This is a genomic window from Methylobacterium sp. 275MFSha3.1 (assembly GCF_900108435.1).
Classification (GTDB): Bacteria; Pseudomonadota; Alphaproteobacteria; order Rhizobiales; family Beijerinckiaceae; genus Methylobacterium.
Window position 1 is genome coordinate 1 of record NZ_FNWP01000031.1, and the last position, 55,827, is coordinate 55,827.

Consider the following 55,827-nt stretch of genomic DNA (forward strand, 5'->3'; position numbering starts at 1 on the left):
CCCGCGTGAGAACATCTACCTGCGGCCCAACGACGTGCTGACGCTCGTGCGCGACCCGCAGACCTTCATCGCGGTGGGCGCGCTGGGCAACAGCACCGAGCTGCCGTTCCAGGCCGACGGCATCACGCTGGCGCAGGCGCTGGCCAAGGCGCGCGGCCTGTCGGACTTCGCCGCCGACCCGGCCGGGACGTTCATCTTCCGGTTCGAGCCGGCCAGCGTCGTGCGCCGGCTCAGCCCCGGCTCGAAGCTTCTCGGCACGCCTCTGGTGCCGGTGGTCTACCGGATCGACATGCGCGACCCCAACAGCCTGTTCGTGTCCCAGGCGTTCCGGATGCGCAACCGCGACCTGATCTACGTGTCGAACGCGCCCTTCACCGAGGTCCAGAAGGTCCTCACCGCCTTCAACGGCGTCACGGGCCCCGTCTCCTCGGCCGCCCTGGCCTATTCCTACGCCAAGTAAGGCGGCGCACCGCGACGCGGGCACCCACCCCATCGCGCGACGGATGCCGGGTTCGCGTCGCGCCGATCCGGCCGATGCGCGCGTCCGACCGAGACCGCGGAGACCGGTCGCCCGAATGCCGAAGGGGGCGCGGATGTGATCCGCGCCCCCTTCTTCGTAACGCTCTCGGGGAACCGGGGCTCCCGGCCCCGGCCGGGCTCAGACGCGCTTCGCCAGCAGTTGCTCGATCAGCGAGCCGCCCTTGTCGATGGCGGCGAGCTCCTCCGCCACCGCGTTCACGGTGTCGCGGATCTGGTCGGGGGTGTGCTCGGAGGTGAGGAAGAAGCGCAGGCGCGAGGCCCGCTCCGGCACGGCCGGGTGGATGATCGGCTGCACGTTGATGCCCCGGCGGAACAGCCGGTCCGACAGCGTCACCGCCTTCAGCGAGTCGCCGACGATGATCGGCACGACCGCGAGGCCGAGGCTGAAGCCGGTGTCGAGGCCGAGCTTCTTGGCGGTGGCCAGGAACAGGGTGCCGTTCTGGCGCAGGCGCTCGACCCGCTCCGGCTCGGCGTGCATCACGGCCAGGGCCGCCTCGGCGGCGGCGGCCAGCGGCGGCGACATGCCGACGCTGTACACGAAGCCGCCGGCCGTGTGCTTCAGGTACTCGATCAGCGCGATCGGGCCGCAGATGTAGCCGCCGCAGGTGGACAGCGTCTTCGATAGCGTGCCCATCCAGATGTCGACCTCGCGGGGATCGACGCCGCAATGCTCGAACAGGCCGGCGCCGGTGCGGCCGGTGACGCCGAGGCCGTGCGCTTCGTCGACCATCAGCCACGCGTCGTAGCGCTTCTTGAGGGCCACGAGCCCGGCGAGGTCCGGCGCGTCGCCGTCCATGCTGTAGAGGCCCTCGACCACGATCAGCGCCCGGCGATGCTCGTGGCGGGTCGACTGGAGCAGGGTCTCCAGGGCGTCGAGGTCGTTATGCGCGAAGGAGCGCCGCTGGGCGCCCGACAGCTGCGCGCCGGTGACGATGCTGTTGTGGGACAGCGCGTCGTGGAAGATCACGTCGCCGGCTTCCAGCAGGGCGCCGATGGTCGTGACGTTGGTGGCGTGGCCGCTCACCATCACGATGCAGCCCTCGGACTGGTAGTGCTTGGCCAGCGCCTGCTCGAGGCTGATGTGTCCGGGCCGCTCGCCCGCCACGACCCGGCTCGCCGACGCGGACGTGCCGTAGGCCTCGATCGCCTCCCGCGCAGCGTTGCTCACCCGCGGATGACCGTTCAGGCCGAGGTAATCGTAGGACGAGAAGTTCGTGAAGCTCTTCTGGTCGATCCGCGTCGTGGCCCCGGCCTTGGCGTCATGGACGCGGAAGAACGGGTTGCCCAGACCGATCAGGTCGGCCGCCTGGCGCTGGAGCTTCAGCTCGCGGTAGCCCGGCAGGTTCTCGAAGTTCTGCGCCGCCGACTTGCCGGCGGGAGAGGCCGTCTTGACGGGGGCCGGGCGCGGCGTCGCGCGCCCGAGCCGGTTGGTCACGAAGCCGGCGAGCGCCGCGCGCCCGCCGTCCGGCCGTGCCGTGTCGGTCATGAGTTGGTCTCTTTGATCTCGCTGGACGTCTGCTCGATGAGTTCCTTGAGAGGCGCGAGGATCTGCGCATCGACCTCACCGCCGACATGCTTCGAGACGAGGCTCATCGCGACGCCGGCCGTCTCGTCCATGGGCGCGGAAACCGCCTGAATTAAGGACTCCGACAGCTCGTTGACGGTCATGCCCGACGAAAGTCCGGCGGGCGGCGCGTCGAGGGCGAAGCGCTCCTGCAGGCTGGCGCCGAGCTCGACGCCCATCAGCGAGTCGAGGCCGATCTCCGAGAGCTGGCGCACGCGGCTGATGTCGTCCTTCGGCAGCCGCAGGATGCGGGCGATGTCCTCGACGATCGCGTCCGACACGGTCTTGCGGACCGCGTCGAGGTCGCCGCCCTTGAGCAGCGACGCGATGTTGATCGCCTGGACGCCGCCGGCCTCGGCCTGCTGGTCCGAGCCGAGTTCGGCGTAGCTCGGCGAGCGCATGGTGGCGAGACGCTCGCGCGCCTTGCCCCAGTGCATCGCCGCGATGGCGATGACCGCCTCGTCGGGGGACGTGCCCTGGCTGCCCAGCGCCTCAGCCATCAGGTCGAGGCAGCGGCGGGCCTCCATCGGCGTGACGCCGACGCGGCCGGCGAGGCCTTCCATGACCGCCTTGTTGCGGGCGAGCATGCCGACATCGCCGATGGCGCCCCAGGCCACGGCCAGCGCGGGCAGGCCGCGGCGGCGGCGCTGGCGCGCGAGTCCCTCCATGAAGCCGTTGGCGGCCACGTAGGACCCCTGGCCCGGGTTGCCGATGAAGGTCGTCGCCGAGGAGAACAGGACGAAGTAGTCGAGGCTCCGGTCGCGGGTGGCGGCGTCCAGGTGCTGGGCGCCGATCACCTTGGGGCCGATCACCGCGTCGAGCGCCGCGGCGTCGATGTTGGAGATCAGGCCGTCTTGGAGAACCGCCGCGGCGTGCAGCACGCCCGCGAGTTTCCTGCCGCCCTGCTCGATCCCGGCGATGAGCCGGTCCACCGAGGCGCGGCTCGTGATGTCGACGGCCTTCGCCTCGACGGTCACGCCCCGCGCGTTGAGCTCTGCGACGATGGCCTTGGCCTCGTCGGTGGCCGCGCCCTTGCGGCCCGCGAGCACGAGGTGCTTGGCGCCCCGGTCGATCAGCCAGCGCGCCGCCTCCAGGCCGAAGCCGCCGAGGCCGCCGGTCAGCAGGTGGACGCCCTCGACCGAGACCGTGAACGGCCGGGCCGTGTCCTTCATGATCGTGCCGGCCTTCGGCGGGCTGATCACGATCTTCCCGATATGGCCGGACTGCTGCATCAGCCGGAACGCGTCCGAGGTCTCGGCCGCCGTGAAGGGCTGGTACGGCAGGGGCTTGAGGCCGCCGTCGTTGAACAGGGCCATGACCTCGCGGAACATTCGCGCGCCGTCGTCGCCCTGGTGCTGGATCACCTGGTCGAGGTCGACGCCGAAGTAGCTGAGGTTCCGCCGGAACGGGCGCAGGCCGATATGGGTGTTGGCGACGTAGTCGCGCTTGCCCAGCTCGACGAAGCGGCCGAACGGCCGGAGGGCGTTGAGCGAGCGCTCCATCGCCTCGCCGAACAGGCTGTTCAGCACGATGTCGACGCCGTCGCCGGTGATCGCTCGGACCTCGTCCACAAAGGCCAGGGAGCGGGAATCGAGCACGTGCTCGGCGCCCAGCGCCTTCACGAGGGCCCGCTTCTCGCGGGAGCCGGCCGTGGCGATGACCCGCGCGCCCTTGAGCTTAGCGATCTGCAAGGCAGCGAGTCCGACGCCGCCCGCGCCGCCGTGGACCAGCACCCACTCGCCGCGCCGCATCCGGGCGCAGGAGACGAGGCCGTAATAGGCGGTGAGGAAGGCAACCGGCACGGTGGCGGCCGCCATCGGGTCGAGGCCGTGCGGCATCGGCGCGACGACGAGGTCCGGCACAACGATGTGCGTGGCGAAGCCCGACTGGGCGAAGGCGACGACCGGATCGCCGACCTTGAAGCCCTTCACGCCCGGGCCGACGGCCGTGACGCGGCCGGCACACTCGAGGCCGAGGCGGGGGCCGGCGAAGCCGTCCTCGAGGATCTCCTCGGGGAGCATCGAGAGCGCCCAGAGAACGTCGCGGAAGTTGAGGCCGGTGGCCTCGACCGCGATCTCCATCTCGCCCTTGCCGGGAGCGCGGCGCTCGGCCGGCCCCCAGACCATCTCGCTCAAGCCGCCGGTGTTGCTGCGCTCCAGGCGCGCGGCCTCGGCCGGGACGGCGTCGGCCGGATCCCGGTGCTGCGGCCGGCCGGCGTGGAAGCGCACGACCTGGGTCCGCTCGTCGTCCAGCACGATCTCGGTCTCCGGGGTGCCGGAGAGGATGAGGTCGCGCAGGCGCTCGGAGGCGCGCTTCGACGACATCTCGGGGGAGAGGTCGATGCGGCGGACGTCGAGGTTCGGGGCTTCGTTGGCGAGCGTGCGGGAGAAGGCCCACACGCCGGCCTCGATGTTGGTGGTCTGGCCGCCGCGGTCGCGGGTCGCGCCAGGCGCCACGACCCAGAGCTTGGTCTGGCGGGATCCCAGGTGCTCGGTGCAGCGCTTCAGGCTGAGGCAGCGGTCGCGCAGCCGCTCGGACGCCTCGCCGCCGCGGGTGAAGGCGCCGGCCAGGAACACCACCGTGTCGGGGGTCTCCTTCTCCAGCTCCATCAGGGAGGTCTCGGAGTCGAGGATGATCGAGACGTGCACGCCGCCCGCGACCAGCAGGGTCGCCAGGGAGGAGGCGGTCTCGGCCGCGAACTCGTCGTCCGAACCGATGATGAAGGCGAAGCTCTGCGCCGGGGCCGGACCCGGGCGCACCGGCGCCTCGGCCGTCAGCAGCAGGTCGTCGCCGTTGGCGGAGGCGGCCCGCTCGACCTCGACCTTGACCAGGCCGTGCGCGCTCAGGATGCGCTGCCAGCCCTCGATATCCTCGAGCCGGCCCACGGGCAGGCCGCCCGCGGCCTCCTCGAACCAGCCGGCCGTCAGGCCGAACACGAGGTCGCGGAACAGGGAGGCGCCCGGCTCCACGGCCACCAGCAGGCCGCCGGTGGCGAGCGCCCCGGCGAGCTGGCCCGGCAGGGCCCGGTCGCCGCGGTGCAGGCTGCCCGACGCCAGGATCAGGTCGAAGCTGCCGGGCGCGAGCTCCTCGGCGGTCTCGATCACGGCGGCGGCGCGACCGAGCGACAGGCGGGCGCGCTCGGCGAGCCGGCGGTCGGTCTCGAACACGGTGAGCCGGGCCTCGGCGGCGGCCGCGAAGGTCGCGGTCTGGGCCGAGAGCGGGCCGAAGCCGACCTGCAGGACTCGCAGCGCCCGCTCCTTCGGGAGCTGGGCACGGCTCCGCTCGATCAGGCCGGCGACCACGTCGGCGCCGTGGCGCGCGGTGGCCGAGCGCAGCACGAAGGCGTCGATCGCCCCCTGCGGCAGGGACGGCGCGTCGGTGAGCGTGCCGGCGAGCAGGCGGTCGACCAGGGCGCCGACATCGGCGATCAGCACGAGCTCGGCCGAGAGGTCCGGATGGTCGCCGGCGATCCAGCGCATAATCTCGTCGGGCGCCGGCAGGGCGGAGCCGTCGCCCAGCGCCCAGTTCTGGCCCGCGCGCTCGGCGAGGCCGCTGCTCTCCAGGGCGTAGAGGGCGTTCAGCAGCCAGGGGCGCAGGACCTCCGGCACGCGGCTGTCGGTGACCGAGACGGTGGCGCCCTGCGCCAGCCCGGAGGCGAGGCGGTAGGCGAGCGAGGTCGCCCAGCCCTCCAGCAGGAGGTGGCCCGGCGACAGGGCGGCGTCGGACGGCCCCTTCGACTCGGCGGCGAGCGGGCGCAGACGCGCGGCCACGCTCGGGCGGCGCTCCATCGGGATCGCGGTCGGCTCGGTGGCGAGCTCCGGCACCTGCGAGATCGCGAAGGTCGAGAGGTCGCCGCCGCTCTTGGCGCGCAGGGCCTGGAACCGGCCCTCCCGGATCGTGGCGATAACCGCGCCCTCGGCGTCGAGGAGCGTGAAGTCGGCCAGGATTGAGCGCTCGTTGCAGCGGCGGGTGCGGATGATCGAGCGGGCGATCACCGCGCCGGGGCGCAGCATCCGGACCTCGCCGAAGCGCACCGGGATGTAGGCCTTGCCGCCGTTCTCGCCGAGCAGGTCGGCGAACAGCAGGATCAGCCCGTGGAAGCAGGCGTCGAGCCGGTTCGGCACCAGGCCGTAGCGGGTGTCGGGCTCGGCCGGCAGCAGGTCGGAGACGATCGTGGCGTCGTCGAGCCGCGCGCTCATCGCCACCTGCTGGAAGCTCGGGCCGAAGCCGAGCCCGGAGGCGAGGGCCTTGGCGTAGAGCGCGTCGCCGGTGAGGACGTGGTCGCCCGCGGTCTCGAAGCTGAAGCCGTCGAGATCCGGTGTCTTCGGGGCCGAGAAGGTGCCCTCGACGATCTTTGCCTGGGCATGCAGCTGCCAGGGGGTCTGGGTCAGGCGGGGCCGGCTCAGCACCTGGATGCCGTTGCCGGAGCCCGACAGGCGCACCGCGACCTCGCGCAGGGCGTCCTCGGCGAACACCATCGGCGCCACGATCTCGAAGTCGGCCAGCACGACCTCGTCGTCGCGCAGGGCCTCGCGAACGCAGGCCAGGGCCATCTCGACGAAGCCGGCGCCCGGCATGATCACCTGGCCGTCGACCTTGTGATCCTCCAGTTCCGGCACGGTCACCGGGTCGACGAAGCCGTTCCACTCCAGCCCGTCGAAGGTCGTGCGCGACCCGATCAGCGGGTGATAGGGGCGGGGGCTCATCGCGCCGACGCCCTCGGTGGTGTCGGCGAGGCGGAACGGGCGGCGCTGCCACGGGTAGGAGGGCAGGCGGACGTCGCCCTTCGGGGCGTCGCCGAACAGCAGCGTCTCGTCGACCTGCGCGCCCTGGACGAGGGCGGCGCTGACCGCCTTGGCGATCGGGTCGCCGCCGGAAGCCTTGCGGTGCATCACGCCGACCGTGGCGGTCTCGATGCCCAGCGGCTCGACCGCGTCACCGACGTGCGACATCAGGGTCGCGCGCGGGCCGACCTCCACGAACACGCGGGCGCCGCGGCGGGTGGCGTCCTGCACGGCCTCGCAGAAGCGCACGGGCTCGCGGATGTTGCGCCACCAATAGCCGGCGCCGAAATTCTCGCCGCCCAGCACCGAGCCGGTCACGGTCGAGACCATCGCGGTGGTGCCGGTCCGCGACTTGAGGCCCGCGAGGTCGCGCAGCAGCGGCTTCTCGGTCGGGTCCATCAGCCGTCCGTGGAAGGCGTAGGCGAGGTCAAGCTTGCGGCCGCGGCGGCGCTTGCGCGACAGGGCCTTGATGGCGGCGTCGATGTCGGCCACCGACCCGGCGACCGTGACGGCCTTGGGGCTGTTGTAGGCGGCGATGTCGAGGGTCGGGTAATCCTTGAGGAAGGTCTCGACCTCCTCGGCCGGCATCAGCAGCACCGCCATGGTGCCCTGGCCGTGCGTCGTCTCCTGGTGGTGGCTGCGGTAGTAGATGACCCGGACCGCGTCCTCCAGGCTGAGGATCCCGGCGGCCTCGGCGGCCGCGATCTCACCGACGCTGTGGCCGAGGACGTAGGACGGGATCAGACCCTTCGCCTTGAGCGCGGCCGTCGAGGCGCTCTCGATGGCGAAGATCAGCGGCTGCGAGACGCTGGTCAGCGCGAGGCGCTCGTCGAGGTCGTCGGCGTAGAGCGCGTCCTTCAGCGACCAGTCCGAGTAGGCCCGGAACAGGGTGTCGATCCGGTCGAAGGTCGCGCGGAAGGTCGCGTTCTCCTCGTAGGCCTCGCGGCCCATGCCGGCCCACTGGCTGCCGTTGCCGGAATAGATGAACGCCACCTCGGCGACGCGGTCGACCGCGGTGCCGGTGAAGGCGTCCTGCGTGTCCTCGCCCTCGCCGACGGCGCGCAGCGCCGCGGCGACGTCGGTCTTGCCGTCGAGCGCGACGGCGAGGCGGGCGGGCATGCGCTCGCGGCGATGCGCCACCGCGGCCGCAACGGTCGCGACCTGCTCGGGGGCGGCCTCGAGGCGCTCGGCGTAGTCGAGGGCGAGCTCGTTCAGCGCCGCCCGGCTCTGGGCCGAGAGCAGCAGCACCTGGGCCTGGGGCTCCGCGGTCGCGGCGGCGGGTTTCGCCCAGGCGGGCGCGTCGGTGATGACGACGTGGGCGTTGGTGCCGCCGAAGCCGAAGGAGTTGACGCCGGCGAAGCGCTCGCGCGAGCCGCGGCCGATCTTCAGCGGCGCGCGCACGACGTCCAGGTTGAGCTCGCCGAAGGGGATCTCGGGATTGAGTTCGGCCGCGTGCAGCGACGGCGGGACGAGATCGTGCTCGAGCGCCAGAGTCGCCTTCATCAGGCCGGCGAGGCCGGAGACCGGCTCGGTGTGGCCGATATTGGTCTTGATCGAGCCGATCGGCAGCGGCGCCTGCCGGCCGCGGCCGAGCTTCGAGCCGATGGCCGAGGCCTCGATCGGGTCGCCCACCGGCGTGCCGGTGCCGTGCGCCTCCATGAAGGCGAGGTCGTCGAGGCGGATCTCGGCCTCGCGGTAGACCTTCTCCAGCAGGGCGCCCTGGGCGTAGCCCGAGGGGAGGGAGATGCCGGTGGTCCGCCCGTCGGAGTTGATGCCGGAGGCGGCGACGACCGCGCGCACGGTGGCGCCGTTGCGCCGCGCGGCCTCGGCCGACTGCAGCACGAACACCACGCCGCCCTCGGAGCGCACGTAGCCGTCGGCGTTCTTGGAGAACGCCTGGCACAGGCCGGTGCGCGAGAGCATCTGCGCGGTGGAGAAGCAGATGAAGTTGAACGGGCTCGCCAGCACGTTCACGCCGGCGACGACCGCGGTGTCCACGCGGCCGGACCGGATCGCCTGCACGGCGTTGTCGAAGGCGACGAGCGAGGACGAGCAGGCCGTGTCGACCGTGAAGCTCGGGCCCTTGAGGTCGAAGATGTAGGAGATGCGGTTCGAGATGATCGAGAGCGTGTTGCCGGTCGCCGCGTAAGCGTCGCCCGACGGCGCGTCGAGAATGCGCAGGTTGCCGTAATCGAGGGACGAGGCGCCGACGAACACGCCGATATTGCTGCCGGCCACGCTCGACGGGCGCAGGCCCGCGTCCTCGAGGGCTTCCCAGGTCAGCTCGAGCAGCATCCGCTGCTGCGGATCCATCTGCTCGGCCTCGCGGGGCGAGATGCCGAAGACCGACGGGTCGAACGACCAGACGTCGTCGATGACACCGGCCGCCCAGGTGTAGCTCTTGCCGCGCTCATGGGCGCGCGGATGGGCGAACCGCTCCAGGGAGAACCGGTCGGCCGGCACCTTGCTGACGGCGCAGCGCCCTTCGGACAGGAGTGACCAGAGCCCATCCACGCTGGGGGCCCCGGGCAGTCGGCATGCGCGTCCGACGATCGCAATGTCTGTACGTTGTGTCACGTTCGGTTCGCACACGCTCGTTATCGGAAGTCGGCTCGGCTCTCGACGAGTGAGTACCCTCTCACCCCTTACTGTGGCACCATTGCGGTGTCCAACCAGCCCTAACGCGAGGTCATCCCCGCGTGGCAAAATTGCCAGAGGCTGTGACATGTATTCATCAGAAGCTTATCCAATTCCTACGGTCAAAACGCCAAGTTTGAACCGCCGGACCGGCTGCCGAGACGCGGGCTCGATCACGAGAAAGCCACAGTTGCGCCTCCGCGGACGCCGCCCGTCTAGCGGCATCGATGCCGATTCCGGAAGAAATCTTCGCGATGTCGCGCAGGTCCCGCACAGGAATCCGGGCTCGAAGGCCGGCGCAGTGATGATCAAGACCCGATCCGGGAGACGCTCTCCTTGGTTCGTCCGACGCCGCAATAGGTGAAACCGTGGCGCGCGGCGCTCGCGGGGTCGTAGATGTTGCGCAGGTCGATCAGCACGGGAGCCGCCTCACCGGACGACATGGCCTGACGCAGTCGGTCGAGGTCGAGGGCCCGGAACGCGTTCCACTCGGTGACGATCACCACCGCGTCGGCGCCCTCGGCGCAGGCGTAGGCGTTCTCGGCGTAATCCACAGCCGGCATCAGGATCCGAGCCTGCTCCATGCCCTCGGGATCGTAGGCGCGGATTACGGCGCCGGCGTCCTGCAGACCCGCCACGATCGCCAGCGCGGGCGCGTCGCGCATGTCGTCGGTGTTCGGCTTAAAGGTCAGGCCCAGCAGCGCCACCGTCCGGCCGCGCACCGACCCGCCGCAGGCCTTGATCACCTTGCGCGCCATCGCGCGCTTGCGCTGGTCGTTGACCGCCACCACCGTCTCGACCAGCCGCAGCGGCGTGCCCGCATCCTGCGCGGTCTTGACCAGGGCCAGCGTGTCCTTGGGGAAGCACGAGCCGCCGTAGCCCGGCCCGGCGTGCAGGAACTTCGACCCGATCCGGTTGTCCAGGCCGATGCCGCGCGCCACCGCCTGCACGTCCGCGCCCACCGCCTCGCACAGGTCCGCCACCTCGTTGATGAACGTGATCTTCGCCGCGAGGAACGCGTTCGCCGCGTACTTGGTCAGCTCGGCCGTCCGGCGCGAGGTGACCATGATCGGCGCCTGGTTGAGGTAGAGCGGCCGGTAGACCTCGCGCATCACAGCCTCGGCCCGGGCCTCCTCGGCGCCGACGACGATGCGGTCGGGGCGCTTGAAGTCGGCGATGGCCGCGCCCTCGCGCAGGAACTCGGGATTCGAGGCGACCGCGAACTGCGCCTCGGGGTTGGTCTCGCGGATGATGCGCTCGACCTCGTCGCCCGTGCCCACCGGAACGGTCGACTTGGTCACAACCACGGTGAAGCCGGACAGGGACCCGGCGATCTCCCGGGCGGCATCGAACACGTAGCTCAGGTCGGCGAAGCCGTCGCCGCGGCGGGAGGGCGTGCCCACCGCGATGAAGACCGCGTCCGCCTCGGCCACGGCGTCCCGCATGGTCGCGCGGAAGGCGAGCCGGCCCTGGCGGACGTTCTCGGCGACCAGGACGTCGAGGCCCGGCTCGTAGATCGGCATGCGGCCGGCGTTCAGGCTGGCGATCTTGTCGGGATCCCGGTCGATGCACACGACCGTGTGGCCGAAATCGGCCAGGCAGGCGCCGGAGACCAGGCCGACATATCCGGCCCCAATCATCGCAATCCGCATCGGGCCCTCCCGGCAGCTCGCCCTCGGCTTGCTGCGATGCAACATGATCCGGGCTGCGTGAGGATGCAACCCGGGCCAGCCTGGATCTGCTCCAGTCTGTCACGGGAATGCAACACCCGCGAAGGATGACTGTAGTTTGACAGCGGGTCCCGGAGCGCCCCGCATCGGCCGCCGATCCGCGCGGCGCGCCTCCGCGACGGCGCGCGGGGCGGCTTCGCAGCGCGGGCGGCTTCCTGTAGAAGCGCCCCCGCCCGACGGGGAGGCCCGGATCCGCCCCTGAGGACCCGACCCAAGGATCGGTGAAGGACCGCGATGACCGAATTGCCCAACGTGCACGTGCGTGCCGAGGTCCTGGCCCAGGCGCTGCCCCACATGCAGCGCTACGACCAGGAGATCGTCGTCATCAAGTACGGCGGCCACGCCATGGGCGACCGGGCCGCGGCCGAGGACTTCGCCGAGGACATCGTCCTGCTGGAGCAGTCCGGCCTGAAGCCGATCGTCGTGCACGGCGGCGGACCGCAGATCGGCAAGATGCTCGACCGGCTCGGCATCCAGTCCGAGTTCCGCGGCGGCCTGCGCGTCACCGACGAGGCCACCGTCGAGGTGGTCGAGATGGTCCTGGCCGGCCTGATCAACAAGCAGATCGTCGGCTGGATCTCGGCCGAGGGCGGCCGGGCGGTCGGCCTGTGCGGCAAGGACGGCAACATGGTCCGGGCCAAGCGGGCGATGAAGACCGTCGTCGATCCCGAGAGCCGCGTGGAGCAGACCGTCGATCTGGGCCTCGTCGGCGAGCCGGACCACGTCGAGCGCGGCGTCCTCGACGCGGTGCTCAAGGCCGAGCTGATCCCGGTCCTGGCGCCGGTCGCCTACGGGGCGGACGGGCAGACCTACAACGTGAACGCCGACACCTTCGCGGGGGCGATCGCCGGGGCGCTCCGGGCCAAGCGCCTGCTGCTGCTCACCGACGTGCCGGGCGTCCTCGACAAGGACAAGAAGCTGATCCCGGAACTCACCGTGGAGGATTGCCGGCGCCTGATCGCCGACGGCACCATCACGGGCGGGATGATCCCGAAGATCGAGACCTGCATGTACGCGATCGAGCGCGGCGTCGAGGCGGTCGTCATCCTCGACGGCAAGGTCAACCACGCCGTGCTGCTCGAACTGTTCACCGATTACGGTGCCGGCACCCTGATCCGTCGCGGCTGAGATCCGGCCCGCCCGCGCACCGTGCCGGATCCCGGCGCGGCGCGCGGGCGCAACCTCCGCGCGCCCAGCGCATTGTCGTACCCCACCCGCCCCGGAGGGGCCGGCCCCAGCAAGGTCCGGGCAAGGTACCGGCAAGCACCGAACTTGCGAGCTTGACCGTTCCGGTCCAGATTCCGGGGCAACAGCAACCTGAGGGGTTCCGGTGCACCACCCCGACAAGGCCCAGTTCACCACGCCCGCGGCGCGCGGCTTCGCCGATGTCGACACCTGGGTGTTCGACCTCGACAACACGCTCTACCCGAGCGACGCGGCGGTCTGGCCGAAGGTCGACGAGCGCATCACCCTGTACGTGATGCAGCTCTACGGGCTCGACGGGATCTCAGCCCGCGCCCTGCAGAAGTACTTCTACCACCGCTACGGCACGACGCTGTCGGCGTTGATGGTCGAGTCGCGGGTCGATCCCCACGACTTCCTCGATTTCGCGCACGACATCGACCATTCGTCGATCAAGCTCGACAAGAGCCTCGGCGACGCGATCGAGCGGCTGCCCGGGCGCAAGCTGATCCTGACCAACGGGTCGCGCCGGCACGCCGAGAACGTCGCCGCCAAGCTCGGCATCCTCGACCATTTCGAGGACGTGTTCGACATCGCCGCCGCCGACTTCGTGCCGAAGCCGGAGCGCACGACCTACGAGCGGTTCCTGGAGAAGCACGCCGTCGAACCGACCCGCGCCGCCCTGTTCGAGGACATCGCCCGCAACCTCGCGGTGCCGCACGACCTCGGCATGGCGACCGTGCTGGTGGTGCCGAAGGTCACCGATCCCTACCGCGAGGCCTTCGAGCAGGAGGCGGTGCGCGAGCCGCATATCGACCACATCACGGACGATCTCGCCGCCTTCCTCTCTGCCTGCGTGCTGCCCGAAGTACGATCCGCATCCGGGGAGCGCCGCTGACGCGAGGCCGGAGCGCTTCACGGGCGGCGCGCATCGGGCCCTGATCCCAAGTCGACCGACGATCCGCCGCGCCGGCAGCAGCGCGGACGGATCGCGGCGGCAACCCAATCGACAAGCCGGCGACGATCCTGTAGAGAGCCGACCAACTCACAACAGGATCGCCGAAATCCTGGCGCCGATCGCCCATGAGGGGCGGAACGGCGCGACGGCCGGAGCTATGCCATGAACATCATCGAGCAGCTGGAGCGCGAGGAAGTCGCGCGCCTCGCCAAGACCATCCCGGATTTCGAGCCGGGCGATACGCTCATCGTCAACGTCCGCGTGAAGGAAGGCGAGCGCACCCGCGTCCAGGCCTACGAGGGCGTCTGCATCGCCCGCTCGGGCGGCGGCCTCAACGAGAGCTTCACGGTCCGCAAGATCTCCTACGGTGAGGGCGTGGAGCGCGTCTTCCCGGTCCATTCGCCGATGATCGACTCGATCAAGGTGGCCCGCCGCGGCAAGGTGCGCCGCGCCAAGCTGTACTACCTGCGCGACCGGCGCGGTAAGTCGGCCCGCATCGTCGAGCGCACCGACCGTTACAAGGCCAAGGACACCCCGGCCCAGGCGCCGGCTGCCGCCGAGTAAGCTGTCCGATTCGCTCCGCAGGCCGGAGCGATCGCCCCGTTTCAGACCGGTCCGGCTCAGCCGGGCCGGTTTTTTCGTGGCCGACAGGTCCGTCCAGTCGGCCGATAGCGCGCCTCAGGCAGCCCGGATCCCGTCGAGGAGCCGGTGGATCTCGGCGGAGAGCTGATCGGACCTGCGCGACAGGTCGATCGCGGCGCCGAGGACCTGCTCGGCCGCCTCGCCCGTCGCCTCGGCGCCCTGCGAGACCTCGGCGATGTTGCCGGTGACGGCCTCCGTGCCGGCCGCCGCGCGCGCGACGCTGCGCACGATCTCCTCGGTGGTCGCGCCCTGCTGCTCGATCGCGGCCGCGACGGACGCGGCGAGCGTGCTGACCTCGCCCACGCTGCGGCCGATCCCGTTGATCGCCTCCACGGCCTGCCGGGTCGAGGCCTGGACCGCGCCGATCCGCGCGGCGATCTCCTCGGTCGCGGCCGCGGTCTGCTCGGCCAGCGCCTTGACCTCGCCCGCCACGATGGCGAAGCCCCGGCCCGCCTCACCGGCCCGCGCCGCCTCGATCGTGGCGTTGAGGGCGAGGAGGTTGGTCTGACGGGCGATGCCCGCGATCATGCTGGCGACGGCCCCGATCCGCTCGGCCCCGTCGGCGAGATCGCCCACGAGGGCGTCCGTACGCCGCGCCTCGGTGGCCGCCCGCGCGGTCTTGGCCGAGGATTGCGCCATCCGTCCGGAGATCTCCTGGATGGTGATCGCCATCTCCTCGGTGGCCGCGGCGACGCTCTGCACGCTCCCGGCGGTCTCCTGCGCGGCCCCGGCGACGCGCGTCGCCCGGGCACTCGTGCGCGACGCCGTCCGCGCCATCGCCTCGGCGGTCGCCTGCATCTCGGTGGCGGCCGCGGAGACGCCCGTCATCAGCGCCCCGGCCCGGGCCTCGAACGCCCGGGTGAGCGCGTCGAGGGTCTGCGCATGCCGGACCTTGGCCTCAGCTTCGCGCGCGACCGCCCGGTCCGTCTCGGCCTTGGCGACCAGCGCCTGCCGGAACACTTCGACGGTCCGGGCCATCTGACCGATCTCGTCCGTCCGCTCGAGTCCCGGTATCGGCTCCGCGCCGTCGCCCCGGGCGAGCGCCTGCATCCGGCGACCGAGGCGGTCGAGCGGGCGCGTGATGCCGCGCCCGACCAGGACGGAGCCGATCACCCCGAGCGCGCCGACCCCGAGCAGAAGGCCGGTCGCCGCGAGGGCGAGCGTCTGGAAGGCGGCCCTGATGTCGTCGGTGTAGGTCCCCGCCGCGATCATGATGTCCCAGGGCTCGAACCTGACGGCGAGCGTCGTCTTCGGAGACAGGCCTTCGTGCCCCGGCCGGGGGTAGAGATAGCTCAACGTCGCCGTGTCGGAGGTCTTCAGCCGTTCGATCAGCGTTCCGGCCGCGCGAACGCCGTTGACCCGGGTCTCCAGCTGGTTGCTTCCGACGAGACGGCGGTCGGGGACCGCCAGGACCGTGCCGTCCATCGCGTAGATGGCGACGTAGTTGGTGCCGTTATCGAATCGCATGGCCATGGCGGTCTCGGCCAGCTCCGCCAGGGCCGCCGCACGGGACAGGGCGCCGCTCCTGACCCGGCTCTCGAGACTTTGCGCATAGGTGGTGAACAACTCCGTGACCGTGCGCAGGGACTGCAGCCGCCCCGACAGCATTTCTTGGTAATACATGCGCAGTCCGACGACACCGATGACCGCTATGAGCAGACCTATCAAGACAATCTGCGACATCATCCGACGCGATAGACTTTTTCTAAAAAATTTTCTTATCATAATACGTTCCGCAAGATCGACATCCTCGCCGATGCTGCGGTGTGGCCTGATAAATCTGAGCCCGCCTGTCAACGTGATCTCTCAGATCGGGATCAAGATCTGAAAGACACGCGGTTCAGACGCGCAGGGCGGGCGAGGAAGCGGTCACTCGCGACGCGGTCTGCGCCGACCGCAGGAGCGGGCCGTCGTCGGCCGGGCAGAACCTGAGATCGTGCCCGCGGCGCGGGGCCACGCTCGACCAGCCCGAATGACCGGGATCGAACCGCTCCCTTGCACGCAGAGCTCGGGCACGATGGGATGACGTCATCTGCGGATCGGAGTGGCGCCGCGGCCCGACGGAACGGCGTGGAGATGGCGCGATCGGGAGCGGGACAGGCGTCTAGCCGATCCGCGCGGTCACCTCGATCTCGACGCGCATCTCGGGGCGCAGGAGGCCCGCCACGACCACGATCGTGGCGGCGGGCCGGACGTCCGCCAGCACCCGCCCGCAGACGGCCAGCACGGCCTCGGCATCGTCCCGGTCGGTGACGTAGTAGGTGGCGCGCAGGACGCCGGCGAGGCCGATTCCGGCCTCGGCGAGGACCGAACGGATCGTGCGCCAGCAGGCCTCGGCCTGCGCGGCGGCGCCGTCGGGCATCGTCATCGTGGCGTAGTCGTAGCCGGTCGTCCCAGAGAGGTAGACGGTGTCGCCGTCGACCACCGCCCGGGAGTAGCCGTAATCCCGCTCGAACGGGGACCCCGACGTGATCAGCCGCCGCCTCATCCGCCGCGCAGGGCCTCCAGAACCTTGCCGCCGGCGCGGCCCGTGGGCGTCATGCCGAGCCGGCGCTCGACGTCCTTGATGGCGTCGCGCGTCTTCTGGCCAACCTTACCGTCCGGCTCGCCGACGTCGTAGCCGCGGGCGGCCAGCCGGGTCTGGAGGTCGCGGCGCTCGGCCCGCGACAGGGGCGGATCGTCGGTCGGCCAGGCGGCCTGGACGCCGGGCCGGCCGCGCAGCCGGTCGGACAGGACCGCGATGGCGAGGCCGTAGGATTCGGCGGCGTTGTACGAGTAGATCGCGTCGAAGTTCCGGGTCACCAGGAAGGCCGGTCCGTCGATGCCGGCGGGCGCCAGGATCCCGGCCGGGCCCTCGCCCGAGAGCGGGCGCCCGTCCGCGCGGGTGACGCCGAGCGACGCCCAGTGGGCGACCGGCTTCTTGTTCTTGCGCCCGGCGGCGCCGACGTTGAAGCCGCGGGGCAGCTTCACCTCGTAGCCCCACACCTGACCGTTCTGCCACTTGGCGACGCGCAGGAAGTTGGCGGTGGAGGCGACGGCGTCGGCCACGGAGTCGACCACGTCGCGCCGGCCGTCGCCGTCGCCGTCCACGGCGAGTCGCTGATAGGTCGTCGGCATGAACTGGGTCTGGCCGAAGGCGCCCGCCCAGGAGCCGGTCAGCCGCTCCGGCGCGATGTCGCCGCGCTCGATGATCCGCAGGGTGGCGATCAGCTCGCCGCGGAAGAAGTCCCGACGGCGGTTGTTCGAGCAGGCGAGCGTCGCCAGCGACTGCACCAGCGGCATCTTGCCGAGGTTCTTGCCGAAATTCGACTCGACGCCCCAGACCGCCGCGATCGTGTAGCGGTCGACCCCGTAGCGCGACTCGGCCTGGGCGAGCGCCGCCGCGTTCTGGCGCATGGCCGCGCGCCCGTCCTCGACCCGCTCGTCGTCGACGAGCGCCGCCATGTAGTCCCAGATCGGCGTCTTGAACTCGGGCTGCGCCTGGGACAGCTCGATCACCTTGTCGTCGTAGCCGATGCCGCTCGTGGCGGCCCGGAAGGTCTGCGCCGAGACGCCCGCCGCTGCCGCCTGCGACTGGATGCCGGCGAGGCAGCTGTCGAAATCGGCTCGCGCCGGCAGGCTCGCCAGGGGCAGGACCGCGATGCCGGCGAGCAGCCCGAGCGCGCGCGCCGTCCTCGGTCCCGTCGGGTGCTTCGGCATGCTGACGATCCTCACGATGCGGAACGGAGTCTGGGCGCGGATTCAGGCGACATGTGGGTTAACGAACGGTGAGGAAACCCGCCTCGTCTTGACCCTCCGGCCTACCAACCGGTAGGTTGGCACCGTACTGGCGCATCGCCGGTCGGGTCAACGAACAGGGAGACGGGACGCATGATGAAGGACTGGAATCAGTACGGCGCCGAGCTCGTCAGCACGCTCGGGCGCATCGGTGCGGTAAGCCCGGACCTCCTCAAGGCCCACGACCAGCTCGCCGCGGCGGCCCCGACCGAGCGCAAGCTGGACGCGAAGACCCGCGAGCTGATCGCCCTCGCGGTCGCGGTCACGACCCGGTGCGACGGCTGCATCGCCGTGCATTCCGACGCCGCCCGCAAGGCCGGCGCGAGCAAGGAGGAGGTCGTGGAGGCGCTGGGCGTGGCGGTGGCACTGAACGCCGGCGCCGCCCTGGTCTACACCGCCCGCGCCTTCGAGGCGTTCACCGGCGAGTCCGGCTGAGCCGACCGGGATAGGACCATGTCCGGTTCGCCGGGCCAGGGGCTCGTCTTCAGGACGGCGCGCCGGCCCGGTCTCGGCTGCCCAGGCGGTCCAGATAGGCGCAGAGCATGTCGGCCAAGGCGTCCGCGAAGGTCGCCATGGCCGCCTCGGTCCGGACCACCTCCGAGATGCGCTCGCCGACCTCGCTGAGCGTCATCGCGATGATCTCGCCCGCGACCGCCAGGTCCGTCTCGGGCGCAGCGGGAAGCGCCGCGCGCAGGAAGTCGCGGAAGGCCTGCGAGCCGGCCAGCTGCGGCTCCGCGGCCTCGGGCGCGTCGCGATAGGCCGGGGCGGCCGCGTCGAGGGCCCGGCGCATCGCGGCCTCCGCGCATTCCGAGCGCACGAAGGCGTGGACGGCGGCGCGCAGGCGCTCGCCAGGCGCGCAAGCGGGATCCGTCAGAAGGCCGGCGAGGAGGGCGCTCGTGTCCCGCCACTCGTCGCTCTGGAGCTGGAACAGGATCGCCGCCTTGTTGGGGAAGTACTGGTAGAGCGAGCCGATGCTGACGCCGGCGCGCTCGGCGACCCGCGCCGTCGTGAAGCGCGCCGCGCCGACCTCCGCCAGAACCTGAGCGGCGGCCTCCAGAACGGCCGCGACGAGGTCGCTGGAGCGCGCCTGCCGGGGCTGCTTTCGCCTGGAGATTCCGAGACTTGGCCGGTCGGGCATGGGCGGGGCTCGGAACGCGAATAGGCGCGGGCAGGGGGCGCCGGTACTCTGCGTCGTGTTCAGTTGAACGCGCAAGACGGAAAGCAACGCGCCATGTCACTCTCAGCATCCACACTCGCCGAACCGCGTATCGCGTCGCTGTTGGACAGTCTCTTCGCGCAGGCGGAGGCCTCCTCACCCTTGAGCGCCATCGGCGATCTCTCGGCGGACGAGCGGGCGCGCCTCATGGGCAGCCGCACCGGCTACCGGGACTTCTACAGCCGGCTCAAGGATATGCCCCTCGCGGTCTCGCGGGAGACCGGCCGGCTGCTCTACATGCTCGCGCGAACCCGCCGGGCGCGGACGATCGTCGAGTTCGGCACGTCCTTCGGTCTCTCGACCCTGCACCTCGCCGCGGCCCTGCGCGACAACGGCGGCGGCCGGCTGATCACCTGCGAGTTCGAGCCGTCCAAGGTGGTGCGGGCGCGGGCGAACCTGATGGAGGCCGGGCTGGCGGACCTCGTCGAGTTCCGCGAGGGCGACGCCCTCCAGACCCTCGGCCTCGACCTGCCCGACTCGGTCGACCTGCTGCTCCTCGACGGGGCGAAGGGGCTCTATCCGGAGGTTCTGAGCCTCGTGGAGAGTCGCCTCGGACCGGGGGCCCTGGTGGTCGCCGACAACGCGGACCACAGCCCGGACTACCTGCAGCGGGTGCGCGCGCCGAGCCGCGGCTACCTGTCGGTGCCGTTCGCCGAGGACGTGGAGCTGTCCATGCGGCTCGGGTGAGGCAGGCCCTGGCCTCGGACCGGCGGTCGCCTCAGCGCGACGCGACCGCCGTCGGGACGCGGGTCCGGTCGCTCAGGCCCACTCGCGCTGGGCGAGCTTCTGCTCGTAGGCGTCGATGGAGGAGACGCGCTCCAGCGTCAGCCCGATCTCGTCCAGGCCGTTCAGCAGGTTGTGCTTGCGGCCCTCGTCGACGTCGAAATGCAGGGTGCCGCCGTCCGGTCCCCGGATCGTCTGCGCCGCCAGGTCGACCGTCAGGGTGGCGTTCGCGCCGCGCTCGGCGTCCTCGAAGAGCTTCTCCAGATCCTCGGGCGACACGACGATCGCCAGGATGCCGTTCTTCGCGCAGTTGTTGAAGAAGATGTCGGCGAAGCTCGTGGAGATCACGCAGCGGATGCCGAAATCGGCCAGCGCCCAGGGCGCGTGCTCCCGGGACGAGCCGCAGCCGAAATTGTCGCCGCACACCAGGATCTTGCTGTTTCGGTAGGCCGGCTGGTTGAGGATGAAGTCCGGGTTCTCGGAGCCGTCCTCGCGGTAGCGCATCTCGGCGAACAGGCTCTTGCCGAGGCCGGTCCGCCGGATCGTCTTCAGGTACTTCGCCGGGATGATCCGGTCGGTATCGACGTTGATCGTCCGCAGGGGCGCCGCGACGCCCTCCAGGGTGGTGAACTTTTCCATCGTCTGACGGCTCGTGTCGGTGGTCTCTCTGTCGCGCGGTTTAGCAGCCGCGGGCCCGGGCCGGAAGCGTCAGGCGAGGTCGGGCGCCGTCGCCCGGGACAGGGTGCCGTCGTGGAGGGCCGAGGCGACCAGCGCCCCGGCGATCCCGGCCGCCCGGAGCGCCCGCAGGTCGTCAGGGCCGCGCACGCCGCCCGCCGCGTAGAGGCGGCGATCCGGCGCCCGCGCGCGCAGGGCTCCCAGGGCCGCGAGGTCCGGGCCGGCCCCGGCGCCGACCTGCGCCAGCGTCATGGCGATCACCTCCGGCGGCCAGAGCGCCGGATCGTCGTGGAGGGCCGCCGGGCCGAGGCGCTCCGCGCCGCGCGTGTCGAGAGAAAACACCGCCCGGTCGCCGAGCCGCGTCACGAGGTCGGCATCCGCCTGGCTCTCGCTGCCGATCACCGGTCGCCCGAGCCCGGCCTCCAGGAACGCCGCGACGCCCTCCGGCTCGGCGAAGCCGGCATCGACCCACAGGGCGATCCCCGGGCAGGCGCGGGCGATCGTCTCCAGGGCGCGGAGATCGGGCGCGGCGCGGTCGATGATCGCGTCGAGATCGGCGACGTAGAGGATCGCGGCGGGCCACGCGTCGACCAGCCCGCGGGCCACCGCGTCCGGCGCCGAGCCCTTTGCCAAGGGCGTCTCGATCGGGGCATAGGAGGAGCGCTCGCCCCGGCGCGCCCGCACCACGCGGCCGCCCCGGAGATCGAGCACCGGGATCACCGCGAAGCCGGGGCGCCCGATCCTGTGGTCCATCGAGGCGCTCATCGCGGTCCCATGCGCTCATCAAACCCAACGACCATCGGGTGGGACCTCGGCGGGGTCCACGTCAAGGTCGCCCTGGTCGAGGACGGCCGGGTCGCGGCCGCCGCCCAGGTGCCGTGCCCGCTCTGGCAGGGCCTGCCGGCCCTCGACCGGGCGCTGGAGGCCGCCCCCGACTGGGCCCGCGGCGCGGCCCTGCACGCCGTGACCATGACGGGCGAGCTGACCGACTGCTTCGCCGACCGGCGCGACGGCGTCGCGGCGCTCGCCGGATGGGCCGGGTCGCACCTCGCCGGGACCGTGCGGATCTACGCCGGCCGCTCCGGCCTCGTCGCCCCCGAGGCGGCCGCATCCCTGTCGGCGGACGTGGCCTCGGCCAACTGGCACGCCACCGCGGCGCTCGCCGGCCGGCACGTCCCGGACGCGCTGCTGGTCGATATCGGCTCGACCACCGCCGACCTGATTCCCGTCGTGGGCGGGCGGCCGGCCGCGACCGGCTACAGCGACGCCGAGCGGCTGGAGACCGGCGAGCTCGTCTATACCGGCGCGGTGCGCACGCCGGTGATCGCCCTGTCCGACCACGCCCCCTTCGCGGGCCGCCGGACCCGGCTGATGACCGAGACCTTCGCCCACATGGCGGACGTCTACCGCATCCTCGGCCAGCTCCCCGAGGGCGCCGACCAGCAGCCGAGCGGCGACCGCAAGGGCAAGACGGTCGCCGAGAGCGAGACCCGGCTCGCCCGGATCGTCGGGCGGGACCGGGCGGAGGCGCCCGGAGCGGCCTGGACGGCGCTCGCCGCCCATTTCGCCGAGGCGCAGCTGCGCCTGCTGCACGACGCGGCGGCGGAGATCCTCAGCCGGCCCGATCTCGGCGCGGACGCGCCCCTCGTCCTGTGCGGCGCCGGCGCCTTCGTGGGCGCCCGCCTCGCCGAGCGTCTCGGCCGGCCCTCGACACCGCTCGTGACGCTGCTGGCGGACCGGATCGGCGGCGCGCGCGACGGCATCTCGACCTGTGGACCGGCGGTGGCGGTCGGCCTCATCGCCGCGGAGGAGGCACTCGCATGAGCGCAATCAAGATCCTGGCCCGGATCCTGACGGCCCGGGTCGGGCCGCATATCGAGCTGGCCGTCGAGACGGAGACCGGGGAAGTTCTGAAGGTGCTCGCCACCGAGGACCAGGTCGACCGGCTGGTCGACGAGCTCGAGGACATCCTCAACTCGCCCGCCGACCCGGAGGATGACGGGCCGCCCCAGGCGGCCTGAGGCCCCGGGCCCCGCCGGTCGCCATGAGCCTGATCGCCGCCAAGATCGTCGTCACGCCGACCCTGATGTGGGCCGTGTCGGCGGCCGCGCGCCGGTGGGGCAGCCTCGTCGGCGGCCTGCTCTCGGGCCTCCCGCTGACCTCGGCGCCGATCTCGATCTACCTCGCCGCCGAGCAGGGCGAGCGCTTCGCCGCCGACGCGGCGATCGGCTCGGTGGAGGGGCTCGGCGCGGTCACCGTCAGCTACCTCGTCTACGCCGTCGCCGCGCCGCGGACGGGGGGCCTCGCGGCCGCGCTGCTCGCCCTCGCGGGCTTCGTCCTCGGCGGCGCGCTGCTGCACGGGGTGATCCAGCCCGGCCTGTGGCTCGCCACGGCGATCGACCTGCCGGCGATGGTCCTGGTGGTCGCCCTGTGCCGGCCGGCCGCGGGGACCGAATCGCCGGCCCGCCGGGCGCGCCCGCCGCGCTGGGACATGCCGGCCCGGCTCGCGGCCGCCACCGCCCTGGTCCTGATGGTCTCGGGGCTGGCGCCGCATCTCGGTTCCGGCCTGAGCGGCGTCCTGGCGCCGATCCCGATCATCTCCTGGCCGCTCATCGTCTTCGCCCGGGCGCAGGACGGGGTCGGCGCCGCGCTGGACGTGGTGCGCGGCAGCGCCCAGGGCGCGTTCGGCGTGCTGGCCTTCTATGTCTGCGTGCACCTGCTGCTCGGGCGGATCGACCCGGTCGCGGCCTACGCCGCCGCGATCGCGGTGTCGGCGGCCTGCGTGCTGCCGTGGCTGGTCGCGCGACGGCGCCCACTTTCCGCCTGACCGGGCCGAGGCGACCGCGGAGGGGATCGATGCTGCCGGAGACGGGAATCCCGACCCTCACACCGGGCTACGCGGCGGTGCCGCCCGGCCATCTCGCCACGATCGTCACCAGCCTGGAGATGCTGCGCCCGCCGCCCCCGCGGCCCGGACGGCCGTTCCCGCCCGGGCTCGCCCTCGAGCCCCTGGAACGCACCGACCCGGAGACCTACCGGAGCCTGTTCCGGGCGGTGGGCGCCGACTGGCTCTGGTTCTCGCGCCTCACTCTGGCCGACGAAGCGCTGGCGGCGATTTTGGCCGACCGGGATGTCGAGATTCTCGCGCTGCAGCGGGACGGGCGGAACGTCGGCATGCTGGAACTGGATTTCCGCCGGCCCGGCACCTGCGAGCTGGTCTTCCTCGGACTGACCGGGGACGCGGTCGGTACCGGGATTGGCCGCACGCTGATGAACGCGGCGATCGGCCGGGCCTGGGCGCGCCCGATCGCGCGGTTCTGGGTGCATACCTGCACGCTGGACCATCCCGGCGCGCTCGCCTTCTACCGGCGCTCCGGCTTCGTTCCTTTCGCGATCCACGTCGAGGTCGCGCCCGATCCGCGGCTCGACGGGACCCTGCCGCGCGACTGTGCCCCGCACGTGCCGCGGCTCGGCTGAGGCGCCGCGGGGTCCGGACACGAAGAGACCCGCGGCCTCGCGGCCGCGGGTCTCGTGTCGTCAGTCGCGCGCGCCGGTCAGGCGGCGGTGCGCTTGCGGGCTTCCTGCTTCGTGTCGACGCCGGCCGCTTTGATCTCGGACAGCTTCTGCGCGACGTTGCGCGAGAACACGAACTCGGCCGGGCGCTGGTTCTCCAGGCTGACCTCGGGCGCCATCTCGCCCTCGGTCTTGATGCCGCGGATCGCGTGCACCAGCGGCTTCCAGGGCTTGCGGACCGAATCGACCACCGAGGAGGCCTCGTAGCCCGAGTGGACCATGCAGTCGGCGCACTTCTCGTAGTTGCCGGTGCCGTAGGCGTCCCAGTCGGTGGTCTCCATCAGCTCCTTGAAGGTCGCCGCGTAGCCCTCGCCGAGCAGGTAGCAGGGCTTCTGCCAGCCGAACACGGTGCGGGTCGGGTTGCCCCACGGGGTGCAGTGGTAGGTCTGGTTGCCGGCCAGGAAGTCGAGGAACAGGCCCGACTGCTGGAAGGTCCACTTCTCGCGGCCCTTCTCCTTGCCGTGCCGGAACACGCCGCGGAACAGGTCCTTCGTCGCCTTGCGGTTCAGGAAGTGCTTCTGGTCGGGGGCGCGCTCGTAGGCGTAGCCGGGGGAGACGGTGATGCCGTCGATGCCCATCCGGGTCACGCTGTCGAAGAAGTCGGCGATCTTCTCCGGCTGGGAATTGTTGAAGAAGGTGCAGTTGATGGTGACCCGGAAGCCCATCTCCTTGGCCTTCGCGATCGCCGCCACGGCCTTGTCGTAGACGCCGCGCTGGCACACCGACTGGTCGTGCATCTCCTTGTCGCCGTCCAGATGGATCGACCACGTGAAGTACGGGCTCGGCTTGTACTCCTTGATCTTCTTCTCGAGGAGCAGCGCGTTCGTGCAGACGATCGCGAACTTCTTCTGGGCGATGATGCCCTCGACGATCTGCGGCAGGTCCTTGTGGAGGAGCGGCTCGCCGCCGGCGATCACCACCACCGGGGCGCCGCACTCGCGCACCGATTCGAGCGCGTCGGCGACCGGGAGGCGCTTGTTCAGGATCTCGTCCGGGTAGTCGATCTTGCCGCAGCCGGCGCAGGCTAGGTTACAGCGGAACAGCGGCTCCATCATCATCACAAGCGGGTAACGCTTGCGGCCCGTGAGGTGCTGCTTCAGGATGTAGCCGCCGATCTTCGCGACGTACCGGAGGGGGATACCCAAGATTGCGGCTCCTTACTTCGTCGGCCCCGGGACATCGGGGTGCTTAACGCGAAAAAATCTCGAATTCCAGCCATCTAGCTTGGAACTAATCTGAAATGACCTCGTTTCGGCGGGGCGATGACATCTTATTCCGTGCCTGACGCAACGGCGCCACATGGACCGCGCTTGCGGAGCCCGTGGGCGGACGCGCCCGATCGTTGAGGACAGCACGTGCATTGCGTCGGCAATACGACCGGAATCCCACGATTCGGGTGGCCGCGCCAGAAACGCCGTGCGCTAGCGCACACGGGCGGGCGCGGGATGCGCGCCACGGCGGCCGCGTTGCAATCTGGCATCGCCCTCTTTACTGAGCCTCGTGGCCGCGATGCAAGTCCCGGCCCGCGGCGGGTGTCCCGACCGCGGACCGCATCGGGCGCAATCAGTCGGGTGCCGGGCGCGCGCGGCGCGCTCGGATCGGGCGGTGTGGCGTTCCTCGAACCCGATGCGCACCCGGCCGAATCGCGGAGCGTCGCGCGGCGGAGCCCTGAGCCCGCCCGTGTCGGTGGCCCGGGTTCGGACCGGACAGATGGCAGGAGCCGGTCGCGCACGGGGCGCGTCCGATGCGAACAGGCAGGGTGCTCGTGATCGAAAGTCTCGTCGCGTTCTCGGTGCGGTATCGGTGGATCGTGATCGCCTTCACGGCGTTCCTCACGGTCGCGAGCCTCGGAGTCGCGGCGCACCTGTTCCGAATCAACACCGACGTCGAGCGGCTGATCGACCCGAAGGAGCCGTGGCGGCAGGACGAGATCAATTTCGAGAAGGCGTTCCCGCAGCGCAGCAACACCATCGTCGCGGTCATCAACGGCGAGACGCCGGAGGAGACCGAGGAGGCGGCCGCCAACCTCGCCAAGGCGCTCACGGCGCACAAGAACCTGATCGAGACGGTCTACCGGCCCGACGGCGGCCCGTTCTTCAACAAGAACGGCCTGCTGCTGATGTCGCAGGCGGACCTCGACAAGACCCTGGAGGCGCTGACCCAGCAGCAGGGTCTGCTCGGGCCGCTCGCCGCCGACCCGTCGCTGCGGGGCATCATGCGGGTGCTGACGCTCGGCGCGCGCGGCGTGAAGAGCGGCGAGGCCAAGATCGAGGATCTCGAGAAGCCCATGGGGCAGATCGACGCCACCCTGCAGAAGGTGCTGGCGGGTCAGCGGGCGCGGATGTCCTGGCAGGAACTCCTGTCGGGAGGTGAGACCAGCGTCACCGACAAGATGAAGTTCGTGGTGATCCAGCCGGTCCTCGACTTCAACGCCCTGGAGCCCGGCTACCAGGCGACCAAGCTGATCCGCAACGTCGCCAAGGATCTCGGGATCGACGCCCAGAACGGCCTGCGGATGCGCCTGACCGGCACGGTGGCCGTGGCGGACGAGGAGTTCGCGACGCTGTCGGAGGATGCCGGCCTCAACAACAGCATCATCGTCGGCGCGATCGTGCTGTTCCTGTGGCTGGCCCTGCGCTCGGGCAAACTCGTCGGCGCGGTGATCATCACCACCTTCGCGGGCCTCGTGGTCACGGCCGCCCTGGGCCTCATCATGGTCAAGGAGCTGAACCCGATCTCGGTGGCCTTCGCGGCCCTGTTCGTCGGGCTCGGCATCGATTTCGGCATCCAGTTCTCGGTGCGCTACCGGGCCGACCGCTACGAGCAGCCGACTCTGGAGAGCGCGATCCGCGCCGCCGCCCGGGGCGTCGGCTGGTCGCTGACGCTCGCCGCGGTGTCGCTGGTGGCGGGCTTCTTCGCCTTCCTGCCCACGGCCTTCCGCGGCGTGTCGGAGCTGGGCCTGATCGCCGGCGTCGGCATGATCGTGGCCTTCCTGTTCTCGCTGATCCTGCTGCCGGCCCTGATCGCGGTGTTCAAGCCGGTAGGCGAGAAGGCCGCGGTCCAGACCGAGTGGCTCGTCGGCGTCGACCCCTGGATCATCCGGCACCGCAAGCCGATCCTGATCGGCGTCGGCCTCGTGACCCTGGCCGGCGCGCCGCTGCTCTGGCACCTGCCGTTCGACTCGAACCCGATGCACCTGCGCAGCGCCAAGACGCAGTCCATCGCGACCTACCTGGACCTGATCAAGAATCCCGAGACCAGCCCGAACTTCATCGACGTGCTGGCGCCCAGCGTCGCGGAGGTGCCGTCGCTGTCGAAGACGCTCCTGGCCCTGCCGGTCACCGCCTCGGTCAACAGCATCGACACCTTCGTGCCGCGGGATCAGGACAAGAAGCTGGCCCAGATCGCCGACACGGCCCAGCTGCTGGACCCGGTGCTCAATCCCGGCCGCCGGCCGCCGCCGCCGACCGACGCCGACAACGTCAAGGCGCTCAAGGACGCCGCCGCGGCGCTCAACGGCCTCTCGGCCGACGCCAAGGGCGACGCGAAGGGTGCCCAGGAGGCCAAGCAGCTCGCCGGCACCCTGGACAAGCTCGCCGCCGGACCAGTGCAGATGCGCGAGGCGGCCTCGGTGGCGCTCACCAAGGATCTGGTGCCGCTGCTCGCCCGCCTGCGTGACCTGCTGCATCCCGAGAAGATCACGCTGGACAACTTGCCGCCGCAGCTAAAGGCCGACTGGGTGGCGGCGGACGGACGGGCGCGCATCGAGGTTCACCCGAAGGGCGATTCGAACGACGACACGGTGCTCCGCCGGTTCTCGGACGAGGTCCTGAAGGTCGCCCCGCACGCGACCGGCGCGCCAGTGGCCACCACGCAGTCGAGCTACACGATCCTGGGCGCCTTCGTGCAGGCGGCGGTGACGGCCTTCGTGCTGATCTTCGTCATCCTCTCGGTCGCCCTGCGCAAGCCGTGGGACGTGGCGATGACCCTCGGCCCGCTGGTGATCGCGACGCTCTGGACGCTGATGGCGATGCGCATCGTCGGCATGCCGCTGAACTTCGCCAACATCATCGCCCTGCCGCTGATGCTCGCGGTCGGCGTGGCGTTCCACATCTACTACGTGATCGCGTGGCGGGCGGGCGTGACCGACATGCTCGCCTCCAGCCTCACTCGGGCGATCTTCTTCTCGGCGCTGACCACGGGCAGCGCCTTCGGGTCGCTGGTCCTGTCGAGCCACCCGGGCACGGCCAGCATGGGCAAGCTGCTGGCGCTGTCGCTGTTCTTCACCCTGGTGGCAGCGTTCTTCGTGGTTCCGGCGACCCTCGGCGAGCCGCCGGAGCAGCCCGACGAGGATCGTCCGGAAGCCGAGAAAGCGGCTGGCGCGGCCCTGCGCAAGTCCGCCCCGCACCAGGATCCGGTGCCCGCCAAGTAGAAGCCGAGCAGCGCCGGCCGGTCGCGGCCGGCGCTTCGGAGGGCCTCAGAGGGCCTTCTCGAAGAAGTGGTCCGGGTAGGGATCGTCGTTGAAGCGGTCGATCTCCTCCCAGCCCGACCGCCGGTAGAGCGCCAGGGCCTCAGGGAGGGCGCTGTTGGTGTCGAGCCGCAGCGTCCGGATCCCGAGGTCGCGGGCGGCGGACTCGGCCTCCCGCATCAGCCGCTTGGCGAGGCCCAGCCCGCGCGCCGCGGGATCGACCCAGAGCCGCTTGATCTCCGCGACCGCGCCGCCGCCTCCCTTGAGCCCGACGCATCCGACCGGCAGCCCGTCGGCGCACGCGAGCAGGAACACGCCGCGCGGCCGCACCATGGCGGCGGCCTCCGGGTCGCACGACAGGGCGACGTCGAACCCGCCGGCAAACCGGGTCGCGAGTTCGGCGTAGTAGGCGGCGAGGCAGGCGCGGGCGCCCGCGCCGGTCGGGTCTGCCTCCCGGATCGCGATGGCGTCGCGGCCGAGGGTCAGGGCGACCCGGTCCATGGCGTGCAACAGCGCGTCCACCTGCGGTGCGCGCTCCAGCAGGGCGACGGCGCGGGCATCCGACAGCGCCTCGTAGGCTGCGAACTCGCGCCGCCCGGCCTCGGTCAGGGGCGCGACCCGGCGGCGGGCATCCGCGGGATGCGGCGCGGTTGCCACCAGCCCCTCCTCCTCCAAACTCCGCAGGAGGCGGCTCATCAGGCCGGAATCGAGACCGAGATAGGCGCGGATCTCGCCGATATCCGCGCGGCCCGCGCCGATGGCGTTCAGGACCCGCGCCGCGCCCAGGGGACGGCCCCGACCGAGGAAGGAGGAATCGAGCGCGCCGACCTCGGCGGTGACCGCGCGGGCGAAGCGGCGGACGCGGGCGATCTCGGCAGGCTCCATGTTATCTGACTAAAGTCAGATAACGATCCGGGTCAACCGAGGAAGTCGGAGAACCCGCCGCGGACGGCGCCCGACGCGTCGGCGGCCGACCGGGATGCGGGGGCGGTCAGGGCGTCGCGCTCGTCGGCGTAGCGGTAGCCCGGCGCCTCGCCGGGGAAGCCGCCGGCGGTGGCCGGATGGGTGTAGAGCTCGGTCAGGCCGTCCGGAAGTTCGGCCAGCAGGGCCGCGACACGGGCGGGCGTCATGGCGCCGGACCACGCGAGGCCGAGGGTGCGGTCGGGGATCAGCAGCCCGGCCTGCCGGGCGCGGACGGCGAGCAGCGCCGCCCAGGGCGCGATGTCGAGGGCGGCTCGCGGCCGCGCGCCGGGCTCGGCGCGGCGCAGGATCTCGCGCGGCTCCCGCGGCACCCGCAGGGCGCGCATCCCGAAGTCGCGGCCGACGCGCAGCACCGCCCCGGCGATCAGCGGGTGGACGTGGAAGTGCTTGTGGGCGTTGACGTGGTCCAGCGGCAGGCCGGTGGCCCGGTAGGCCTCGAACTGAGCCCGGATCTCGGCGGCGAGCTGGCGCCGGGCCGCGGGCCTGCGGGCGAAGTCGAGGCCGAGGCGGGCCATGTCGGCCCGCATCAGGCCGGCCTCGTCCGTCAGGTCGGGAAGCTGTTCCGCCGGCAGGGTCGGCCACGCCTCCACGAGGACGAGGTGCAGCCCGACCCGCAGGGACGGCATCCGCCGGGCCCGCGCCACGGCGTCGGCGGCGGCCGGCGCCGAGACCATCAGGCTCGCCGCCGTGAGGATCCCGTCCCGATGGGCCTGCTCGACGGCCTCGTTGACCTCGGGGCTCAGCCCGAAATCATCCGCGGTGACGACCAGACGCTTCACGGTAACCTCGTAACGGGTGTCGAGAGGGCTCGCCCTCTCGCGGGTCCAGGGCGGAGCCCTGGAAGAGGGGCGGGGCTCTGCCCCGCTCCCCGCCGGGGCCGCAGGCCCCGGACCCCTGACTTCAGGCCGCCTTGGCGGTGCCCTGACGCTCCTTGAGGAAGCGGTAGAACTCGACGCCCTCGCGCAGGCGGCGCTTCATCATGTCGGGCGAGCGCACCATCTCGCTGACGATCGAGGCGATCTTCGGCGCCCGGAAATAGAACTTCTTGTAGAACTCCTCGACCGAGGTGAAGATCTCGGTGTGCGAGAGGTGCGGGTAGTGCAGCGGCGCGACCTGCACGCCATTCTCGTCGACGAGCTCGGCGTTCTCGATGTCGAGCCAGCCGTTCTCCACCGCCTGCTTGTACAGGAAGGTGCCCGGGTAGGGCGCCGCCAGCGAGACCTGGATCGTGTGCGGGTTGATCCGCTTGGCGAAGTTGATCGTCTCCTGGATCGTCTCCTTCGTCTCGCCCGGCAGGCCGAGGATGAAGGTGCCGTGGATGGCGATGCCGAGGTCGTGGCAGTCCTTGGTGAACTTCTCGGCGACCTCGACCCGCATGCCCTTCTTGATGTTGTGCAGGATCTGCTGGTTGCCGGACTCGTAGCCGACCAGCAGCAGGCGCAGGCCGTTCTCCTTGAGCACCTTCAGGGTCTCGCGCGGCACGTTCGCCTTGGCGTTGCACGACCACGTGACGCCGAGCTTGCCGAGCTCGCGGGCGATCTCCTCCGCGCGCGGCAGGTTGTCGGTGAAGGTGTCGTCGTCGAAGAAGAACTCCTTGGTCTGGGGGAACTCCTTCAGGCAGTACTTGATCTCCTCGATCACGTGGGCGACCGAGCGGGTGCGGTAGGTGTGGCCGCCGACCGTCTGCGGCCAGAGGCAGAAGGTGCAGCGGCTCTTGCAGCCCCGGCCCGAGTAGAACGAGATGTAGGGGTGCTTCAGGTACCCGATGAAGTACTTCTCCATCTCCAGGTCGCGCTTGTAGACGCTGGTGACGAAGGGCAGCTGGTCCATGTCGGTCATGATCTCGCGGTCCTCGTTGTGGACCACGACACCGTTGGCGTCGCGATAGGACAGCCCCTTGATCTCCGACATCGGGACGCCGTCGGCGACCTCCTTGACGGTGAAGTCGAACTCGTTGCGGGCGCAGAAATCGACCACCGGGGCCTGGGCCATCGCGCCCGCGGCGTCGACCGCGACCTTGGCGCCGATCAGGCCAGCGATGAGCTTCGGGTTGGCGGCCTTGAGCGCCTCGATGGTCTTCACGTCAGACTTGAACGACGGCACCGAGGTGTGGAGCACGACGAGGTCGAAGTCGTTGGCCTGGGCCACGATCTCGGCGAGCTTGATGTTGTGCGGCGGCGCGTCGATCAGCTTCGAGTTCGGCACCAGGGCGGCCGGCTGGGCCAGCCAGGTCGGGTACCAGAACGACTTGATCTCGCGCTTGGCCTGGTAACGGGAGCCGGCACCGCCGTCGAAACCGTCGAAGGTGGGGGCCTGGAGGAAGAGCGTGCGCATGGGGTTCAAGGCCTCAGGGCAATGCCGGGGGAGGGGCGGAGGACGAGGGAGCCGGGTTCAGCGGAGCGGCGCGCCGGCATCGCGGCCGAGTTCGGCGTCCGGGATCAGGGTGCCATCCGCAACCACGTGATAATCGTGACCTTTCCATGTCACCGCCCCCGACACGAAGGCCCAGGAGAAGTTCAGGAAGGAGAGGATGTCGCGGATCGGCAACAGTCCGTAGGGGTGCGGGGCGAGGCCGAAGGCCCGCTCCAGCTGCCGGCAGAGCAGCACGCGGCTCGCCAGCGCCGCGGCGGCGACCCAGAGGGCGCCGGTGCCGGCGCCGGGCAGGAGCGCGCCCAGCAGGGCGAGCGGGAAGGCGTGGGTGACGATCGAGCCGGCGTAGCCCGCCGGGTCGACGGTTCGGATCGTCCGGTTCCAGCGCAGCTCGTGCCGCCATAGGCCGGAGAGATCGGTGTCGACGCTGGTGTGGCCGATCGTGAAGCTCGGGATCACCACCCGGCCGCCGAGGCCGCGCAGGGCGGCGCCGATGGCGTAATCGTCCGCGAGATCGTTGCGGAAGGTACGGAAGCCGCCGACCGCCTCCAGGCTCGCCCGGGTGAAGGCCACGGTGGAGCCGAAGCAGGGCTTCGCCAGACCGAGGCTCAGGCCCATCACGACGTTGGGCAGGAAGTGGGTGTCGATCGCGAGCGTCGAGAGCTGGTCGTACAGGCCGCGGAAGGCCGGGACCCCGTGGTACAGGCAGGTGACGCCGGTGACGCCGTCCTGGGACAGCTCCGCGACGAGGCGCTCGAGGTAGTCGGGCCCCACCACCATGTCGCTGTCGGCCAGCACCACCACGTCGTGGGCGATGGCCTCGGCCATGTTGATCAGGTTCGAGACCTTGCGGTTCGATCCGTGCTGCCGGCCGTCGATCACGAGGTCGATGCGGGCCTCGGGATAGGCCTGCTGCAGGCGCTCGACCACGCCGATCGCGGGATCGGTGGACTTCTGGACGCCGAACAGGACCTGGACCGGCCCGGCGTAGTCCTGGCGCAGCACGGTCTCGAGATTCGCGTAGAGATTGGGCTCGAGGCCGCAGAGCGGCTTCAGCACGGTCACGGAGGGCCGCGTCGCGCCGGCGGGCAGCACCGGCGGGCGGCGGCCCGCGTAGCGGCCCGCGCAGATGGCGGCGGCCAGCCCGTAGACGCAGCCCGCCGCCGCCAGGATCAGGCAGAGCAGCGAGAGCCACGAGAGGCCGAGCAGCGCCAGGGAGGAGACATCCATCCGGTCGGATCCGTGCGATCGTCCGGCCGCCGAGGCGGCGATGGCCGCGAACGGCCGGTTCAGGTCGGCGCAGGCGCCGGCGCCGCTCAGGGCGTCGGCTTGGCCGCGAGCATGCCGTCGGCCCGCGCCCGGAGGAACTTCACGACGCCGTCGGCGCCCCCGGACTTCAGCGGCGCCGACAGGGCGTTCCGCTGCGCGGCGATCTCGCTGACGTCGCCGTTGAGCAGGACGTCCTGGATGCGGTTGTCGGCGTTGACGACGAAGTCCACGGCGGAATCGTCGCCGTCCGCGGCGGTGACGCGGGTCGGCACCACGCGCTGGGCGCCCCGCTCCTCGACCTTCGGGGTCACGTCGAACTTGCCGCCGGCGGCGCGGGCCAGGCGGTTGGCGTAGGTCACGGTCAGGCTGCGCTTGAAGGCGTCGATCACCGCCGCCTGCTGCTCCGGGGTGAAGCTCGACCATTTCGAGCCCACCGCGACGCGGGTCATGGCGGGGAAGTCGAACGCCTTGTCGAGCGCCGGGCCGACGGCCTCGACCCGGGCTGGCAGGGGGCCGGGCCCGTCCTTCAGCGCGGCCGAGAAGGCGGCGTAGAGGTCGCGCACGGTCTGAACGGCCGGATCGTCCGCGGCCCGTGACGGGGCCGGGACGAGCAGGGTCAGGGCCAGGGGTGCGGCGATGAGGGCGGCCGCGAGCCGGCGGGTCAGGCGCACTTCTTCAACTCCTCGCCGTCGCCGAGCCGCGCCCCCATGCGCGGCGGAGCGTAGCTGTAGAACGGGCCGAGGGTTGCGGGCTGCGCGACCCTCTTGGCCTTGCGCCCGGCCTCCGGCGCAGGCTCGCGCTCCTCCTCCTCCGGCGTCTCGGACCGGAGCCTGGACTCGATCCGGTGCCAGAGCAGGAGGCTCGGGAGCCCGACGCCGAGATCGGCGAAGCGCTTGACCAGCGACAGGGCGAGCGCCGCCTCGGCCGGGATATTGAACAGGCCGCACAGGGCGATCAGGCCGCCCTCCTGCGCGCCCAGGGCGCCGGGCACCGCGAAGGCCGCGCCGCGCACGGCCTGGGCGAGGCTCTCGATCATGAGCGCCTGCGCGAAATCGATCGGGTAGCCCATGAACCGCAGGCAGACATAGACCTCGAGCGTGCCGATCACCCAGCCGGCGAGGTGGACCACCAGGGCCAACGCGAAGCGACCGTGGTTGCCGTAGAGCCGGCGCAGGCTGTCGTAGAGCTGGTCGATGGCGCCGAAGGCCCGCCACTCGCGCCCGGAGGCGAAGCGGCTGAGCAGCGCCTGGATCAGGCGATGACCGGCCTTGCGCTGGATCAGGTAGAAGGCGCCGAGCGCCGGGACCGCCAGGGCCAGCCCGCCCTCGACCGTGTGGGCGATCGGTCCGTCGCCGGAGATCAGGACCAGCAGGGCGAGGCCGGCCACCGTGAACAGGAGCTGCGTCAGCGCCTGGGTCATCAGGTCGACGAACATGCTGGCGCCCGCGAGCGCGCCCGGAACGTCGCGCTTCGACAGGAGGCGGGCGCCGACGAAGTCACCGCCGACGGTGGCGACGGGCAGCAGCGTGTTGATGCCCTCGCGGACGAAGCGGAGCGAGATGCAGTCGGCGAGCTTGGTCGCGCCGGCGGGGAACACGACGTACCAGCCGAGCCCCGCCCAGGCGACGGCCACGAAGCGCGCGAGCACCACCAGGGCGGCGCCCCAGCCGGCGCTCACGACGGCGGCCGACACATCCTCCAGGCCGGAGGACATGAACAGGCCGACGACCGTGCACAGACCGGCGATCGAGGCCAAGGTCGTCAGGCGCTTCATTGTCGTCTTTCAAGCTCGCGTAAGGCTTGATGCGGGAAATCGGTCACGGTCGCGGCAGAAATAGGTCCATCGGCCCGGGAACGTTTCTGTCACGTTGCAGCACGGATTAGCGGTGTCTATCACCCGTTTGACACACCGAGGGCCAAAGCGGCGGCGGGGCTGAGAAGCCCGCGCAGAAGGCCGCGGCACGTCGCAGAAGGGGCACACGTCATGGAGCGCGAATCACCGATCACGGCCCTGGAGGCCGTGACCGACGACACGCATGCGGGCGGCTTTCCGGGTGGGACCGGACCGGGCGTGCCGGCTCCCCAGTCGCCGGTGATGGCCTGGAACGAGTGGGATCCGCTGGAGGAGGTCATCGTCGGCTCGCTCGACGGCGCCACGATCCCGACTCACCACCTGACGGTGATCTTCAACCTGCCGCGCGCCGCGCAGCCGTTCTACCGGCTGGCGAGCGGCTGGAAATATCCGAAGTTCATGAAGAAGCTCGCCCAGGCCGAGCTCGACAACTTCATCACCATCCTGGCCGGCGAGGGCGTGAAGGTCCGCCGTCCCGACGCGGTGGACTTCTCGAAGAAGTTCAAGGCGCCGCGCTGGTCCTCCCGCGGCTTCTGCGTCGCCTGCCCGCGCGATCCGTACCTCGTCATCGGCGACGAGATCATCGAGAGCCCGATGTGTTGGCGCTCGCGCTACTTCGAGGGCGACGCCTACCGGTCGCTGTTCAAGGAGTACTTCCGCGCCGGCGCCCGCTGGACCTCCGCGCCGCGCCCGCAGCTGACCGACGACCTCTACAACTACGATTACCGGGTGCCGAACCTGAAGGCCGGCGAGCCCATGCAGTTCACGGTCAACGAGTTCGAGCCGGTCTTTGACGCCGCCGACTTCGTCCGCTGCGGCCGCGACCTGTTCGTGACCCGCTCGAACGTGACCAACCTGATGGGCATCGAGTGGCTGCGCCGCCACCTCGGCCCGGGCTTCCGCATCCACGAGATCGAGAGCCGCTGCCCGCAGCCGATGCACATCGACTCGTCGTTCATGCCGCTCGCCCCCGGCAAGGTTCTGGTGAACCCGGACTACGTCGACGTCGAGAAGCTCCCGGCCGTGCTCAAGAAGTGGGACGTGCTGGTCGCCCCGCGCCCCGACCCGGTCGAGGGCTTCATGAGCAAGATCTCGATGTGCTCGCCCTGGACCTCGATCAACGTCCCGGCGATCACCGAGAAGAAGATCGTCGTCGACCAGAGCCAGCCGACGCTGATCAAGGCCCTGAAGGACTGGGGCTTCGACCCGATCCCGGCGCCGTTCCTCAGCTACGGCCCGTTCGGCGGCTCGTTCCACTGCGCGACCCTCGATGTCCGCCGCCGGGGCGTGCTGAAGTCCTACTTCTAGGATCAAGGCGCCGGGCACGCCGTCGTCTCGGGGCGCTGCGAGCGCCCCGGGACGACGGAGGACGGCGCGGCGCCTAGCGCGCCGCGATCCCGGCGATCAGCGCCGCATTGAACCCCTCCGGGTCCGACATCTGCGGCGCGTGGCCGAGATCCGGGAACTCCACGAGCCGCGCGCCCGGGATGGCCCTGGCGGCCGCCTTGCCGAGCTCGGGATAGTTGCCGAGGCTCGCCCGCACCTCCGGCGGCGCGAGGTCCTTGCCGATCGCCGTGTTGTCCTTCTGGCCGATCAGGAGCAGCGTCGGCACCGCGATCTGCGGGAACCGGTAGACCACCGGCTGGGTGAGGATCATGTCGTAGAGCAGGGCCGAGTCCCAGGCGACCGCCTCCTTGCCGGGGCCGCCGTTGAGGCCCGCGAGCATCGTGACCCAGGGCTCGTAGCGGGGCTCCCAGGCGCCGGCGTAGTAGGTCGCCGTCTCGTAGGCCCGGATCGAGGCCGCCGTCACCTTCAACTCGCGCTGGTACCACTGCTCCACCGAGGTCGGCGGCACGCCCTTGGCGGCCCAGTCCTCCAGGCCGATCGGGTTGACCAGCACGAGCTGCTCCACCGCCTTCGGGTAGAGCAGGGCGTAGTGGGCGGCCAGCATCCCGCCCGTCGAGTGGCCGACCAGGATCGGCCGCTCGATCCCGAGCTTGTCCAGGAGCGCGCGGGTGTTCTCGGCGAGTTGCCGGAAGGTGAACTGGTAGGCCGCCGGCTTGCTCGACTTGCAGAAGCCGATCTGGTCCGGCGCGATGACCCGGTACCCGGCGGCGCTGAGCGCCCGGATCTGGCTCTCCCAAGTGGCGGCGCAGAAATTCTTGCCGTGCAGCAGAACGGCGGTCCGGCCGTTCGGCGTCGCCGGCCGGACGTCGAGATAGGCCATCTGCAGCGGCTGGCGCTGCGACGTGAACGGGAACCGCTCCACCGGGAACGGGTAGGCGAAGCCCTCGAGTTCGGGCCCGTAGGTCGGCTGCTGGGGCGGCTCTGCGGAAGCGTGCCCGGCCGGCACCAGGGCCAGCAGGACGGAAGCGAGGAGGGTTCGAAGCATGGCCGCGTCGGAGCCTGATCTGCGAGCGGCGTGCGGCGCCGCGCCGCCCGCTCAGATCGGTCATCCGGGTGTCCCTGTCCACGTCCCGCGGAGCGGCGCGGCTTCGCGCCCGCCGCAGGGCGCGCTATCTCCCGGGCGCGCCATCTCCCGGGCGCGACCGTCTCCCGCCGCGGATGTCCCGATGCTGCGCCTCACCGCCCTGACCGCCCTCGCCGGCGCGCTCCTCCTCGGGCCGGCCCCGGCCCGGGCGGCGGATGCCTGCGACGTCCTCGCCGCGCGGGTGATCCGCACCACCGGCGCCTCCCTGGCCGGCCGGGCCGGCCCCGTCGCGGTGTTCCGGGCGCAGGATGCCGAGCGGCTGAGCCTCGATTGCCGCGCCCCCGCCCGCATCACCGTGGCCTCCCGCGAGCGCGAGCCGGCGCCGGCCTACTTCGTCCTGATCGGCCGCGCCGCGCAGGCGCTCGCCGGGGCGGACGCCGCCGCGGTCGAGGTGCTGGCGCTCAACCTCCACCAGGCCAGCCTGCTGGCCGATGCCCCGCGCCGGGGTGGCGCCGGCCGGATCCTGATGCTGTGCGAGACCGGCCCGCGCGCGGACGCCCTCCGAGACGACCGCACGGTCTGCCGGGTCGCGCCCCGGCCCGGGCTTTCGCGGATCCGCCGCGCGGGCTAGACCGGCCGGCATGTCGAAGATCGAGACACCCGGCCCCGTCGTCCAAGTCGGCGACGCGCGCTTCGCCAACCACCTGCCGCTGACGCTGATCGCCGGCCCGTGCCAGCTCGAGGGGCGCCAGCACGCCCTGGAGATCGCCGCCGCCCTCAAGGAGATGGCCGCGGGTCTGGGCGTCGGCCTCGTGTTCAAGACCTCCTTCGACAAGGCCAACCGCACCTCGGGCAGCGCCGCCCGGGGCATCGGCCTCGACGGGGCGCTCCCGGTCTTCGCCGAGATCCGCGAGACCCTCGGGCTGCCGGTGCTGACCGACGTGCACGCCGCCGAGCAGTGCGCCCCCGCCGCCGAGGCGGTGGACGTTCTCCAGATCCCCGCCTTCCTGTGCCGCCAGACCGACCTGCTGCTGGCCGCCGCCGCCACCGGCCGGGCGGTCAACATCAAGAAGGGCCAGTTCCTGGCGCCCTGGGACATGAAGCACGTCGCCGCCAAGGTGACGGAGGCGGGCAATCCCAACGTCATCGTCACCGAGCGCGGCGCCTCGTTCGGCTACAACACGCTGGTGTCGGACATGCGCAGCCTGCCGATCATGGCGCAGGTCACGCAAGGCGCGCCGGTGGTGTTCGACGCCACCCACTCGGTGCAGCAGCCCGGCGGCCAGGGGGCGAGTTCCGGCGGACAGCGGGAATTCGTCGCCGTCCTCGCCCGCGCCGCCGTGGCAGTGGGCGTGGCGGGCGTGTTCATCGAGACCCATCCCGACCCCGACCGGGCGCCCTCCGACGGCCCCAACATGGTGGCGCTGAAGGACATGCCGGCCCTGCTCGAGGAACTCCTCGCCTTCGACCGCCTCGCCAAGCGCCGGGCCGCCTGACCGGCTCAGGCGGCCGCCGGCTCCAGGACGTGGATCCGAAGGGGCTGGACGAGGCCGAACTGCCCGTCGGCCTCGCGCGCGGCGGCCTTGAGGAAGGCCTCCTCGACCACGGAGCGCCGGTCCCGGATGGTCGCCTCGCGGGCCGGGTCCACGGCGCTGACGCGGGCGAGGAAGGCGTCGAGGGAGTCGAAGCGCTCGCGCCGCTCGATCGTCGCGTCGCGGCGGCACGCGTAGGCGCCGCGGGCGAGGGCGGCCGCGATGGCGTCCTGGGCGGCGGCGCGGATCGCGGTCTCGTCCTCGATCGGCCGCAGGGCGTCGAAGAAGCTGCCTTCCGCCAGGGGCTCCACCACGACGAGCAGCCCGCCCGGGGCCAGGACGCGGGCCGCCTCGGCGAGGGCCGCCGCCGGGTCCGGGACGTGGTGGAGGGAATTCAGCATCACGGCGCCGTCGAAGCTGGCGTCCGGGAAGGGCAGGGCCTCGCCGGTCGCGGCCTCGAAGCGCGCCTCCGGCACGGCGGCCCGCGCCCGGGCGAGCGCCGCGGCGCCGGGATCGATCCCGGTGACCCGCGCGCCCGCGTCGACCAGCCGCCGCGCGAGCGTCCCGGCGCCGCACCCGATATCGACGACCCGCTTGCCGGCCAGCGGCGCGAGGCTCTCGCGGATCAGGGTCAGGGCATCCATCGTCGGTCCTCCCGGCAGATCCGTAGCACGCCCGACCCGCGGCGGGGCGGATTTCCATCTCCGGGACCGGCCGTCCGCCGCGCCGGCCCGCCGCGGCGTTTCAGGTGCTCCCGAAGACTCGCCGCAAGAGTTCGAGCGGTTCCGGAAGAGCCGCACCCAAGCTTGACCGCACTCATCGAAGCGGCGGCGACGCTGAACAACGGTTCATAATCCCGACTGGGTGCGGATCCGCACGCAAGTCCGGCGTGAAATCTGGAACTGTCCGGATGCGGCCACGTTATTGGGCATGTTCGATCAGGGATCGAGAAGGAACACTATGCGCAAGATCGGTATCATCGCCACTGCCGCCGCCATGGCTCTCGGCAGTGTTGCCGTCACCACGAGCGCCGAGGCGCGGCCTTACGGCTACCACGGCGGCTACGGCGGCTACGGCGGCTACGGTCACGGCTACTACCGCGGCCGTCGCGGCATCGGCACCGGCGCCGCCATCGGCCTCGGCATCGCCGGCCTCGCGGCCGGTGCGATCGCCGCGGGCGCGGCCCGCGACAGCTACTACGGCGGCGGCTACGGCTACGCCCCGTCCTACGGCTACGGCTACGCCCCGGTTTACGGCGGCTACGGCTACGCCGCTCCGGGCTACGGCTACTACGGCTACGGCTACTGAGATCGGAGATCCGGAAGGATCGGGGGCGACCGGCGCGAGCCGGTCGCCCTTTTCGTTGGCTCGGTCAGCGTCCGCGGTAGGGCGGCACGCCCGGGTCCGGCAGCCACGCGGTCTTCGGCAAGTCGCCCGTCTGCCAGAACACGTCGATCGGGATTCCGCCGCGGGGATACCAGAACCCGCCGATTCGCAGGTAGCGCGGTTCAAGCAGGTCGCGGAGCCGCTTGCCGATCGCCACCGTGCAATCCTCGTGGAATGCTCCGTGGTTGCGGAACGCCCCCAGGTAGAGCTTCAGTGACTTCGACTCCACCAGCCAGTCACCGGGCACGTAGTCGATCACCAGGATCGCGAAATCCGGCTGCCCGGTGACCGGGCAGATCGAGGTGAATTCCGGGGCGGTGAACCGGGCGACGTAGTCGGTGTCCGCGTGCGGGTTCGGGACCCGGTCGAGCCGCGCCTCCTCGGGCGAGGTGGGGAGGGGCGTCGGCTGGCCGAGCTGGAGATCGTCGGGAGAGGTCATGGCCGGCCATATAGAGCCTGCCGGCGTCGCGCGCATCCGCCTGATCCGCGACGCTTTCCCGGGCGGACCCGGCTGTGCGCCGTCACCGTCCCGGCGCTTGCCGCCGGCCGCGGCTTGACGGATAAGCCGCCGCGATGCGCCGCACCCCTGATTTGGGCGCGGTCGCCGACCCGCGGCCCCCGCGAGAGGACGTTCCATGACCGCGATCACCAATATCAGCGCCCGCGAGATCCTCGACAGCCGCGGCAACCCCACGGTCGAGGTCGACGTCATCCTGGAGGACGGCTCCTTCGGCCGCGCCGCGGTGCCGTCGGGAGCCTCCACCGGCGCCCACGAAGCGGTGGAGCTGCGCGACGGCGACAAGAACCGCTTCCTCGGCAAGGGCGTGCTGAAGGCGGTCGAGGCGGCCCAGACCGAGATCCTCGACGCGATCGGCGGCATGGAGGCCGAGGACCAGGTCGCGGTCGACGAGGCGATGATCGAGCTCGACGGCACGCCCAACAAGGCCCGCCTCGGCGCGAACGCGATCCTCGGCGTGTCGCTGGCGGTGGCCAAGGCCGCGGCCGAGGCCTCGGGCCTGCCGCTCTACCGCTACGTCGGCGGCGTGCAGGGCCGCGTCCTGCCGGTGCCGATGATGAACATCATCAACGGCGGCGCGCACGCCGACAACCCGATCGACTTCCAGGAATTCATGATCATGCCGGTGGGCGCCGATTCGCTCGCCGAGGCCGTGCGCATGGGCTCCGAGGTGTTCCACACCCTCAAGGGCAAGCTGAAGAAGGCCGGTCACAACACCAATGTCGGCGACGAGGGCGGTTTCGCCCCGAACCTGCCGTCCGCCGAGGCCGCCCTCGATTTCGTGATGGACGCGATCAGCGCCGCCGGCTTCAAGCCGGGTCAGGACATGGCGCTGGCCCTCGACTGCGCCGCCACCGAGTTCTTCAAGGACGGCGCCTACGCGTACGAGGGCGAGGGAAAGACCCGCACCATCGAGGCGCAGGTCGACTACCTCGCGCAGCTCGTCGCCACCTACCCGATCGTCTCGATCGAGGACGGCATGTCGGAGGATGACTGGGCCGGCTGGAAGCTCCTCACCGACAAGATCGGCGACCGCTGCCAGCTCGTGGGCGACGACCTGTTCGTCACCAACGTCGAGCGCCTGTCCCGCGGCATCGCCGAGGGGACGGCCAACTCGATCCTGATCAAGGTCAACCAGATCGGCTCGCTCACCGAGACGCTGGCGGCGGTCGATATGGCCCAGCGCGCCGGCTACACCGCGGTGATGTCGCACCGCTCGGGCGAGACCGAGGACTCGACCATCGCGGATCTCGCCGTGGCCACCAATTGCGGGCAGATCAAGACCGGCTCGCTCGCCCGCTCGGACAGACTGGCCAAGTACAACCAGCTGATCCGCATCGAGGAGGGCCTGGGCCCGCAGGCACTCTACGCCGGCCCGTCGGCGCTCAAGCAGCTCGCCCGCCGCTGATCGGTAAGATCCTGCTGGCCGGCCTGCTCGGTGTCGGGGCGGCCGGCCCGGCCCGCGCGGACCCGCTCTGCGACGGTGCCCGCCCGACGCTCAGCGCGCAGCTGCTGTTCGGCCTGTCGCGGCCGGACGGCGGCCGCGTCTCGGGGGCGGCCTTCGACCGATTCCTGGCCGAGTGGATCACCCCGCGGTTCCCGGACGGGCTGACCGTGTTCGCCGGTCGGGGCCAGTGGCGCGGGCCGGACGGACGCATCGTCCGCGAGGCCGCCCGCATCGTCCTGATCGTCACCGAACCGACGCCCGAGGCGGTCGCGGCCCTGCGTGAGATCCGGGAGGCCTACCGGCGCCGCTTCGTGCAGGGCGCGGTCGGGCTGGTGCTCCAGCGGAGCTGCGCGCTGTTCTGACGACGTCGGCGCGGCGCTTCCCACTTTGTTCCGGGGCGCCGCAGGCGAGCCCGGAAGACGGCGCTCGCCTCAGGTCATCGCCGCACCGGACGACTTCCCCGGCACGGTCCAGACCCGCATCGGCCGCGACAGGCCCCGCAACTCGATCGTCCCGACCGGATCCAGCCGCCGGGCGCACCGCTCGGCGAAGGAGTCCGACACGAGGAGGTCGTGACCGAGGGCGGCGCACTGGCTCTCGATCCGGCTCGCCTCGTTGACCGCCCGTCCGATGATCGTGAAGTCGAGGCGCCGCTCGGTCCCAACATTGCCGTACATCACCGTCCCGAAATGCACGACGCCCTCGGCCGGCAGCTCCGGCAGCCCCTCGGCGCGGCGGCGGGCGTTGAGCGCCGCGTTGGCGGCGAGCCCCTCGATCGCGGCGTCGAGGGCGGCCCCGCAGACCGGGCAGGGGAGGGTGTCGGCGTCCGGGACCGGGAAGATCGCCAGGAAGCCGTCGCCGAGGAATTTCAGGATCTCACCGCCGTGCCGCGCCACCGGGTCGCCGAGGGCGTCGAAATGCTCGTTGAGCCACGTGACCATGTCGGCCGGATCCACCCGGTCGGCCAGGGCCGTGAAGCCGCGCAGGTCGGTCAGCAGGATCGCCGCCGGCACGGCCCGCCCCTCACCCCTCCGGATCTGACCGTCGAGGATGCGCTCGGCGGTCGACCGGCCGAGATAGGTGGCCGAGACTTCCCGGAACGTGTGGGCGAGGCCCATCTTGGCCATCGCCAGCGTCAGGAACGGCAGGACACCGGCGATCGCCGCGAGGTCCGCCTCGGTGAAGCCGGCGGCGGCGCGGGTGCAGAACGAGACCGCGATGCCGCGCAGCGCGGTGCCGGGGGCGAATTCGGCGATGTGCAGCACGTAGTCGACGCCGCCCTGCGCCCCGAGGGCCTTCAGGACCGGAAAGTCGACGGCCAGCCCGGGCGCGTCGAGGCGCCAGCGGCCGAAGGTCTCGCCCGTCTCCACGAGGGCGTAGACGGGGCTCAGGAGCCAGTCGCTCTCTTCGTCGGCGCCGTGGGCGTTGGCGACGTACGACATGCCCTCGCCCGCGTGCCAGTTCAGGCTGACGCCGCGCAGCGTCGGGTCCAGGGCCGGCGCCATGACGCTGACCCGCCAGACCGGCAGGCCGGCCTCGACCAGCGACTCGCAGAAGCCCGAGAGCAGGGTGTCGTGGTCGTCGGTCGCCGTGGCGTGCGCGGCGATCCAGCGTCCCAGATGCGTCAGGTCCATGCCTCAGGCTCGCCCCTGTTCGTCCCGGCCGCGGTCCGGCCCTGTCGCGGTCCTGCCCCGACCGCGGCGCGGTCGAAAAGAACCGTTAACCTTTCCGCGCGAGGGTCGCGCCATGGTCGTGCGCCGCCGAGTCAGAATGGTCGTGTTGCCGCTGGGTCTCTGGACCCTGTCGGCGCTCGTGGTCGGCTATTTCGTGTGGCAGGCCGAGAGTGGCAACCGTGGCCTCGAGGCCAAGAAGGCCCTGAAGATCCGCGCCTACGGCCTCAGCCAGGAACTCGCCGCCGTGAAGGCCGAGCGCGCCGTCTGGGAGCACCGGGTGAACCTGCTCAAGAGCGACCAGATCGACCGCGACCTCTTGGAGGAGCGCGCCCGGATCGTCCTGGGCCGGGTCCACGCCAACGACGTGGTCATCATCACGCCCTGACAGGTCCGCGGAGGTCCCCCGATCGTCCCGCGGAAGTCCAGGGGATCGTTTTCCCTAGTCCCGAAAGTCCTCTGACAAGAGCGGCTTCCTGTCAGAGCGGCAGCCCTCGCTTTCCAATCGTCGCTGTCCTACACCCCCACGAAGTCGCGTGGAATCACGGGGAGAGCGCCGATGGACGCCGCCAAGGAGCCTGCCAAAGAGCCCGCCAAGGACGCGTCGTCCGCGCCGGTGCAGGCCGCGAGCCCTCAGGCCGCCGAGGCGCATCGCCCCGCGCCGAACATGCCCCAGTTCACGCGGGACGAGGATCTCCACGCCTATCACGAGATGCTGCTGATCCGGCGCTTCGAGGAGAAGGCCGGCCAGCTCTACGGCATGGGCCTGATCGGCGGCTTCTGCCACCTCTACATCGGCCAGGAGGCCGTGGTGATCGGCATGCAGATGGCCTCGGTCGAGGGCGACCAGGTCATCACCGGCTACCGCGACCACGGCCACATGCTCGCCTGCGGCATGGACCCGAAGGGCGTCATGGCCGAGCTGACCGGCCGCCGCGGCGGCTACAGCCGCGGCAAGGGCGGCTCGATGCACATGTTCAGCCGCGAGAAGCAGTTCTTCGGCGGCCACGGCATCGTCGGCGCGCAGGTCTCGCTCGGCACCGGCCTCGCCTTCGCCGACCATTACCGGGAGAACGGCAAGGTCAGCCTGACCTACATGGGCGACGGCGCCGCCAACCAGGGCCAGGTCTACGAGAGCTTCAACATGGCGGCCCTCTGGAAGCTGCCGGTCGTCTACGTGATCGAGAACAACCGGTACGCCATGGGCACCTCGGTGGCCCGGGCCTCGGCGCAGACGGACTTCTCGAAGCGCGGCCTCTCCTTCGGCATCCCCGGCGAGCAGGTCGACGGCATGGACGTCCGCACGGTGCGCGAGGCCGCGACCCGGGCGATCGAGCACGCCCGCACCGGCCAGGGCCCCTACATCCTGGAGATGCAGACCTACCGCTATCGCGGCCACTCCATGTCCGATCCGGCCAAGTACCGGACCAAGGACGAGGTCTCGAAGATGCGCGACGAGCACGACCCGATCGAGATGGTGCGCAAGCGCCTGCTCGAGCTGCACGCCGTGCCCGAGGCCGAGCTGAAGGCCACCGACGCCAAGGTCCGCGAGGTCGTCAACGCCTCGGCCGAGTTCGCCACCAACGACCCCGAGCCGGATCCGTCCGAGCTCTGGACCGACATCCTGCTCGAAGCGCACGCCTGAGCGCGCACGACAAAGCTGGCCGCCCCCTAACGAAAAGACGACCGCAGAGCTGAGCATGGCGACCGACATCCTGATGCCCGCCCTCTCGCCCACCATGGAGGAGGGCAAGCTCGCCAAGTGGCTGAAGAAGGAGGGCGACCCGATCAAGTCCGGCGACGTGCTGGCCGAGATCGAGACCGACAAGGCCACCATGGAGGTGGAGGCCATCGACGAGGGCATCCTCGCCAAGATCCTGATCGCCGAGGGCACCGAGGGTGTCGCGGTCAACACGCCGATCGCCGTCATCGCCGGCGAGGGTGAGGATCCGGCGAGCGTCCAGTCCGGCGGCGGCGCCAAGCCCAACGGCGCGGGCGGCCATCCGGCCCCGGCGCCCGACATGCAGGCCGAGGGCATGGCCGACAGGCCGGCCCCCGCGGCCAAGACCGGCGACGACGCCCCGAAGGCGCCGGCCGCGCCGGCCGTCATCACCAACAAGGCCCAAGAGCCGGTGATGGAGGAGTTCCCGGCCGACACGCCGATGGTCACCCAGACCGTCCGCGAGGCCCTGCGCGACGCCATGGCCGAGGAGATGCGCCGCGACGGCGACGTCTTCGTCATGGGCGAGGAGGTCGCCGAGTACCAGGGCGCCTACAAGGTCACCCAGAACCTGCTGCAGGAGTTCGGGCCGAAGCGCGTCGTCGACACCCCGATCACCGAGCACGGCTTCGCGGGCATCGGCGTCGGCGCGGCGCTGGCCGGCCTGAAGCCGATCGTCGAGTTCATGACCTTCAACTTCGCCATGCAGGCGATCGACCACATCATCAACTCGGCGGCCAAGACCCTCTACATGTCCGGCGGCCAGCTCGGCTGCCCGATCGTGTTCCGCGGGCCCAACGGCGCCGCCGCCCGCGTCGCCGCCCAGCACAGCCACGACTATTCCGCGTGGTACTCCAACGTGCCGGGCCTGAAGGTGATCGCGCCCTACACGGCCTCCGACGCCAAGGGCCTGCTCAAGGCCGCGATCCGCGACCCGAACCCGGTGATCTTCCTCGAGAACGAGATCCTGTACGGGCAGTCCTTCCCGGTGCCGAAGCTCGACGACTTCGTGCTGCCGATCGGCAAGGCGAAGATCCACCGCACGGGCAGCGACGTGACCATCGTGTCCTTCGCGATCGGCATGACCTACGCGCTCAAGGCCGCGCAAGCGCTCGCCGAGCAGGGCATCGAGGCCGAGGTGATCGACCTGCGCACGATCCGCCCGATGGACAGCGCGACGGTGGTGGAATCGGTCAAGAAGACCGGCCGCTGCATCACCGTGGAGGAGGGCTTCCCGCAATCCGGCATCGGCGCCGAGATCGTGGCCCGCCTGATGGTCGACGCCTTCGACTTCCTGGACGCGCCGGTTCTGCGCATCACCGGCAAGGACGTGCCGATGCCCTACGCGGCCAACCTCGAGAAGCTGGCGCTGCCGACGGTGGCGGAGGTCGTCGAGGCCGCCAAGAGCGTCTGCTACAAGTGACGGGCGCGCGGGCGACGCCGTCGCCCGCCCCGGCCAGATCGAGGAACAGCCGGCGCGCCATGAGCCAGGATCCGAGCACCGACTTCGCCGAACTCGCCATCCCGCCCGACGCCCTGGAGCAGGGCGGCATCGAGGTGCTGCGCGCGGCCGTGGTCGACGGCGCGGTGAGCGTCGCCCTGCGCCGCTCCTTCGACGATCCGGCGACCTGGGGCCGGCTGCTGGCCGACCTCGCCCGCCAGGCCGCCCGCGCCTACGCGCTGGAGACCGACATGTCGGAGGACGAGGCGGTCGAGCGCATCCGCGCCGGTTGGGAGGCCGAGGGGCTCGACCCCGGCGGTCTCAACTGACGATGGCGGCCGACCATGGCTGAGGCGGCCGTCCGGCAGGCGACCTACGCGGATCTGGAGGCGGTCCCGGAGCATCGCGTCGCCGCGCAGGTCGACGGGGCGCCGGACCCGCGTACGCGGCCGCCCTACGACGCCGTCCCGTTCCCTCTCGACGACCTCTTCCCCTTCGACGATCCGGCCGCCCCGGCCTTGCCCGAGACCTGATGCCATGCCGATCAACGTGCTGATGCCCGCGCTCTCCCCGACCATGGAGAAGGGCAACCTCGCCAAGTGGCTGAAGAAGGAGGGCGACCCGATCAAGTCCGGCGACGTGCTGGCCGAGATCGAGACCGACAAGGCCACCATGGAGGTGGAGGCCATCGACGAGGGCGTCCTCGCCAAGATCCTCGTGCCCGAGGGCACCGCGGACGTGCCGGTCAACGACCTGATCGCCATCATCGCCGCCGAGGGCGAGGACCCGTCGAGCGTGCAGGTCGGCGGCGCGCCGAAGGCCGCCTCGAACGGCGAGGCCAAGGCCGAGTCCAAGCCCGAGCCGAAGGCCGACGCCTCTGCGGCCGGCCAGAACACCACGCCCGGCGGCGGCCACATGTCGTACGAGCGGGTGAACGCCGCACCGGAGGGCGCACAGCCGAGCGGCGCTCCGCAGGGTGGCGCGCAGGCCGGCCCGGGCGGCCGCGTCTTCGCCTCGCCGCTGGCCCGGCGGATCGCCAAGCAGGAGGGTGTCGACCTCGGCGCCGTCCAGGGCAGCGGGCCGCACGGCCGCATCATCGCCCGCGACGTCCAGGCCGCGAAGGCCTCCGGCACCACCAAGGCACCCGCCGCCGCGCAGGCCGCCGCCGAGGCGCCGAAGGCGGCCGCACCGGCCCCGAAGGCCGCCCCCGCGGGCGGCGCGCCGGCCGGCCTCACGACCGACCAAGTCAAGGGCTTCTTCGCCAAGGATGCCTACGAGGAGGTGCCCCTCGACGGCATGCGCAAGACCATCGCCAAGCGCCTCACCGAGGCGATGCAGGTCGCCCCGCACTTCTACCTGACGGTGGATTGCGAGCTCGACGCGCTGATGAAGCTACGCGAGACGCTGAACGGCTCGGCCGGCAAGGACAAGGACGGCAAGCCCGCCTTCAAGCTCTCGGTGAACGACTTCGTCATCAAGGCGATGGGCCTCGCGCTGACCCGCGTGCCGGCCGCCAACGCGGTCTGGGCCGAGGACCGGATCCTGCGCTTCAAGCACGCCGAGGTCGGCGTCGCGGTGGCGATCGACGGCGGCCTGTTCACCCCGGTGATCCGCCGGGCGGACGAGAAGACGCTCTCGACCATCTCCAACGAGATGAAGGATTTCGCGGCCCGCGCCCGCGCCAAGAAGCTGAAGCCCGAGGAGTACCAGGGTGGCGTCACCTCGGTGTCGAACCTCGGCATGTTCGGGATCAAGCACTTCACCGCGGTGATCAACCCGCCGCAATCGAGCATCCTGGCGGTGGGCGCGGGCGAGAAGCGCGTGGTCGTGAAGGACGGGGCGCCGGCCGTGGTCCAGGTGATGACCTGCACCCTCTCGTGCGACCACCGGGTGCTCGACGGGGCGCTCGGCGCGGAACTGGTCTCGGCCTTCAAGGGGCTGATCGAGAACCCGATGGGCATGCTGGTGTGAGGCGCGACTCTGCTATGATCGCCTGAGCGATCAACGGAGAGTCGCGTGTCGGAAGTCACCGATCTGGTTCTGCCAGTCCTACAACGGATGCAGAGCGACATCACCGAGGTGAAGCGCGATGTCGCAGCGATCAAGACGACCCTGACGGGTCACACCGAAAAATTTGAGGAGTTGGAGATCTACATCGCCTACGAAACCGGCCTCGGCACACAGGCGAAGGCGGATCTCCAATCGATCAAGAAGACGATCAAGGCCATGGAGCAGCGGCTGAGCGCGCTGGAGACCTCGTCCTGATCGCCGCGTCAACGACGGTGCAGTCACGCGCGCCACAGCGGAGAGCTGAGACACGATGTCCGACACCTACGACGTCCTCATCATCGGCGCCGGGCCCGGCGGCTACGTCACGGCGATCCGCGCGGCGCAACTCGGCTTCAAGACCGCCGTGGTCGACCGCGAGCACCTGGGCGGCATCTGCCTGAACTGGGGCTGCATCCCCACCAAGGCCCTGCTCCGCTCGGCCGAGATCTTCCATTACTTCCAGCATCCTGGCGATTACGGCCTGACCGCGGAGAAGGTCGGGTTCGACACCGCCGCGATCGTGAAGCGGTCCCGCGGCGTCTCGGCCCGCCTCAACGGCGGCGTCGGCATGCTGCTCAAGAAGAACAAGGTCGACGTGATCTGGGGCGAGGCCTCGGTCGACAGCGCCGCGCAGGGCAACCAGCCCGGCAAGGTCACCGTGAAGGAGACCAAGCGCGCCGAGGCGCCGAAGGGCGCCAAGGGCGCCGGCACCTACCAGGCCAAGCACATCATCGTGGCGACCGGGGCGCGCCCGCGCGCGATCCCGGGGATCGAGCCCGACAAGAAGCTGATCTGGACCTACTACGAGGCCATGGTCCCCGAGGCGATGCCCAAGAGCCTGCTGGTGATGGGCTCGGGCGCCATCGGCATCGAGTTCGCCTCGTTCTACCGCACCATGGGCGCCGAGGTGACCGTGGTGGAGCTGCTGCCGCAGATCCTGCCCGTGGAGGATGCCGAGATCGCCGGCCTCGCCCGCAAGCGCTTCGAGAAGCAGGGCATCAAGATCCTCACCGGCGCCAAGGTGACCAAGGTCGAGAAGGGCGCCGATTCTGTCACGGCCACCATCGAGGGCGGCGACGGCAAGACCCAGCAGATCACCGCGGAGAAGCTGATCTCGGCGGTGGGCGTCGTCGGCAACATCGACAATATCGGCCTCGAGAAACTCGGGGTGAAGATCGACCGCGGGATCGTGGTGACGGACGGGCTCGGCCGCACCAACGTGCCCGGCCTCTACGCGATCGGCGACGTCGCCGGGCCGCCGATGCTCGCCCACAAGGCCGAGCACGAGGGGGTCATCTGCATCGAGACCATCAAGGGCCTGCACACCCACCCGATGGACAAGGCCAAGATCCCGGGCTGCACCTACTGCCAGCCGCAGATCGCCAGCGTCGGGCTCACCGAGGCGAAGGCTAAGGAGCAGGGCTTCTCGGTGAAGGTCGGCCGGTTCCCCTTCGCGGGCAACGGCAAGGCGATCGCGCTCGGCGAGCCGGACGGCCTGATCAAGACCGTGTTCGACGCCAAGACCGGCCAGCTGCTCGGCGCCCACATGGTCGGCGCCGAGGTGACCGAGCTGATCCAGGGCTACGTAGTGGCGATGAACCTGGAGAGCACGGAGGAGGAGCTGATGCACACGGTGTTCCCGCACCCGACGCTCAGCGAGATGATGCACGAGAGCGTGCTCGACGCCTACGGCAAGGTGATCCACACCTGATCGGAGGCCGACGCGGCGGGCGGGTCGGACAGGGATCCGAGCCGCGCCGCCACCGACCGGTCAGTGCGGACCGGTCCGCGCCGCGAGCGTCAGGCTCACGGCCTGGAACAGCAGGATCACCAGAACCGTCGCCACGCTGCCGCCGATCGGGATCAGCAGCAGGGCGACGAGCGGATCGAGCCCCCGGACGAGCAGGAGCGTGACGCAGCTGCCGATCACGGAGGCGATGGTCATCCGAAAGATGCAGCATTCGGACGGTTGCATGTGCCCTCCCATCAGGTCCCCGGCGGGAGAGTGAGGACCCGCACCGCAATATGCAACCGGAGATAGTTCCTAGCTGAGAATCAATCCCAGATCGTGATTTCGGCGGCTTACGCGACAGCGCCTCAGGAGCACCCGCGATCCACGGGCTCGGCCTGGTCCGGCGACGGCACATAGGCGCACCACTCGCAGATGCCGCGTTCGGCGCCCCGCCGCGCGTTGCGCTGCGAGCAGAGCGGGCAGACGAGCAGGATCAGGCGCGAGCCGGTGCGCAGCGCCAGCCCGCGCCCCCGGAAGGTGACCTCGGTCGCCGCGTCGCCCGAAGCGCGGTCGCGGGCGCTCACGGGGTGTCCCCGCCGCGGTGCGGGCGGCGCACCGGTGCTCGCGTGGTCTCTGTTGCCATGGCGATGCCGCCCCCCAGCCTTCCTGCCAAGTTGTCGCTGGGTATAAGCGGCGAGGCGGCGAATGGCTCCGCTTGCGCATGTGGATCGGCAGGATGCGCGCGGGTCGAAAGGCCCGTATGACGGGCTGCGCCCCGGCCTTGCTCCGGCGCGGCCCCGGGCGGATGGTACCCGGACGACGATGCAGGCAACGATGCAAGTGACCATGCACGACACGCAGCCCAGCGGATCCGGCGCGGCCACCGACGGCCTTCCGACCTTCGCGGACGTGGCCCGCGCCGCCGAGCGGATCGCCGGGGCCGCGCACCGCACCCCGGTGCTGACCTCCCGCACGGCCGACGCGATGACCGGCGGCCGCCTGTTCTTCAAGGCGGAGAACCTGCAGCGGGCCGGCGCCTTCAAATTCCGCGGCGCCTACAACGCGATCAGCGCGCTGCCGGAGGCGGCCCGCACGCGCGGGGTCATCACTTACTCCTCGGGCAACCACGCCCAGGCGATCGCCCTGGCGAGCCAGCTGCTCGGAGCGCCCGCCACGATCATCATGCCGGGCGACGCCCCCGCGGCGAAGATCGCCGCCACCCGCGGCTACGGCGCCGAGGTGGTCCTGTACGACCGCTACACCCAGGATCGCGAGGCCCTGGGCCGCGAGATCGCCGAGGCCCGCGGCCTGACGCTGATCCCGCCCTTCAACCATCCCGACGTCATCGCCGGGCAGGGGACGCTGGCGCAGGAGCTGATCGAGACGGTCGGTCCCCTCGACGTGCTGGTGGCCTGCCTCGGCGGCGGCGGCCAGCTCGCGGGCTGCGCCCTCGCCGCCGCAGAGCTGTCACCGGGCTGCCGGGTGATCGGCGTCGAGCCGGACGCGGGCAATGACGGGCAGCGCTCGTTCCGCGAGGGCCGGATCGTCACGATCCCGGTGCCCCGCACCATCGCCGACGGTGCGCAGTCGACGGCGCTGGGCGACCTGACCTTCGCGATCATCCGCGCGCGGGTGTCCGACATCCTCACCGTCACCGACGCGCAGCTCGTCGAGACCATGCGGTTCTTCGCCAGCCGGATGAAGCTCGTGGTCGAGCCGACCGGCTGCCTCGCGGCGGCGGCGGTGCTGAGCGGCCTCGTGGACGTGACGAACAAGCGCGTCGGCGTGGTGATCAGCGGCGGCAACGTCGATCTCGGGACCTTCGCGCGACTGACCGGCGAGGCCGCCTGAGGGCGCTCCCGCGCGGCGAATGCCGGGCCGGTGTGACCGCGCCGCGGTGGACCGGCCCCGGGCCAATGCTTATCTTGTACGCGTCGGAATGCGCGTCCCCGGGCCTTGAACCCGGATGGGCGGGAGGGTGACGATGTCCGCTGGTTTCAAGGTTCTCTCACTGACCGATCGCGCCGCCGATCGGATCAAGGCGATCATGGCGGAGGCCGACCGGCCGATCGCCGGGCTGCGCGTCGGCGTCCGGAACGGCGGTTGCGCCGGGATGTCCTACACGATGGAATATGCCGAGGCGGCCAAGCCCGGAGAGGACGTGGTCGAGGATCGCGGCGTGCGCGTGTTCGTCGATCCGAAGGCGGTGCTGTTCCTGCTCGGCACCGAGATGGACTTCACCACCAACAAGCTGGCCTCGCAGTTCGTGTTCAACAACCCGAACCAGACCTCGGCCTGCGGCTGCGGCGAGTCGGTGGCGATCACGCCGGTCTCGGCTGACCGCCTGCCCGCGCAGGCCTGACCGGTTCGCGCCCGCCGTCCCGGGTGGCGCGTGTCGCCGGACGGCGACACGGCCGGGGCCGGCTCTAGGCCACCTGCATCAGCGACTCGGCGGCGTCGTCCAGGAAGCGGTTCCGGCCGGCGCGCTTCGCCGCGAACATGCACAGGTCGGCCCGCTCCATCAGCGAGGCGGGCGTGTCGCCCGGGCGCAGCACCGCCACGCCCAGCGAGATGGTGACCTTGCCGAGCGACTCGCCGGTCGAGCGCTTGACCAGCTCGCGCCCCATGACGCTGGCGCGGACCGTCTCGGCCACCTGCTTGGCCACCGTCCGGTCGACCCCGGGCAGGATGATGCCGAACTCCTCGCCGCCGAACCGGGCGAGCTGCGCCTGCTTGCCGGCGTTCTCGCGCATCACGATCGCCACGAGTCGCAGGACCTGATCGCCCGTGAGGTGACCGTACAGGTCGTTGAAGCGCTTGAAGAAGTCGATGTCGAGGATGATCAGGCTCATGGGCGTGCTGCGCGCCCGGGCCGTCTCCATCGACGCTTTCAGCGTCTCCTCGAAATGCTTGCGGTTGGCGAGCCCCGTCAGGGCGTCGGTCAGGCTCTCGCGCCGGGTCGCCTCGAGCTTCTCGCGCAAGGTCTCGATCTCGCTGCGGGTCTCGCGCATGCGGGCTTCGAGGATCCGGTTGTTGGCGGCGACCTCCCGTGTCGTGGCGGCCAGGGTCGCGACGATCTCGCCGAACCGCGCCCGGCTCGGGACGCCCTGGGAGAGGTCCTGAGCGACCGCGCGCAGCGACTCGCTGTACTGCGCCGTCGAGCCCAGGGAGAGGTCCAGGATCTCGGTGACGGCCGCGATCTCGCTGAGGACGATGCGGCTGACGTCGTCGGTGGTGCTCGCGAGGCGGCGCCCGTCGAGATAGGTCTCGTGCAGGTCGTCGATGTCGCCCTCGGTGAGGCAGCCGTTCTGCGTGGTGAGACGCTTCACGGCGTCGGCGAGCAGCGGCAGCTCCCCCGAGACGTAGGCGTACCAGACGGCGTAGGCGCGCGGCGTCGCGGAGGGCCCGTAGTCGCGAATCAGGTCGTGGCTGCGCTTCGCCAACGCGAAGCTGCGATCGCGATCCGAATAGGTCTCCTGGCTCATCCGTATCCCGCGGTCCGGGGCGACCGACGCGCCTGCGTCGTTGCCCTGACCCAATATACGGCTGCCTGGTAGCCGGACAGTTAAGCCGGAACAGACGTCTGTTACTTATCCTTCTTCGCCAAGACTGGTCGAAGCAGGAACGCAGGAACGTGCGAGCCGAGGCCGACGGGCGTGTCTCCGTCCGCGTCGATCCGGCGCCCGCGCTCCTCGCGCGCGGGCTCGCCGCCGCGGCCTGACGCGCGGCCCGACGCGCGCGGCTCCGGACGGTTCTCGGGGCGGCTCTCAGAACGGCTCTCGGGACGATCGTCCGGGCGGCTCTCCGCGCGCGCCGCGCCGCGGCCGCCGCGCGACCGGGTCGGACGCTCGCGGCCCCCCTCGGTCTCGCTCGCGCTCCGGGCACTCTTCTCGACGCCGGCCTTGTCGTCGCCCTTGTCGGCACCCTTGTCGCTGCCGCTCTTGTCGCCGCTCCGTCCACCGCTCTTGGCGGAGCGGCCGCCCCGACGCCCGTCGCTCGCGCGGCCGCGGTGGCGCGTCCCGGTATCGCCGGACGCGTCGGCCACGCTGGTCAGGTCGCCGTCCAGCCAGGGGATCGGCTGGCCGATCAGCGCCTCGATGGCGCCGAGGGAGCGCGAGTCGTCGGGGGCGACCAGCGTGTAGGCCGTGCCGCTGCGGCCGGCGCGGCCGGTGCGGCCGATCCGGTGGACGTAATCCTCCGGGTGGTGCGGCACGTCGAAGTTGAAGACGTGGCTGACGGCCGGGATGTCGAGACCGCGCGCCGCCACGTCGCTGGCGACCAGCAGGGCGGTGTCGCCGTTGCGGAACCCGTCGAGGGCCGTCGTGCGGGCGCGCTGGTCCATGTCGCCGTGGAGCGCCGCGGCGTCGAAGCCGTGGCTGACCAGGGACTTCTGCAGCAGCGCGACGTCGCGCTTGCGGTTGCAGAAGATGATCCCGTTCTTCAGCTCGCCCTCGCCGCGGATCAGGGTGCGCAGGCGCTCGCGCTTGGCGTGCCCCTCGGCGCCGGTGGCGACGAGCCGCTGGGTGATCGTGGTCGCCGTAGAGGCGGGCCGGGCCACCTCGACCCGCTGCGGGTTGTGCAGGAACATGTCCGCCAGCCGCTCGATCTCCGGCGGCATGGTCGCCGAGAAGAACAGCGTCTGCCGGGTGAACGGCACCATCTTCACGATGCGCTCGATGTCGGGGATGAACCCCATGTCGAGCATGCGGTCGGCCTCGTCGATGACCAGGAGCTCGACGCCGGTGAGCAGCAGCTTGCCGCGCTCGAAATGGTCGAGCAGGCGGCCGGGCGTCGCGATCAGCACGTCGGTGCCGCGCATCAGCTTGGCGTCCTGATCGGCGAAGGAGACGCCGCCGATGATCAGCGCCACGTTGAGCTTGTGGTTTGTCCCGTAGCGGTCGAAATTCTCGACCACCTGGGCGGCCAGCTCGCGGGTCGGCTCCAGGATCAGCGTGCGCGGC

Annotated in this window: 50 protein-coding genes and 1 pseudogene (1 of these 51 only partly in view); 27 read left to right on the forward strand and 24 right to left on the reverse strand. The window is 71.1% G+C overall.

Annotated elements, in window-relative coordinates; all coding sequences use genetic code 11:
* Positions 1–460 (forward strand): annotated as a pseudogene (locus BLW78_RS26830) (sugar transporter); the annotation flags it as partial.
* A gap of 198 nt (positions 461–658) precedes the next feature.
* Here the strand turns inward: BLW78_RS26830 and BLW78_RS26835 are convergent.
* The 3 genes from BLW78_RS26835 to BLW78_RS26845 all read right to left on the reverse strand — a co-directional run bounded on the left by BLW78_RS26835 (position 659) and on the right by BLW78_RS26845 (position 11,177).
* Positions 659–2,026, reverse strand: coding sequence for an aminotransferase class I/II-fold pyridoxal phosphate-dependent enzyme (locus BLW78_RS26835; RefSeq protein WP_012317954.1), 1,368 nt, complete (start codon positions 2,024–2,026; stop codon positions 659–661).
* Complete coding sequence (locus BLW78_RS26840) at positions 2,023–9,465, reverse strand: type I polyketide synthase (RefSeq protein WP_170855259.1); 7,443 nt, start codon at positions 9,463–9,465, stop codon at positions 2,023–2,025. The genes BLW78_RS26835 and BLW78_RS26840 overlap by 4 nt, the downstream gene beginning before the upstream one ends.
* 368 nt (positions 9,466–9,833) lie before the next feature.
* Positions 9,834–11,177 (reverse strand): UDP-glucose dehydrogenase family protein, encoded by a 1,344-nt coding sequence (locus BLW78_RS26845; protein WP_091683174.1) that lies wholly within the window; start codon positions 11,175–11,177, stop codon positions 9,834–9,836.
* A gap of 312 nt (positions 11,178–11,489) precedes the next feature.
* Here BLW78_RS26845 and argB point away from each other — a divergent pair, with 312 nt between their 5' ends.
* The 3 genes from argB (at position 11,490) to rplS (ending at position 13,959) form a co-directional block, all read left to right on the forward strand.
* Positions 11,490–12,383 (forward strand): acetylglutamate kinase, encoded by an 894-nt coding sequence (gene argB / locus BLW78_RS26850; protein ID WP_020095286.1) that lies wholly within the window; start codon positions 11,490–11,492, stop codon positions 12,381–12,383.
* A gap of 202 nt (positions 12,384–12,585) precedes the next feature.
* Positions 12,586–13,335 carry a pyrimidine 5'-nucleotidase gene (locus BLW78_RS26855; protein ID WP_042672461.1) on the forward strand — a complete coding sequence of 250 codons (750 nt, stop codon included), beginning with the start codon at positions 12,586–12,588 and terminating at the stop codon, positions 13,333–13,335.
* Between the two features lie 222 nt (positions 13,336–13,557).
* Positions 13,558–13,959 carry a 50S ribosomal protein L19 gene (gene rplS, locus BLW78_RS26860; protein WP_091683176.1) on the forward strand — a complete coding sequence of 134 codons (402 nt, stop codon included), beginning with the start codon at positions 13,558–13,560 and terminating at the stop codon, positions 13,957–13,959.
* Between the two features lie 114 nt (positions 13,960–14,073).
* Here rplS and BLW78_RS26865 read toward each other — a convergent pair whose 3' ends face one another.
* The 3 genes from BLW78_RS26865 to BLW78_RS26875 form a co-directional block, all read right to left on the reverse strand.
* Positions 14,074–15,660, reverse strand: a complete 1,587-nt coding sequence (locus tag BLW78_RS26865) for a methyl-accepting chemotaxis protein (RefSeq protein ID WP_091683178.1) — start codon at positions 15,658–15,660, stop codon at positions 14,074–14,076.
* A 481-nt stretch (positions 15,661–16,141) separates the two neighbouring features.
* The gene (locus BLW78_RS26870) at positions 16,142–16,525 is read right to left on the reverse strand and encodes a RidA family protein (RefSeq protein WP_091683180.1); all 384 of its coding nucleotides are present in this window, start codon (positions 16,523–16,525) and stop codon (positions 16,142–16,144) included.
* Entirely contained in the window at positions 16,522–17,736 is a 1,215-nt protein-coding gene (locus BLW78_RS26875) for a lytic murein transglycosylase (protein ID WP_020095291.1), read from the reverse strand. Before BLW78_RS26875 ends, BLW78_RS26870 begins: the two co-directional genes overlap by 4 nt.
* A 171-nt stretch (positions 17,737–17,907) precedes the next feature.
* Here BLW78_RS26875 and BLW78_RS26880 point away from each other — a divergent pair, with 171 nt between their 5' ends.
* Positions 17,908–18,249 (forward strand): carboxymuconolactone decarboxylase family protein, encoded by a 342-nt coding sequence (locus BLW78_RS26880; protein ID WP_020095292.1) that lies wholly within the window; start codon positions 17,908–17,910, stop codon positions 18,247–18,249.
* Between the two features lie 49 nt (positions 18,250–18,298).
* Here the strand turns inward: BLW78_RS26880 and BLW78_RS26885 are convergent, their stop codons facing one another.
* Entirely contained in the window at positions 18,299–18,952 is a 654-nt protein-coding gene (locus tag BLW78_RS26885) for a TetR/AcrR family transcriptional regulator (RefSeq protein WP_091683181.1), read from the reverse strand.
* Positions 18,953–19,045: 93 nt separating this feature from the next.
* Between BLW78_RS26885 and BLW78_RS26890 the strand changes: the two genes are divergently transcribed.
* Positions 19,046–19,717, forward strand: a complete 672-nt coding sequence (locus BLW78_RS26890; protein ID WP_091683183.1) for an O-methyltransferase — start codon at positions 19,046–19,048, stop codon at positions 19,715–19,717.
* Positions 19,718–19,789: 72 nt separating this feature from the next.
* Here BLW78_RS26890 and leuD read toward each other — a convergent pair whose 3' ends face one another.
* Both leuD and BLW78_RS26900 read right to left on the reverse strand, forming a co-directional pair.
* Complete coding sequence (leuD, locus tag BLW78_RS26895; RefSeq protein WP_020095295.1) at positions 19,790–20,392, reverse strand: 3-isopropylmalate dehydratase small subunit; 603 nt, start codon at positions 20,390–20,392, stop codon at positions 19,790–19,792.
* 69 nt (positions 20,393–20,461) lie between these two features.
* Positions 20,462–21,193, reverse strand: coding sequence for a HisA/HisF-related TIM barrel protein (locus tag BLW78_RS26900; protein ID WP_091683184.1), 732 nt, complete (start codon positions 21,191–21,193; stop codon positions 20,462–20,464).
* 9 nt (positions 21,194–21,202) lie between these two features.
* Here BLW78_RS26900 and BLW78_RS26905 point away from each other — a divergent pair, with 9 nt between their 5' ends.
* From BLW78_RS26905 to BLW78_RS26920, 4 genes are read left to right on the forward strand one after another with little or no spacing between them, the layout of a single operon-like run.
* Entirely contained in the window at positions 21,203–22,252 is a 1,050-nt protein-coding gene (locus BLW78_RS26905; RefSeq protein WP_091683186.1) for a hydantoinase/oxoprolinase family protein, read from the forward strand.
* Complete coding sequence (locus tag BLW78_RS26910) at positions 22,249–22,449, forward strand: hypothetical protein (protein ID WP_012317969.1); 201 nt, start codon at positions 22,249–22,251, stop codon at positions 22,447–22,449. The genes BLW78_RS26905 and BLW78_RS26910 overlap by 4 nt, the downstream gene beginning before the upstream one ends.
* Before the next feature lie 23 nt (positions 22,450–22,472).
* Entirely contained in the window at positions 22,473–23,255 is a 783-nt protein-coding gene (locus BLW78_RS26915) for a hypothetical protein (protein WP_091683188.1), read from the forward strand.
* Between the two features lie 29 nt (positions 23,256–23,284).
* Positions 23,285–23,905, forward strand: a complete 621-nt coding sequence (locus BLW78_RS26920; RefSeq protein WP_091683189.1) for a GNAT family N-acetyltransferase — start codon at positions 23,285–23,287, stop codon at positions 23,903–23,905.
* A 77-nt stretch (positions 23,906–23,982) separates the two neighbouring features.
* Here the strand turns inward: BLW78_RS26920 and hpnH are convergent, their stop codons facing one another.
* On the reverse strand, positions 23,983–25,146 hold the full coding sequence (gene hpnH / locus BLW78_RS26925) for an adenosyl-hopene transferase HpnH (RefSeq protein WP_020095300.1): 1,164 nt from the start codon (positions 25,144–25,146) through the stop codon (positions 23,983–23,985).
* 620 nt (positions 25,147–25,766) lie between these two features.
* Between hpnH and BLW78_RS26930 the strand changes: the two genes are divergently transcribed.
* The gene (locus tag BLW78_RS26930; RefSeq protein WP_091683223.1) at positions 25,767–28,433 is read left to right on the forward strand and encodes an MMPL family transporter; all 2,667 of its coding nucleotides are present in this window, start codon (positions 25,767–25,769) and stop codon (positions 28,431–28,433) included.
* 45 nt (positions 28,434–28,478) lie between these two features.
* Here BLW78_RS26930 and BLW78_RS26935 read toward each other — a convergent pair whose 3' ends face one another.
* From BLW78_RS26935 to BLW78_RS26960, 6 genes are all read right to left on the reverse strand, one after another.
* A complete protein-coding gene (locus BLW78_RS26935) occupies positions 28,479–29,354 on the reverse strand; it encodes a helix-turn-helix domain-containing GNAT family N-acetyltransferase (protein ID WP_091683191.1) in 876 nt (291 codons plus the stop codon).
* 32 nt (positions 29,355–29,386) lie between these two features.
* Positions 29,387–30,229, reverse strand: a complete 843-nt coding sequence (hpnK, locus tag BLW78_RS26940) for a hopanoid biosynthesis-associated protein HpnK (protein WP_091683193.1) — start codon at positions 30,227–30,229, stop codon at positions 29,387–29,389.
* A gap of 121 nt (positions 30,230–30,350) precedes the next feature.
* Positions 30,351–31,784 carry a hopanoid biosynthesis associated radical SAM protein HpnJ gene (gene hpnJ / locus BLW78_RS26945; protein ID WP_020095304.1) on the reverse strand — a complete coding sequence of 478 codons (1,434 nt, stop codon included), beginning with the start codon at positions 31,782–31,784 and terminating at the stop codon, positions 30,351–30,353.
* A 57-nt stretch (positions 31,785–31,841) separates the two neighbouring features.
* Entirely contained in the window at positions 31,842–33,050 is a 1,209-nt protein-coding gene (hpnI, locus tag BLW78_RS26950; RefSeq protein WP_091683194.1) for a bacteriohopanetetrol glucosamine biosynthesis glycosyltransferase HpnI, read from the reverse strand.
* A gap of 86 nt (positions 33,051–33,136) precedes the next feature.
* On the reverse strand, positions 33,137–33,760 hold the full coding sequence (locus BLW78_RS26955) for an MlaC/ttg2D family ABC transporter substrate-binding protein (protein WP_091683196.1): 624 nt from the start codon (positions 33,758–33,760) through the stop codon (positions 33,137–33,139).
* Positions 33,751–34,863: a flippase-like domain-containing protein gene (locus tag BLW78_RS26960; protein WP_091683197.1), complete on the reverse strand. Its 1,113-nt coding sequence runs from the start codon at positions 34,861–34,863 to the stop codon at positions 33,751–33,753. The genes BLW78_RS26955 and BLW78_RS26960 overlap by 10 nt, the downstream gene beginning before the upstream one ends.
* Before the next feature lie 210 nt (positions 34,864–35,073).
* Between BLW78_RS26960 and BLW78_RS26965 the strand changes: the two genes are divergently transcribed.
* Positions 35,074–36,249 carry an amidinotransferase gene (locus BLW78_RS26965; RefSeq protein ID WP_091683199.1) on the forward strand — a complete coding sequence of 392 codons (1,176 nt, stop codon included), beginning with the start codon at positions 35,074–35,076 and terminating at the stop codon, positions 36,247–36,249.
* A gap of 73 nt (positions 36,250–36,322) precedes the next feature.
* On the opposite strand, the gene BLW78_RS26970 is transcribed toward BLW78_RS26965, so the two are convergent.
* Positions 36,323–37,333 (reverse strand): alpha/beta fold hydrolase, encoded by a 1,011-nt coding sequence (locus tag BLW78_RS26970; protein WP_091683200.1) that lies wholly within the window; start codon positions 37,331–37,333, stop codon positions 36,323–36,325.
* A 181-nt stretch (positions 37,334–37,514) separates the two neighbouring features.
* On the opposite strand from BLW78_RS26970, the gene BLW78_RS26975 reads away from it, so the two are divergent.
* Complete coding sequence (locus tag BLW78_RS26975; protein WP_091683202.1) at positions 37,515–38,003, forward strand: hypothetical protein; 489 nt, start codon at positions 37,515–37,517, stop codon at positions 38,001–38,003.
* A gap of 10 nt (positions 38,004–38,013) precedes the next feature.
* Positions 38,014–38,868 (forward strand): 3-deoxy-8-phosphooctulonate synthase, encoded by an 855-nt coding sequence (kdsA, locus tag BLW78_RS26980; protein WP_020095311.1) that lies wholly within the window; start codon positions 38,014–38,016, stop codon positions 38,866–38,868.
* Positions 38,869–38,873: 5 nt separating this feature from the next.
* Here the strand turns inward: kdsA and BLW78_RS26985 are convergent, their stop codons facing one another.
* Complete coding sequence (locus BLW78_RS26985) at positions 38,874–39,548, reverse strand: class I SAM-dependent methyltransferase (protein WP_091683203.1); 675 nt, start codon at positions 39,546–39,548, stop codon at positions 38,874–38,876.
* Between the two features lie 316 nt (positions 39,549–39,864).
* Here BLW78_RS26985 and BLW78_RS26990 point away from each other — a divergent pair, with 316 nt between their 5' ends.
* Positions 39,865–40,212, forward strand: a complete 348-nt coding sequence (locus BLW78_RS26990) for a hypothetical protein (protein WP_091683205.1) — start codon at positions 39,865–39,867, stop codon at positions 40,210–40,212.
* A 64-nt stretch (positions 40,213–40,276) separates the two neighbouring features.
* Here BLW78_RS26990 and queF read toward each other — a convergent pair whose 3' ends face one another.
* Positions 40,277–40,729 (reverse strand): preQ(1) synthase, encoded by a 453-nt coding sequence (gene queF / locus BLW78_RS26995; RefSeq protein WP_091683207.1) that lies wholly within the window; start codon positions 40,727–40,729, stop codon positions 40,277–40,279.
* A 196-nt stretch (positions 40,730–40,925) separates the two neighbouring features.
* On the opposite strand from queF, the gene eno reads away from it, so the two are divergent.
* Complete coding sequence (gene eno, locus BLW78_RS27000) at positions 40,926–42,215, forward strand: phosphopyruvate hydratase (RefSeq protein ID WP_012317987.1); 1,290 nt, start codon at positions 40,926–40,928, stop codon at positions 42,213–42,215.
* Positions 42,216–42,319: 104 nt separating this feature from the next.
* Positions 42,320–42,616, forward strand: a complete 297-nt coding sequence (locus BLW78_RS27005; protein ID WP_280142487.1) for a DUF3574 domain-containing protein — start codon at positions 42,320–42,322, stop codon at positions 42,614–42,616.
* 69 nt (positions 42,617–42,685) lie between these two features.
* Here the strand turns inward: BLW78_RS27005 and BLW78_RS27010 are convergent, their stop codons facing one another.
* Positions 42,686–43,888 (reverse strand): adenylate/guanylate cyclase domain-containing protein, encoded by a 1,203-nt coding sequence (locus tag BLW78_RS27010; protein ID WP_091683208.1) that lies wholly within the window; start codon positions 43,886–43,888, stop codon positions 42,686–42,688.
* Positions 43,889–44,000: 112 nt separating this feature from the next.
* Between BLW78_RS27010 and BLW78_RS27015 the strand changes: the two genes are divergently transcribed.
* From BLW78_RS27015 to lpdA, 8 genes are all read left to right on the forward strand, one after another.
* Complete coding sequence (locus BLW78_RS27015) at positions 44,001–44,312, forward strand: FtsB family cell division protein (RefSeq protein WP_012317989.1); 312 nt, start codon at positions 44,001–44,003, stop codon at positions 44,310–44,312.
* 171 nt (positions 44,313–44,483) lie between these two features.
* A complete protein-coding gene (gene pdhA, locus BLW78_RS27020; protein ID WP_020095317.1) occupies positions 44,484–45,569 on the forward strand; it encodes a pyruvate dehydrogenase (acetyl-transferring) E1 component subunit alpha in 1,086 nt (361 codons plus the stop codon).
* Positions 45,570–45,624: 55 nt separating this feature from the next.
* A complete protein-coding gene (locus tag BLW78_RS27025; RefSeq protein WP_020095318.1) occupies positions 45,625–47,067 on the forward strand; it encodes a pyruvate dehydrogenase complex E1 component subunit beta in 1,443 nt (480 codons plus the stop codon).
* A gap of 59 nt (positions 47,068–47,126) precedes the next feature.
* Positions 47,127–47,414 (forward strand): DUF5076 domain-containing protein, encoded by a 288-nt coding sequence (locus BLW78_RS27030; RefSeq protein WP_020095319.1) that lies wholly within the window; start codon positions 47,127–47,129, stop codon positions 47,412–47,414.
* 15 nt (positions 47,415–47,429) lie between these two features.
* Positions 47,430–47,618: a hypothetical protein gene (locus BLW78_RS27035; RefSeq protein WP_091683210.1), complete on the forward strand. Its 189-nt coding sequence runs from the start codon at positions 47,430–47,432 to the stop codon at positions 47,616–47,618.
* A 4-nt stretch (positions 47,619–47,622) separates the two neighbouring features.
* Positions 47,623–49,056: a pyruvate dehydrogenase complex dihydrolipoamide acetyltransferase gene (locus BLW78_RS27040; protein ID WP_091683212.1), complete on the forward strand. Its 1,434-nt coding sequence runs from the start codon at positions 47,623–47,625 to the stop codon at positions 49,054–49,056.
* 45 nt (positions 49,057–49,101) lie between these two features.
* Positions 49,102–49,350 (forward strand): hypothetical protein, encoded by a 249-nt coding sequence (locus BLW78_RS27045; protein ID WP_244527072.1) that lies wholly within the window; start codon positions 49,102–49,104, stop codon positions 49,348–49,350.
* Positions 49,351–49,405: 55 nt separating this feature from the next.
* Positions 49,406–50,845: a dihydrolipoyl dehydrogenase gene (gene lpdA / locus BLW78_RS27050; RefSeq protein ID WP_091683215.1), complete on the forward strand. Its 1,440-nt coding sequence runs from the start codon at positions 49,406–49,408 to the stop codon at positions 50,843–50,845.
* 60 nt (positions 50,846–50,905) lie between these two features.
* Here the strand turns inward: lpdA and BLW78_RS27055 are convergent, their stop codons facing one another.
* Together BLW78_RS27055 and BLW78_RS27060 are read right to left on the reverse strand one after the other, a co-directional pair.
* The gene (locus BLW78_RS27055; RefSeq protein WP_020095324.1) at positions 50,906–51,079 is read right to left on the reverse strand and encodes a hypothetical protein; all 174 of its coding nucleotides are present in this window, start codon (positions 51,077–51,079) and stop codon (positions 50,906–50,908) included.
* 152 nt (positions 51,080–51,231) lie between these two features.
* Positions 51,232–51,450: a hypothetical protein gene (locus BLW78_RS27060; protein WP_020095325.1), complete on the reverse strand. Its 219-nt coding sequence runs from the start codon at positions 51,448–51,450 to the stop codon at positions 51,232–51,234.
* A gap of 250 nt (positions 51,451–51,700) precedes the next feature.
* Between BLW78_RS27060 and BLW78_RS27065 the strand changes: the two genes are divergently transcribed.
* Positions 51,701–52,717 carry a threo-3-hydroxy-L-aspartate ammonia-lyase gene (locus BLW78_RS27065; RefSeq protein ID WP_091683217.1) on the forward strand — a complete coding sequence of 339 codons (1,017 nt, stop codon included), beginning with the start codon at positions 51,701–51,703 and terminating at the stop codon, positions 52,715–52,717.
* Positions 52,718–52,850: 133 nt separating this feature from the next.
* On the forward strand, positions 52,851–53,228 hold the full coding sequence (locus tag BLW78_RS27070) for a HesB/IscA family protein (protein WP_012317999.1): 378 nt from the start codon (positions 52,851–52,853) through the stop codon (positions 53,226–53,228).
* 64 nt (positions 53,229–53,292) lie between these two features.
* On the opposite strand, the gene BLW78_RS27075 is transcribed toward BLW78_RS27070, so the two are convergent.
* Complete coding sequence (locus tag BLW78_RS27075; protein ID WP_020095327.1) at positions 53,293–54,351, reverse strand: GGDEF domain-containing protein; 1,059 nt, start codon at positions 54,349–54,351, stop codon at positions 53,293–53,295.
* Positions 54,352–54,452: 101 nt separating this feature from the next.
* Positions 54,453–55,827, reverse strand: the 3' portion of a protein-coding gene (locus tag BLW78_RS27080; protein WP_091683218.1) for a DEAD/DEAH box helicase. The gene runs 215 nt beyond the window's last position; 1,375 of the gene's 1,590 nt are visible here — the last part of the coding sequence; the start codon falls outside the window, past its right edge; the stop codon is at positions 54,453–54,455.

What these genes read in the sequence shown, in the direction of transcription:
- rplS (WP_091683176.1), top strand. Translation starts at nt 13,558, where the DNA reads ATGAACATCATCGAGCAGCTGGAGCGCGAGGAAGTCGCGCGCCTCGCC.
- BLW78_RS27035 (WP_091683210.1), top strand. Translation starts at nt 47,430, where the DNA reads ATGGCTGAGGCGGCCGTCCGGCAGGCGACCTACGCGGATCTGGAGGCG.
- BLW78_RS26845 (WP_091683174.1), bottom strand. Translation starts at nt 11,177, where the DNA reads ATGCGGATTGCGATGATTGGGGCCGGATATGTCGGCCTGGTCTCCGGC.
- BLW78_RS27075 (WP_020095327.1), bottom strand. Translation starts at nt 54,351, where the DNA reads ATGAGCCAGGAGACCTATTCGGATCGCGATCGCAGCTTCGCGTTGGCG.
- lpdA (WP_091683215.1), top strand. Translation starts at nt 49,406, where the DNA reads ATGTCCGACACCTACGACGTCCTCATCATCGGCGCCGGGCCCGGCGGC.
- BLW78_RS26910 (WP_012317969.1), top strand. Translation starts at nt 22,249, where the DNA reads ATGAGCGCAATCAAGATCCTGGCCCGGATCCTGACGGCCCGGGTCGGG.
- BLW78_RS26905 (WP_091683186.1), top strand. Translation starts at nt 21,203, where the DNA reads ATGCGCTCATCAAACCCAACGACCATCGGGTGGGACCTCGGCGGGGTC.
- BLW78_RS26890 (WP_091683183.1), top strand. Translation starts at nt 19,046, where the DNA reads ATGTCACTCTCAGCATCCACACTCGCCGAACCGCGTATCGCGTCGCTG.
- BLW78_RS27015 (WP_012317989.1), top strand. Translation starts at nt 44,001, where the DNA reads ATGGTCGTGCGCCGCCGAGTCAGAATGGTCGTGTTGCCGCTGGGTCTC.
- BLW78_RS26985 (WP_091683203.1), bottom strand. Translation starts at nt 39,548, where the DNA reads ATGGATGCCCTGACCCTGATCCGCGAGAGCCTCGCGCCGCTGGCCGGC.
- BLW78_RS26935 (WP_091683191.1), bottom strand. Translation starts at nt 29,354, where the DNA reads ATGGAGCCTGCCGAGATCGCCCGCGTCCGCCGCTTCGCCCGCGCGGTC.
- leuD (WP_020095295.1), bottom strand. Translation starts at nt 20,392, where the DNA reads ATGGAAAAGTTCACCACCCTGGAGGGCGTCGCGGCGCCCCTGCGGACG.
- BLW78_RS27070 (WP_012317999.1), top strand. Translation starts at nt 52,851, where the DNA reads ATGTCCGCTGGTTTCAAGGTTCTCTCACTGACCGATCGCGCCGCCGAT.
- BLW78_RS26885 (WP_091683181.1), bottom strand. Translation starts at nt 18,952, where the DNA reads ATGCCCGACCGGCCAAGTCTCGGAATCTCCAGGCGAAAGCAGCCCCGG.
- BLW78_RS27065 (WP_091683217.1), top strand. Translation starts at nt 51,701, where the DNA reads ATGCAAGTGACCATGCACGACACGCAGCCCAGCGGATCCGGCGCGGCC.
- BLW78_RS26875 (WP_020095291.1), bottom strand. Translation starts at nt 17,736, where the DNA reads ATGCCGAAGCACCCGACGGGACCGAGGACGGCGCGCGCGCTCGGGCTG.
- BLW78_RS27055 (WP_020095324.1), bottom strand. Translation starts at nt 51,079, where the DNA reads ATGACCATCGCCTCCGTGATCGGCAGCTGCGTCACGCTCCTGCTCGTC.
- BLW78_RS26880 (WP_020095292.1), top strand. Translation starts at nt 17,908, where the DNA reads ATGATGAAGGACTGGAATCAGTACGGCGCCGAGCTCGTCAGCACGCTC.
- BLW78_RS26970 (WP_091683200.1), bottom strand. Translation starts at nt 37,333, where the DNA reads ATGCTTCGAACCCTCCTCGCTTCCGTCCTGCTGGCCCTGGTGCCGGCC.
- BLW78_RS26965 (WP_091683199.1), top strand. Translation starts at nt 35,074, where the DNA reads ATGGAGCGCGAATCACCGATCACGGCCCTGGAGGCCGTGACCGACGAC.
- BLW78_RS26835 (WP_012317954.1), bottom strand. Translation starts at nt 2,026, where the DNA reads ATGACCGACACGGCACGGCCGGACGGCGGGCGCGCGGCGCTCGCCGGC.
- BLW78_RS26920 (WP_091683189.1), top strand. Translation starts at nt 23,285, where the DNA reads ATGCTGCCGGAGACGGGAATCCCGACCCTCACACCGGGCTACGCGGCG.
- hpnI (WP_091683194.1), bottom strand. Translation starts at nt 33,050, where the DNA reads ATGGATGTCTCCTCCCTGGCGCTGCTCGGCCTCTCGTGGCTCTCGCTG.
- BLW78_RS26990 (WP_091683205.1), top strand. Translation starts at nt 39,865, where the DNA reads ATGCGCAAGATCGGTATCATCGCCACTGCCGCCGCCATGGCTCTCGGC.
- hpnJ (WP_020095304.1), bottom strand. Translation starts at nt 31,784, where the DNA reads ATGCGCACGCTCTTCCTCCAGGCCCCCACCTTCGACGGTTTCGACGGC.
- BLW78_RS26870 (WP_091683180.1), bottom strand. Translation starts at nt 16,525, where the DNA reads ATGAGGCGGCGGCTGATCACGTCGGGGTCCCCGTTCGAGCGGGATTAC.
- queF (WP_091683207.1), bottom strand. Translation starts at nt 40,729, where the DNA reads ATGACCTCTCCCGACGATCTCCAGCTCGGCCAGCCGACGCCCCTCCCC.
- BLW78_RS26865 (WP_091683178.1), bottom strand. Translation starts at nt 15,660, where the DNA reads ATGTATTACCAAGAAATGCTGTCGGGGCGGCTGCAGTCCCTGCGCACG.
- BLW78_RS27030 (WP_020095319.1), top strand. Translation starts at nt 47,127, where the DNA reads ATGAGCCAGGATCCGAGCACCGACTTCGCCGAACTCGCCATCCCGCCC.
- BLW78_RS26960 (WP_091683197.1), bottom strand. Translation starts at nt 34,863, where the DNA reads ATGAAGCGCCTGACGACCTTGGCCTCGATCGCCGGTCTGTGCACGGTC.
- pdhA (WP_020095317.1), top strand. Translation starts at nt 44,484, where the DNA reads ATGGACGCCGCCAAGGAGCCTGCCAAAGAGCCCGCCAAGGACGCGTCG.
- BLW78_RS27040 (WP_091683212.1), top strand. Translation starts at nt 47,623, where the DNA reads ATGCCGATCAACGTGCTGATGCCCGCGCTCTCCCCGACCATGGAGAAG.
- BLW78_RS26975 (WP_091683202.1), top strand. Translation starts at nt 37,515, where the DNA reads ATGCTGCGCCTCACCGCCCTGACCGCCCTCGCCGGCGCGCTCCTCCTC.
- BLW78_RS26900 (WP_091683184.1), bottom strand. Translation starts at nt 21,193, where the DNA reads ATGAGCGCCTCGATGGACCACAGGATCGGGCGCCCCGGCTTCGCGGTG.
- BLW78_RS27010 (WP_091683208.1), bottom strand. Translation starts at nt 43,888, where the DNA reads ATGGACCTGACGCATCTGGGACGCTGGATCGCCGCGCACGCCACGGCG.
- kdsA (WP_020095311.1), top strand. Translation starts at nt 38,014, where the DNA reads ATGTCGAAGATCGAGACACCCGGCCCCGTCGTCCAAGTCGGCGACGCG.
- BLW78_RS27025 (WP_020095318.1), top strand. Translation starts at nt 45,625, where the DNA reads ATGGCGACCGACATCCTGATGCCCGCCCTCTCGCCCACCATGGAGGAG.
- eno (WP_012317987.1), top strand. Translation starts at nt 40,926, where the DNA reads ATGACCGCGATCACCAATATCAGCGCCCGCGAGATCCTCGACAGCCGC.
- argB (WP_020095286.1), top strand. Translation starts at nt 11,490, where the DNA reads ATGACCGAATTGCCCAACGTGCACGTGCGTGCCGAGGTCCTGGCCCAG.
- BLW78_RS26915 (WP_091683188.1), top strand. Translation starts at nt 22,473, where the DNA reads ATGAGCCTGATCGCCGCCAAGATCGTCGTCACGCCGACCCTGATGTGG.